At 61.4% G+C, this 56,858-nt stretch carries 50 protein-coding genes and 1 pseudogene (2 of these 51 running past the window's edge); 20 read left to right on the top strand and 31 right to left on the bottom strand.

The features are described 5' to 3' along the window. The 7 genes from BUB62_RS04140 to BUB62_RS04110 form a co-directional block, all read right to left on the bottom strand. Positions 1-2,129: the 5' portion of a LysM peptidoglycan-binding domain-containing protein gene (locus tag BUB62_RS04140; protein WP_073106566.1), read on the bottom strand. Its footprint begins 145 nt before the window's first position; only the first 2,129 of its 2,274 coding nucleotides appear in the window; its start codon is at positions 2,127-2,129; its stop codon lies beyond the left edge, outside the window. A gap of 335 nt (positions 2,130-2,464) precedes the next feature. After that, positions 2,465-5,392, bottom strand: a complete 2,928-nt coding sequence (locus BUB62_RS04135; RefSeq protein WP_073106563.1) for an outer membrane beta-barrel family protein — start codon at positions 5,390-5,392, stop codon at positions 2,465-2,467. 123 nt (positions 5,393-5,515) lie between these two features. Continuing rightward, on the bottom strand, positions 5,516-6,169 hold the full coding sequence (locus tag BUB62_RS04130) for an O-methyltransferase (RefSeq protein WP_073106560.1): 654 nt from the start codon (positions 6,167-6,169) through the stop codon (positions 5,516-5,518). A gap of 51 nt (positions 6,170-6,220) precedes the next feature. Next, on the bottom strand, positions 6,221-6,964 hold the full coding sequence (locus BUB62_RS04125) for a DUF4184 family protein (RefSeq protein WP_073106557.1): 744 nt from the start codon (positions 6,962-6,964) through the stop codon (positions 6,221-6,223). Between the two features lie 6 nt (positions 6,965-6,970). Beyond that, the gene (locus BUB62_RS04120) at positions 6,971-7,420 is read right to left on the bottom strand and encodes a YDG/SRA domain-containing protein (protein WP_073106554.1); all 450 of its coding nucleotides are present in this window, start codon (positions 7,418-7,420) and stop codon (positions 6,971-6,973) included. 13 nt (positions 7,421-7,433) lie between these two features. After that, positions 7,434-8,666 (bottom strand): M16 family metallopeptidase, encoded by a 1,233-nt coding sequence (locus BUB62_RS04115; protein ID WP_073106551.1) that lies wholly within the window; start codon positions 8,664-8,666, stop codon positions 7,434-7,436. A 217-nt stretch (positions 8,667-8,883) separates the two neighbouring features. Beyond that, entirely contained in the window at positions 8,884-9,942 is a 1,059-nt protein-coding gene (locus BUB62_RS04110; protein WP_073106548.1) for a glycosyltransferase family 9 protein, read from the bottom strand. Between the two features lie 164 nt (positions 9,943-10,106). Between BUB62_RS04110 and BUB62_RS04105 the strand changes: the two genes are divergently transcribed. Continuing rightward, complete coding sequence (locus BUB62_RS04105; RefSeq protein ID WP_073106545.1) at positions 10,107-11,405, top strand: aminopeptidase P N-terminal domain-containing protein; 1,299 nt, start codon at positions 10,107-10,109, stop codon at positions 11,403-11,405. Positions 11,406-11,622: 217 nt separating this feature from the next. Here the strand turns inward: BUB62_RS04105 and BUB62_RS04100 are convergent, their stop codons facing one another. The 5 genes from BUB62_RS04100 to BUB62_RS04080 all read right to left on the bottom strand — a co-directional run bounded on the left by BUB62_RS04100 (position 11,623) and on the right by BUB62_RS04080 (position 15,541). Further along, on the bottom strand, positions 11,623-12,180 hold the full coding sequence (locus BUB62_RS04100; protein ID WP_073106542.1) for a DUF4252 domain-containing protein: 558 nt from the start codon (positions 12,178-12,180) through the stop codon (positions 11,623-11,625). Between the two features lie 66 nt (positions 12,181-12,246). After that, positions 12,247-13,794 (bottom strand): hypothetical protein, encoded by a 1,548-nt coding sequence (locus BUB62_RS04095; RefSeq protein ID WP_143164020.1) that lies wholly within the window; start codon positions 13,792-13,794, stop codon positions 12,247-12,249. Positions 13,795-14,000: 206 nt separating this feature from the next. Beyond that, the gene (locus tag BUB62_RS04090; RefSeq protein ID WP_073106536.1) at positions 14,001-14,408 is read right to left on the bottom strand and encodes an EVE domain-containing protein; all 408 of its coding nucleotides are present in this window, start codon (positions 14,406-14,408) and stop codon (positions 14,001-14,003) included. 234 nt (positions 14,409-14,642) lie between these two features. After that, positions 14,643-15,041, bottom strand: a complete 399-nt coding sequence (locus tag BUB62_RS04085; protein WP_073106533.1) for a hypothetical protein — start codon at positions 15,039-15,041, stop codon at positions 14,643-14,645. 86 nt (positions 15,042-15,127) lie between these two features. Further along, positions 15,128-15,541 (bottom strand): hypothetical protein, encoded by a 414-nt coding sequence (locus tag BUB62_RS04080; protein WP_073106530.1) that lies wholly within the window; start codon positions 15,539-15,541, stop codon positions 15,128-15,130. A gap of 188 nt (positions 15,542-15,729) precedes the next feature. On the opposite strand from BUB62_RS04080, the gene BUB62_RS04075 reads away from it, so the two are divergent. The 6 genes from BUB62_RS04075 (at position 15,730) to BUB62_RS04050 (ending at position 20,713) form a co-directional block, all read left to right on the top strand. Continuing rightward, positions 15,730-17,469 (top strand): helix-hairpin-helix domain-containing protein, encoded by a 1,740-nt coding sequence (locus BUB62_RS04075; protein ID WP_073107293.1) that lies wholly within the window; start codon positions 15,730-15,732, stop codon positions 17,467-17,469. Positions 17,470-17,554: 85 nt separating this feature from the next. Further along, a complete protein-coding gene (locus tag BUB62_RS04070; protein WP_073106525.1) occupies positions 17,555-18,577 on the top strand; it encodes a glycosyltransferase family 9 protein in 1,023 nt (340 codons plus the stop codon). A gap of 74 nt (positions 18,578-18,651) precedes the next feature. Beyond that, positions 18,652-18,966, top strand: coding sequence for a hypothetical protein (locus BUB62_RS04065; RefSeq protein ID WP_073106522.1), 315 nt, complete (start codon positions 18,652-18,654; stop codon positions 18,964-18,966). Positions 18,967-18,971: 5 nt separating this feature from the next. Next, positions 18,972-19,418 carry an OsmC family protein gene (locus BUB62_RS04060; RefSeq protein WP_073106519.1) on the top strand — a complete coding sequence of 149 codons (447 nt, stop codon included), beginning with the start codon at positions 18,972-18,974 and terminating at the stop codon, positions 19,416-19,418. A gap of 208 nt (positions 19,419-19,626) precedes the next feature. Further along, the gene (locus BUB62_RS04055; RefSeq protein ID WP_073106516.1) at positions 19,627-19,893 is read left to right on the top strand and encodes a UBP-type zinc finger domain-containing protein; all 267 of its coding nucleotides are present in this window, start codon (positions 19,627-19,629) and stop codon (positions 19,891-19,893) included. Positions 19,894-20,059: 166 nt separating this feature from the next. Further along, positions 20,060-20,713, top strand: a complete 654-nt coding sequence (locus BUB62_RS04050) for a hypothetical protein (RefSeq protein ID WP_073106513.1) — start codon at positions 20,060-20,062, stop codon at positions 20,711-20,713. A 95-nt stretch (positions 20,714-20,808) separates the two neighbouring features. Here BUB62_RS04050 and BUB62_RS04045 read toward each other — a convergent pair whose 3' ends face one another. Both BUB62_RS04045 and serS read right to left on the bottom strand, forming a co-directional pair. Continuing rightward, complete coding sequence (locus BUB62_RS04045) at positions 20,809-23,097, bottom strand: T9SS type A sorting domain-containing protein (RefSeq protein ID WP_073106511.1); 2,289 nt, start codon at positions 23,095-23,097, stop codon at positions 20,809-20,811. Positions 23,098-23,327: 230 nt separating this feature from the next. After that, positions 23,328-24,602 carry a serine--tRNA ligase gene (gene serS, locus BUB62_RS04040; RefSeq protein ID WP_073106508.1) on the bottom strand — a complete coding sequence of 425 codons (1,275 nt, stop codon included), beginning with the start codon at positions 24,600-24,602 and terminating at the stop codon, positions 23,328-23,330. Positions 24,603-25,166: 564 nt separating this feature from the next. Between serS and rho the strand changes: the two genes are divergently transcribed. Beyond that, the gene (gene rho, locus BUB62_RS04035) at positions 25,167-27,272 is read left to right on the top strand and encodes a transcription termination factor Rho (RefSeq protein WP_073106505.1); all 2,106 of its coding nucleotides are present in this window, start codon (positions 25,167-25,169) and stop codon (positions 27,270-27,272) included. A gap of 72 nt (positions 27,273-27,344) precedes the next feature. On the opposite strand, the gene BUB62_RS04030 is transcribed toward rho, so the two are convergent. Continuing rightward, positions 27,345-28,061 (bottom strand): hypothetical protein, encoded by a 717-nt coding sequence (locus BUB62_RS04030; RefSeq protein ID WP_143164019.1) that lies wholly within the window; start codon positions 28,059-28,061, stop codon positions 27,345-27,347. A 154-nt stretch (positions 28,062-28,215) separates the two neighbouring features. Between BUB62_RS04030 and BUB62_RS04025 the strand changes: the two genes are divergently transcribed. After that, positions 28,216-28,884 (top strand): DsbA family protein, encoded by a 669-nt coding sequence (locus tag BUB62_RS04025; protein ID WP_073106499.1) that lies wholly within the window; start codon positions 28,216-28,218, stop codon positions 28,882-28,884. 58 nt (positions 28,885-28,942) lie between these two features. Here BUB62_RS04025 and BUB62_RS04020 read toward each other — a convergent pair whose 3' ends face one another. The 3 genes from BUB62_RS04020 to BUB62_RS04010 all read right to left on the bottom strand — a co-directional run bounded on the left by BUB62_RS04020 (position 28,943) and on the right by BUB62_RS04010 (position 31,503). Next, positions 28,943-29,563 carry a hypothetical protein gene (locus BUB62_RS04020; protein WP_073106496.1) on the bottom strand — a complete coding sequence of 207 codons (621 nt, stop codon included), beginning with the start codon at positions 29,561-29,563 and terminating at the stop codon, positions 28,943-28,945. Between the two features lie 83 nt (positions 29,564-29,646). Beyond that, positions 29,647-30,549 (bottom strand): UbiA family prenyltransferase, encoded by a 903-nt coding sequence (locus BUB62_RS04015; RefSeq protein ID WP_234988624.1) that lies wholly within the window; start codon positions 30,547-30,549, stop codon positions 29,647-29,649. A 111-nt stretch (positions 30,550-30,660) separates the two neighbouring features. Beyond that, positions 30,661-31,503 carry a hypothetical protein gene (locus tag BUB62_RS04010; RefSeq protein ID WP_073106490.1) on the bottom strand — a complete coding sequence of 281 codons (843 nt, stop codon included), beginning with the start codon at positions 31,501-31,503 and terminating at the stop codon, positions 30,661-30,663. A gap of 119 nt (positions 31,504-31,622) precedes the next feature. Here BUB62_RS04010 and BUB62_RS04005 point away from each other — a divergent pair, with 119 nt between their 5' ends. The 6 genes from BUB62_RS04005 to BUB62_RS03980 all read left to right on the top strand — a co-directional run bounded on the left by BUB62_RS04005 (position 31,623) and on the right by BUB62_RS03980 (position 37,693). Continuing rightward, the gene (locus BUB62_RS04005; protein WP_073106487.1) at positions 31,623-32,273 is read left to right on the top strand and encodes a hypothetical protein; all 651 of its coding nucleotides are present in this window, start codon (positions 31,623-31,625) and stop codon (positions 32,271-32,273) included. Between the two features lie 159 nt (positions 32,274-32,432). Continuing rightward, positions 32,433-32,726, top strand: coding sequence for a winged helix-turn-helix domain-containing protein (locus BUB62_RS04000; RefSeq protein ID WP_073107290.1), 294 nt, complete (start codon positions 32,433-32,435; stop codon positions 32,724-32,726). A 59-nt stretch (positions 32,727-32,785) separates the two neighbouring features. After that, positions 32,786-34,438, top strand: coding sequence for a DUF4153 domain-containing protein (locus BUB62_RS03995; RefSeq protein WP_073106484.1), 1,653 nt, complete (start codon positions 32,786-32,788; stop codon positions 34,436-34,438). Continuing rightward, on the top strand, positions 34,419-34,667 hold the full coding sequence (locus tag BUB62_RS03990; protein ID WP_143164018.1) for a hypothetical protein: 249 nt from the start codon (positions 34,419-34,421) through the stop codon (positions 34,665-34,667). The genes BUB62_RS03995 and BUB62_RS03990 overlap by 20 nt, the downstream gene beginning before the upstream one ends. Next, a complete protein-coding gene (locus BUB62_RS03985; protein ID WP_073106478.1) occupies positions 34,664-35,023 on the top strand; it encodes a hypothetical protein in 360 nt (119 codons plus the stop codon). The genes BUB62_RS03990 and BUB62_RS03985 overlap by 4 nt, the downstream gene beginning before the upstream one ends. A gap of 294 nt (positions 35,024-35,317) precedes the next feature. After that, positions 35,318-37,693 (top strand): transglycosylase domain-containing protein, encoded by a 2,376-nt coding sequence (locus BUB62_RS03980; RefSeq protein ID WP_084538811.1) that lies wholly within the window; start codon positions 35,318-35,320, stop codon positions 37,691-37,693. A gap of 158 nt (positions 37,694-37,851) precedes the next feature. Here the strand turns inward: BUB62_RS03980 and BUB62_RS03975 are convergent, their stop codons facing one another. The 3 genes from BUB62_RS03975 to BUB62_RS03965 form a co-directional block, all read right to left on the bottom strand. Then, entirely contained in the window at positions 37,852-38,769 is a 918-nt protein-coding gene (locus BUB62_RS03975) for a TIGR01777 family oxidoreductase (protein WP_073106474.1), read from the bottom strand. Positions 38,770-38,860: 91 nt separating this feature from the next. Beyond that, positions 38,861-39,535: a GTP cyclohydrolase I FolE gene (folE, locus tag BUB62_RS03970; RefSeq protein WP_073106471.1), complete on the bottom strand. Its 675-nt coding sequence runs from the start codon at positions 39,533-39,535 to the stop codon at positions 38,861-38,863. Then, on the bottom strand, positions 39,528-39,935 hold the full coding sequence (locus BUB62_RS03965; protein ID WP_073106468.1) for a 6-pyruvoyl trahydropterin synthase family protein: 408 nt from the start codon (positions 39,933-39,935) through the stop codon (positions 39,528-39,530). The genes folE and BUB62_RS03965 overlap by 8 nt, the downstream gene beginning before the upstream one ends. 297 nt (positions 39,936-40,232) lie before the next feature. Here BUB62_RS03965 and BUB62_RS03960 point away from each other — a divergent pair, with 297 nt between their 5' ends. Next, entirely contained in the window at positions 40,233-40,943 is a 711-nt protein-coding gene (locus BUB62_RS03960; RefSeq protein WP_143164017.1) for a hypothetical protein, read from the top strand. A 368-nt stretch (positions 40,944-41,311) separates the two neighbouring features. On the opposite strand, the gene BUB62_RS03955 is transcribed toward BUB62_RS03960, so the two are convergent. Further along, positions 41,312-41,917: an inorganic diphosphatase gene (locus tag BUB62_RS03955; RefSeq protein WP_073106462.1), complete on the bottom strand. Its 606-nt coding sequence runs from the start codon at positions 41,915-41,917 to the stop codon at positions 41,312-41,314. Between the two features lie 13 nt (positions 41,918-41,930). After that, a complete protein-coding gene (locus BUB62_RS03950) occupies positions 41,931-44,927 on the bottom strand; it encodes a M1 family metallopeptidase (protein WP_073106459.1) in 2,997 nt (998 codons plus the stop codon). A 143-nt stretch (positions 44,928-45,070) separates the two neighbouring features. Here BUB62_RS03950 and BUB62_RS03945 point away from each other — a divergent pair, with 143 nt between their 5' ends. Further along, entirely contained in the window at positions 45,071-45,466 is a 396-nt protein-coding gene (locus BUB62_RS03945) for a hypothetical protein (protein ID WP_073106456.1), read from the top strand. A 93-nt stretch (positions 45,467-45,559) separates the two neighbouring features. Here the strand turns inward: BUB62_RS03945 and rplS are convergent, their stop codons facing one another. From rplS to BUB62_RS03905, 8 genes are all read right to left on the bottom strand, one after another. Beyond that, positions 45,560-45,916, bottom strand: a complete 357-nt coding sequence (rplS, locus tag BUB62_RS03940; RefSeq protein WP_073106453.1) for a 50S ribosomal protein L19 — start codon at positions 45,914-45,916, stop codon at positions 45,560-45,562. Positions 45,917-46,166: 250 nt separating this feature from the next. Continuing rightward, positions 46,167-46,841 (bottom strand): tRNA (guanosine(37)-N1)-methyltransferase TrmD, encoded by a 675-nt coding sequence (gene trmD / locus BUB62_RS03935; RefSeq protein WP_073106450.1) that lies wholly within the window; start codon positions 46,839-46,841, stop codon positions 46,167-46,169. Positions 46,842-46,847: 6 nt separating this feature from the next. After that, positions 46,848-47,462, bottom strand: coding sequence for a ribosome maturation factor RimM (rimM, locus tag BUB62_RS03930; protein ID WP_073106447.1), 615 nt, complete (start codon positions 47,460-47,462; stop codon positions 46,848-46,850). A 124-nt stretch (positions 47,463-47,586) separates the two neighbouring features. After that, on the bottom strand, positions 47,587-48,132 hold the full coding sequence (locus BUB62_RS03925; RefSeq protein WP_073106445.1) for a 30S ribosomal protein S16: 546 nt from the start codon (positions 48,130-48,132) through the stop codon (positions 47,587-47,589). Between the two features lie 260 nt (positions 48,133-48,392). Beyond that, entirely contained in the window at positions 48,393-49,151 is a 759-nt protein-coding gene (locus tag BUB62_RS03920; protein WP_073106442.1) for an acyl-CoA desaturase, read from the bottom strand. A gap of 338 nt (positions 49,152-49,489) precedes the next feature. After that, positions 49,490-50,203 (bottom strand): RluA family pseudouridine synthase, encoded by a 714-nt coding sequence (locus BUB62_RS03915; RefSeq protein WP_073106441.1) that lies wholly within the window; start codon positions 50,201-50,203, stop codon positions 49,490-49,492. Positions 50,204-50,323: 120 nt separating this feature from the next. Beyond that, positions 50,324-51,139 carry a 3-methyl-2-oxobutanoate hydroxymethyltransferase gene (gene panB / locus BUB62_RS03910; RefSeq protein WP_073106439.1) on the bottom strand — a complete coding sequence of 272 codons (816 nt, stop codon included), beginning with the start codon at positions 51,137-51,139 and terminating at the stop codon, positions 50,324-50,326. Between the two features lie 161 nt (positions 51,140-51,300). Further along, on the bottom strand, positions 51,301-54,171 hold the full coding sequence (locus BUB62_RS03905; protein ID WP_073106437.1) for a putative LPS assembly protein LptD: 2,871 nt from the start codon (positions 54,169-54,171) through the stop codon (positions 51,301-51,303). A 124-nt stretch (positions 54,172-54,295) separates the two neighbouring features. On the opposite strand from BUB62_RS03905, the gene BUB62_RS03900 reads away from it, so the two are divergent. From BUB62_RS03900 to BUB62_RS03890, 3 genes and pseudogenes are all read left to right on the top strand, one after another. Continuing rightward, the gene (locus BUB62_RS03900) at positions 54,296-55,102 is read left to right on the top strand and encodes an N-acetylmuramoyl-L-alanine amidase family protein (RefSeq protein ID WP_394333415.1); all 807 of its coding nucleotides are present in this window, start codon (positions 54,296-54,298) and stop codon (positions 55,100-55,102) included. A 66-nt stretch (positions 55,103-55,168) separates the two neighbouring features. After that, positions 55,169-55,432, top strand: a pseudogene (locus BUB62_RS19770) (MlaD family protein); the annotation flags it as partial. A 950-nt stretch (positions 55,433-56,382) separates the two neighbouring features. After that, positions 56,383-56,858, top strand: partial view of an acyl-CoA carboxylase subunit beta gene (locus BUB62_RS03890; protein ID WP_073106434.1) — the 5' portion only. 1,153 nt of this gene lie beyond the right edge of the window; the window shows 476 of its 1,629 coding nt (coding positions 1-476); it begins with the start codon at positions 56,383-56,385; its stop codon lies beyond the right edge, outside the window.

Below are 56,858 nucleotides of genomic sequence, written 5' to 3'. Positions count from 1 at the left end.
ACGGGGGCCAAGGCAGCTGCGGCCGCCGGAGCAGTTTCGGGGGCATCCGACGGGACTGGCTGGGCAGAAGCTGCCGGAGTTGTGCCGGTGGCGGTGGGCGGCACCACGCGCAGGCTCTGGCCCAGGCGCAGCGAAGGGTTGGCGGGTAGGCTGTTCCACAAAATCACATCGGCAGGGCGCAGGCCGTAGCGGCGGGCAATGGCGTAGAGACTCTCGCTTTTCTGCACGATGTGAATACCGCTAGCCGGCACGGGCTCTACCGCGGCAGCAGTAGTTTGGGCAGGAAACGTGGGCGGCAGCGGGCGCGGCACCGGGGCAGCCGCTGGGGCTGACTGGGCGGCGGCTGCCGGTTTGGTCACTTCTTTGGGCGCGGGGACGGGTTCCCGTATGGCCGCCGCAACTGGGGTTTCTTTGCGCACCGGTTCTGGCTTGGCCACGGGCGCGGTGGGCTTAGCGGGTACGGCCGTTGCCGTGGGTTCGTCTTCCTCGGCGGGCTCATCGGCAATAGGGGAGGAGGCAGGCAGGGCCTTTTTGACTGGTTGCCCGGCTGATGCGCTGGGAACTGATGATGCCTGAGTGGGCGCGGGCGCAGTCGGCCGAACCACCGCCGGGCCCTGGGTTTTGGCAGCGGCCGGCAGCTCGTTCAGGTTGTCCATGTGGTCGTCGGTGGCGCTATCGGCCTGGGTCACGGTGGCGGAGGCGGTTTCGGCCGCATCGTCTTCAATGGCGCGGCTGGCGGCAGCCGTGCGGCCGGTGTAGGGCTCGGCTTCGTCTTTCACCTTCACTTTCACCTTTTTTCGGGCCGGCTCCTCAGTAGCAGCGGGCGCGGTGGCCGGCCGCTCGAAGGCGGCTACGGCCCCGGCATTTTCGCTCGGCGCATACTCGATGGCTACTTCGCGGGGGCGCGTGTGCTGCAGCCACAGGATGCGGCCGGTGCGCAGCTCCTCGTTGCGCGGCATCCGGTTTTTGGCCCAGATGGCCTTGGCCCGCACCCCGTATTTCTGCGAGATAGTGGCCACGCTTTCCCCGGCCTGCGCAATGTGGTATTCCACGGCGGCCTTGTCGCGCTTTTTCTGCAGGTAGTAAGGCTGACCCGCCACGATGTTATCGAAGGCGAACAGGTCGTTGTATTGCATGAACTTGCGCATCTTCAGGCCCGCCCGCTGCGCCAGACTCTCCTTCGTGTCGCCGGGCAGGGCGATGAGGGCCCGCAGGCCGTTGATCTGCACGAATTCGGCGTTTTGGGGGTCCACGGTGGGTTCGTGCAGCAGCTGGCCGCCCGCCGTCGCTTTTTGCAGGGCGGCCATGGCCGTTAGCTGCAGCGGGTCGGTGATGGGCACCAGCAGGGTGTAGGGCTTGTCGGTGGGCACGGCCGTGTTGGGCAGCAGCCAGCGGTTGTGCCGGGCCAGCGCCGCGGGGTCGGTTTGCAGGGAGGCGGCCAGAGCCGGCAGCTGCTGGCCCGCCAGGGCCGGAAACTCCTGCAGCAGCATGGCCGGCTTGGGATTTTGGCCGCAGGCGGGCTCAAAAGCCACTTTGTGGGCCAGAAAAGTGATGATGTAGGGGTGCGTCTGCTCCGAAATCTCCATTTCGGTGGCGTTGTAGTCGGTGGGCAGCGTGTAGGGCTTGGCACCGGTCAGGCCCAAGTTGTAGCTGAGCAGGGCGTTGAGCCAGTTGTGAAACGTGGCGTTGTTGCGCAGAAAATACTTCGCCGCCGCCCGGCTCGCTACCACCAGGTGCTTGCGCTCATCCACGGCATCGTTCACCAGCACGCCCAGCTCCGTAGCCGACTCGCGCTTGAACTGCCAGTAGCCCACGGCATCATGAATGGACTGCGCATCGCCCTGCAAGCCGCTTTCCTGCAGCACGAGGTAGCGGAAGTCCTGGGGCAAGCCTTCGGTCTGAAAAGTGCGGTCGATGAGCGGGAAATGGGCATCGGCCAGCGCCACGCGGGCCTGGAAGGAGGCGGCGTGGCTGCGCAGGGCATCGGCTTTTTGCTGCACGGCCTTGCGCCCACCGTCGGTGAGGCGCAGGTGCAGGCCGGCAAAATACAGATCGGCGGGAACGGGCGCATTCTGGGCCGCCGCCAGCAGCGGCAGCACGCACAGCAGCGTGAGTAATAGTCGTTTCATAGGGAAGAAAGCGCCGCAGATCCGGGCGCATTCCTACCGCTGCCCGGATTTCGACCCTACAAAGTAGGCGAAAAAACGGGGGATGGCGGCCTGAAAAGTGCAAAATTGCCTTTCGGCGGTGGCACAAAGCCGCCTGTCATCCTGAGCCTGCGAAGGACCTTCCTTGGTTAAGCGACAAGCCTGTTAAAATGAGCAAAGCCCTTTACCGTTGCAGCGGTAAAGGGCTTTGTGCGTTAAACTACGGTTGCAGAAAACTACGAGGAAGGCCCTTCGCTCTGCGTACGCCAGATGAAGGATGACAGACGGTGTAGTATGACAGGCGGTGCGTTAAAACTTCAACCCCCGAACCTACCACCACCCGGTGCCCGGCCGGGGCGGCCGCCTTCACGGGGCGTGTCGGCGGGGGCGGAGCCGCTGAAGTTGCGTAGGTTATAGGTAAACATCAGCATGAAGTAGCGCTGCAGGATGTTGGTGCGCACGTCTTCGGTGTAGGCATCGGTGATGCTGCGGCTGATACTATTGTTCTGACCCAGCAGATCGAAGCCGTAGAGCCGGATTTCGGCCTGCTGCTTGGCAAACAGCTTCTTGCCCAGGCTGGCATTCCAGAGCACGAAGCTTTGATTGAAACCCGCGGCAAGGCCGCTGTAGGCCACATGGTTCACGTCCGACTGCACCGTTACGCCCTTCACCACCACCCAGTTCAGACGCAGCGTGGTGTTCTGCCGGAAGTACTGGCTGTTGTTCTGGCTCAGCAGCGTATTGCGGGCGTAGGTCTGGCTGGAGCTGGACGAAAGCGTGAAATCCAGCTCCGGGCTGATGTTGGAGCTGAGCACCGCGCCCAGTCCGAAGCTGGGCGAGCGGCTGTAGTTCAGGCCCGCATTAACCAGGCCCGGCGTCTGCGAGAACGTGGCGTTGCCGTTCAGATTCAGGTTGGATTTGATGACCTTCAGCGGCAGCGTGTAGTTGGCAAACGAGCGGAGCGAATACTGCTTGTTCAGGTTCACGGGCCGCGTAATCTGGCCGCCGGCCGGCACCGTCACGCCCCCGATGTCGGTGGGCTGGCGCACCACTACGGTGCTGTTGGCAATGTAGTTATCGGTATAAGAGCCGCCGAGCAGCGCGAAAAAGGAGCGCGACGTGCCCGGCGACGATGACGAGTAGCGCACGAACAGATTGTGGGCAAATTCCTGGGCCAGATTCGGGTTGCCGGTCCGGATCTGGAGCTGGTTGGAGTTGTTCACCACTTCCTGCAGCTGGCTGATGCTCGGGTTCTGAGTGCGCATCTGGTAGTTGAAGCGAAGATTTTGCTGCTGCGAAAACCGGTATTGCAGCGTGGCGTTGGGCAGCACGTTCACAAAGTCGCGCCGGGTGGTCAGGTCGCGCGGGAAGGTCTGGTCGTTGTCGAGGCGGGCGTGCTGCACGGCGGCGCCCACGGCCCACTCCACCTTCTCGAACTGGTAGCGGTAGGTGAGGCCGGCGGCGTTGGTGAGGTAGTTGCTGCGAAACACGTTGCTGAGCGAGTCGTTGGCCACGCGCCGGCCCGTGAGCTGGTCGAAAGTGCGCCGGTCGGAGTCGTTGGGGGCGTAGGAAAGCGTATAGTTGGCCTGCAGCTGAGTTTTCAGCGTCAGCGGCTCGGTGTAGGTGGCCGTGGCATTCCAGTTCCAGCCCACCTGGTCGAGGCGCGAGTACTGGTCGGTAGCGGCCGTGTCAATGCGGGGCGGGGCGGCGAAATCGTAGCTGGCCGAGCGCAGGAAATTGTCGGCGGCGCGGTCGTTATAGGTCGTGTTCAGACCCAGCGAAAAGGTGCGCCCGCGCAGGGCGAAGCGGTGGCGGTAGAGCAGCTGGTTGGCCAGCGTGAGGCCATCCTGAGCCGAGCGGTAGGTGCTGGCGTTGGTGCTCTGGGTGGTAGTGGGCTGGTCAGAGTCGCCGCTCAAAAACGTGCGGCCATCGAGCGTGCTGGTGCTGGTGTTGCGCTGCATGGTGAAGCGCGGCTGCCACAGCACGGAGTTCACCGTGTCGAATTTGTGCTCCAGGCGCAGATTGAAGCGGTTGTTGATGTTGCGGGCCGTGGTCAGCGAGTTTTCATCGTAGCCCAACGGCCGGCCCTGAGTCAGTACATTATAGAGCCGATTAGTAGTGCTCTGGGTGGTGTTGTCGCTCAGGTTGAAGAAGTAGCTGGCCTGAACGTCGGTCTTTTTGCGCCACGTATCGGAGTAGTTCAGCCCCACGGCGTGGGTGGTCGAAATGCCGCTGCTTTGGTTGACGAGAAAGTTGCTGGCCGCGCCGCCCTGCTGCCCGCCCTGGCCGCCGGGCCGGCCGCCGCCACCCGGCCTTCCCTGGCCACCCTGGCCGCGGTTTCCGCCGCCGCCCTGCGCCGAGGTGCCAATTACGCCGAGCAGATCATCGGTGCCGAAGTTCTGCTCGTTCACGTTGTTCGACTGCGCCACGATGGACAGCCGCTGCGTGCCTTTAAAGGAGTTCAGGTTGCCGCTGGCCCGATAGCGGCCGTTGGCGCTGGTATTGTCGGGGCCGTAGCCAGCCAGCACGCGCCCAAACTGCCCGTTGCGGAAGCTGGGCTTGGTGGTGATGTTGATGGTTTTGTCGGTGTTGCCGTCGTTGAAGCCCGTGAACTGGGCCTGGTCGCTGCGGCGGTCAAACACCTGAATCTTATCAATAGCCTCGGCGGGCAGGTTTTTGAGCACCGCGTCCGGGTCGGAGCCGAAAAACTCCTTGCCATCCACCAGAATGCGCTGCACCTGCTCGCCCTGCACCTGCAGCTTGCCATCCTGCACTACCGCGCCGGGCATTTTCGTGATTAGGTCCTGGGCGCTGGCATCCTTGTTGGTCTTGAAAGCCCGCGAGTCATACTGCGTGGTGTCGCCTTTCTGCACGGCGGCAGCGGCCTGGCCTACTACTTCCACACCCTTCAGCGCCACGCCGCCACCGGCCTGCAGCGCTACCGCGCCCAGGCTCAGCGGCTGCGCGCCCAGCGTGAGCGGGCGGCGCAGCGTGGTGTAGCCCAGAAACGAAACCGCCAGCACATAGCGCCCCGGCGCCAGCCCCGCGAACGAAAAGCCGCCGCCGGCATCGGCCGCCGCGCCCTGCCGCACCGAATCGGGCAGGTGAGTGAGCAGCACGTTGGCCCCGATCAGCGGGCTCTGGTCTTTCGCATCCACGATGCGCCCGCTAAGAGTCAGGTTTTGGGAGGAGACTTTGGAAATCGAAAACAAACAGATCAGCAACAGCCACAGGGCTTTCTTCATAGCACTCAACTTAAAATCAGCTTACCACAGACACGTAAGAGGCTAAGACGCTGCCGCTACCGGAAGGTTTAAATTCCCGCCTTGCTTCATTCGCGCTGTAGCCCGGACTTACCCCGCCTGCCCCTACCGCTTGCGCACCAGCAGCAGCCCGTCGCGCAGGGGCAAAAACACGTTTTCAACCCGCGCATCCTGCTGCACCATATCGTTGAAGGCCCGCACGGCGTGGGCGTCCTTGTCGGCGGCTTTCAGCGGGTAGGAGGGCAGGGCCTTGCCGCTCCACAGCACATTGTCAATCAGCAAAAAGCCGCCGGGGCGCACCTGGGGTAGCACCAGCTCATAATACAGGGCGTTGTTGATCTTATCGGCATCAATGAACACCAAATCCCAGGCGTGTTCGGCCAGCGTGGCTACCACGGCCGCCGCGTCGCCGATGTGCAGGTGTACGCGGCCGGTGAGGCTGGCCGCGGCCACGTAGCGCCGAATACGGTCTTCCTGCTCGGGGTTCTGCTCCACGGTATGCAGCTCACCCTCGGGCAGCAGCCCTTCGGCCAGGCATAGGGCCGAATAGCCGGTGAAGGTGCCCAACTCCAGCACGCGCCGGGGCCGCACCATGTGGCTTATCATGCTCAGCAGCCGACCCTGCAGCTGGCCCGAGAGCATGCGTGGGGCCAGCACCTGCACGTGGGTTTCGCGGTTGAGCTGGCGCAAAAGGTCGGTTTCGGGACTGGTATGGGCCTCGGCGTAGGCTTGCAGTTCGTCGTTGGGGTCAGGTAGCACGGGCGCGGATGGGGGTAGCGGAAGAGGGGCAAAGATACCGGGCCGCGCCCGCTATTCGGCGGCCCGCGCTCCGTGCCGCCGCACCACGGCCGCCGCCGCCAGCAGTCCCACCAGCGCCGCGCTCATGCCCGTCACGACCACGGAGCTGAGGTCGAAAGGCCAGATCTGGGCCGAAAACCACGCAAACGGCCCCCACAATACTACCATTGCCGCCCCAATACCCAGCCAGAACGTGCGCCGCGCCCCGGCTGGCCCCGGCTCAATGCGCGGAACGGTAGCCGGCAGCCGCAGCAAATAGATAAGAATGGCCGCCAGCCCGCCCACCGTGCCGCCCAGCTGCAGCCAAGTATATAGCAGCAAGGGCCCGATGGGCTGTTGCAGGGCCGGCCAATGCAGCACCGCCAGCCCATCCACGTGGGTAAAGGCATCCCAGACCAGGTGCGAAACCGTGCCCACCAGCCCGCCCAGCAGCACTGGGCTCGCCAGCACCCGCCGCCACGGCCAGCGCGGCCCCACCAGCGGCAGCATCCGCCGGCGTAGAAAATCGGGCAGACTAGCCACCAGCGGTTGCTTCACCAGCCCATGAAACAGGGCGGCGAAAACTAGAATCAGCGGCAGATCGAGCCAGAAGATGCCAGCCAGCGTGTGGCCGTAGATGCCATCGGGCCGCAGGCGCAGGAAGTATTCAAAATCGGGGGCCATAGCGCCCAGCACTAGCCCCGTAGCCGACAGCCACCGGCGGCACGGCCGGAGCAGGGGCAGAATCAGAGCCGGATGCGCGGGGGTGAAGGGCATAGTGGATTAAGAATTAAGCGGCCGGAGCAGGAATTTCCAAACCATAAACCCGGATTTGCCCTGCTCGTAGCGGGAATCAACGACAGTATACAGGCCCTCGTAGCGGTACACCGAGCCTTGCACTTCATCCAGTATTTTGCGCAAGACGCGCACGGGCTGGCCGGTTTGCTGGCTGCGCAGAAAGGCGGCGTTGCGGCTGGTCAGCACCTGGTCGGCCACTTGCTTGCCCGATTTGGCGTCGCGGCCGCCGTGGCCCGCGTACCAGATCTGCTCCTCCGTGAAAAGGTCGTCCTCGTACTGGTCGGCCAGCACAATGGAATCCACGCCTTCGGCCTGCGTGCCGCTCACGCCACTGCGCAACGGCGCATGAATGCGCGTCAGGCTCATCTCGGCCCGCGACCCGAACAAGTCGCCGGGCCGATACTGGCCGACATGGCCAAAAATGCGCTGCGCCATTCGCCCCGCCATCCTACTCCGGCACGTACTGCAGCACACTCAGATTGTCCTCGTGCAGCACCTCATTGGCCAGCGCGCACAGCTCCGCAGCCGAAATCCGGCGGATGCGGGCGAAGATTTCGTTGATGGACTCGACGTGACCCAGGTCCAGGGTGCTTTTGCTGAGCAGCTGCATCATGCCGCCGTTGCTTTCCTCGGCCATGGCCAACTGACCCATCAGCTGCTCTTTGGCGGTGTGCAGCTGGCTGGTGCCCAGTGGCTTTTCGCGCAGCAGCTTCAGCTCCTTCTGCACCAGCCCAATGGTGCGCTTCACCTGGCTTTTCTCGGTGCCGAAGTAAATGCCGAACAGGCCCGTGTCGGTGTAGGGGCTGTAAGTAGAGTCGATGGAATACACGAGGCCGTGCTTTTCGCGCACGCCCATGTTCAGGCGCGAGTTCATACCGGGGCCGCCCAGAATGTTGTTCAGCATGAAAAACGGCACCCGCCGCTCATCTTTGATGCCGTAGGCCGGGCCGCCAATGAGGCAATGGGCCTGCGTGATGGGCCGGCGCTCCAGCTGCTCGGTGCGCTGGTAGCCGCTGAAGGCCAGGCGAGGCCGCGCCCCCAGCCGGGCCGGCAGCGGGGCCAGGTACTTATCGGCCAGGCGCTTCACCTCGGCAAAGGGCAGGTTGCTGACGGACGAAAATACCAGCCGGTCGGTACGCACGTTCTCGGCCAGAAACTGGTGAAAATCGGCCTGCTGGAAGTCCGTGACGCTCTGACGGGTGCCCAGAATGTTGTGGCCCAAAGAATGCTGGCCGTACACTACCGTGTCGAACTCGTCGATAATGGCGTCTTCGGGCGCATCCTTATACATGCTCATCTCCTCCAGAATCACGGTGCGCTCCTTCTCGATTTCGCGCTCTGGAAACACGGAGTTGAAGGTTAGATCGGTCAGCAGCTCGAAGGCCCGCTCGAAGTGGGTGCTGAGCAGCGAGGCGTAGAAGCTGATTTTCTCCTTGGTGGTGTAGGCGTTCAACTCGCCGCCCACGGTTTCCAGCCGGTTCAGGATATGAAAGGAGCGGCGCTTCTCGGTGCCCTTGAAGGCCATGTGCTCCCAGAAATGCGCCAGCCCCTGCTGGTGGGGCTTTTCATCGCGCGAGCCAATGTCGAGCAGGAAGCCGCAGTGCGCGATTTTGGTGTGCGGAACTTGTTTATGCAGCAGCCGAATCCCGTTGGGGTATTCGTGCAGATCGTAATCAGACATTCGGTGGGGTCTTGGGGTCTTGAGGGCTTCGGGCCGTGGCAACAGCCGCCCCCGCCCCTATAACCAGCCAGGCCGGCCGGCGGTTGCAAAGGTACGCAACCCCTCCCCAACCCCTCCCCAAAAGGGAGGGGCTCTAGCTCTAAATTTTAGAAACTAGTAAAGGCTATGACTCCGATGTGCGGATCAGCTCCAACTCTAAAATTTAGAAACTAAAAAGCTAGAGCCCCTCCCTTTTGGGGAGGGGTTGGGGAGGGGTTTGCTCCGCCTCAGCCAACGCGGCCAGCAGCTGGCTGGTTTCAATGCCGTGGGCGCAGTAAAAATGGCCGAGCGGGCACTTGCGGTAGCCGTGCAGGCCGCAGGGGCGGCAGTCCAGCTCTTCCATCAGCTCAACTACCCGCGAAAACGGGCTGAGCGGCCCGAACCCGAAAAACGGCACCGTGGAGCAATACACCGCGCACGTAGGCGCACCCACGGCCGAGCACAGGTGCATCGGAGCCGAGTCGTTCACGTAGTTCAGCACGGCGCCGCGCATCAGGGCGGCCGAAGCCAGCAGCGAAAGCTGGCCCGCCAGGTTGATGACGCCGGGCCGGCCGCTGGCCGCCAGCAGGCGGGCGCAGGCCTCGGCATCGGGTGGGCCGCCTAGCAGATACACCGTATAGTGCGGCGGCAGGGCCCGCAGCAGCTTCACCCATTGCTCTTCGGGAAACTGCTTGGTGAACCACACCGACGTAGGCGCGATGCACAGATACGGCCCCGCGGCGGCGTAGGGCGCGGCGGCGGCTTCGTCGGCGGGGGTGGGGTAGAGGCGGGGCGGGGTGAGGGCCAGCTCGGCCGCCGGATCGAGCAGGTGTAGGTTGCGCGACACCTCATGCACGCCAACGTCGATGACGTGCGGCACCACGCGGGTGAAGCGGAAGGCAAACGGGTTTTTATCGAACCCCACCCGCTGCCGGGCCCCGGAAAAGGCGGTGAGAAAGCCGGTGGAGGCGAAGCGCTGCAGCGTGATAACCCGGTCGTAGCCGGTGGCGCGGATTTGCTGGAGCAGCCGCCACAGGCCCCGGTATTTGTCGTGCTTCTTGTCCCAGATCAGCACCCGGCGCACGTGAGGGTGGTTTTGAAGCAGGCCCTCGTTGCCCTTGCGCACCAGAAAATCCACGGGCGTGTCGGGCTCCGTCTGGTGCAGGCGCTCCAGCAAGGCCGTAGCCAGGATCACGTCGCCGATGAAAGCGGTCTGAATCAGCAGGACGGCGCGGGAGCTGGGCAAGGGGGCGGGCATAGGCGGGTGGGAGCGGGGCGCAAAACTACGCAGGCGGCGGCGGTAATCCGTGCGCGGCTTGGTTTGGCAAAAAGGTGCGTTGGCTTCCTTCTGCGCGGCTTTCGTTTAACTTGCAGCCCGCCCGCGCCCGGCGCGTCTCTCGTCTTTCACCCCAAGCCTACTCTATGCGCTACGGCTCCATCTCGCCCGACCTGTTCATCCAGAACCGCCGCAATTTCACGCAGCTGCTGCCGCCGGCCTCGCTGGCCATCTTCCACTCGAATGATGTGCTGCCGACCAACGCCGACGGCACCATGCCCTTCCGCCAGAACAACGACCTGTTCTATCTCTCGGGCGTGGATCAGGAAGAGAGCATCCTCGTCATCTTCCCCGATGCCCGGCTGCCCCAGTACCGCGAAATCCTGTTTTTGAAGGAAACCAGCGACCATATTCTGGTGTGGGAAGGCTACAAGCTGACCAAAGACGAAGCCCGCGTCCAATCGGGCGTGCCCACCATCATGTGGCTCGACTCCTTTAAGCAGGTGCTGCCGGCCCTCATGAATGAGGCCGAAAACGTGTATCTAAATTCCAATGAGCACATTCGGGCCGTGGTGGAGGTCGAAACCCGCGATGCCCGCCTGGGCCGCGAGCTGCGCGCCGAGTATCCCCTGCACCAGTACCGCCGCGCGGCCCCGCTGCTGCACCAGCTGCGGGCCATCAAGAGCCCCGAGGAAATCCGGCTGATGCAGCAGGCCGCCGACATCACCGAAAAAGCCTTCCGCCGCGTGCTGGGCTTCGTGCGGCCCGGCGTGTGGGAATATGAGATTGAGGCCGAGCTGTACCACGAGTTTCTGCGCAACCGTAGCCGCGGCCCGGCCTACGGCAGCATCCTCGCCTCGGGGGCCAATGCCTGCATTCTGCACTACGTGAGCAATGACCGCGAATGCAAGGACGGCGACGTGATTCTGATGGATTTCGGGGCCGAATACGCCAACTACGCCGCCGACTTGTCGCGCTCCATCCCCGTGAACGGCACCTTCACCAAGCGCCAGCGCGCCGTGTACGAGGCCGTTTTGCGCGTGATGAAGTTCGCCACCTCCCGCCTCGTGGCCGGCAACAACATCGAGGACTACCACGCCGAAGTAGGCCGCACCATGGAGCAGGAGCTGATTGGGCTCGATTTGCTCAATGCCAACGACGTAAAGAATCAGGACCCGGCCGCGCCGCTCTACAAAAAGTACTTCATGCACGGCACCAGCCACTACCTCGGCCTCGACGTGCACGATGTGGGCTTCAAGTACCGCACCTTCGAGCCAGGCATGGTGTATACCTGCGAGCCGGGCATCTACATCCGGGAAGAAGGCCTCGGCATCCGCCTCGAAAACGACATTCTCATCACCAAAACCGGCAACGACGACCTGATGAAGAACATCCCACTCGAAGCCGACGACATCGAGCGCCTGATGCGCGAGGCACGGGCTTAGCAGATGCCTGCCAAAGTCGTCTGTCATCCTGAGCAAAGCGAAGGACCTTCCTCCGTTAAATGAGCAGCCTTTTTAAATGAGCAAAGCCCTTTACCGTTACGTGGTAAAGGGCTTTGTGCGTTGAATGACAGTTGTAATAGCCGAAGAAGAAGGTCCTTCGCTTTGCTCAGGATGACAGACGAGACAGGAGCACAGCCGACGCAGCAACCAACACTCCTTACTGGCCCATCTCGCTTTTCACCTTCGGCAAAAACTTAATCAGCTGCTGCAGCTGCTCCTGCGTGAAATTGCCGGAAACGGCGACCATCATAAACGATTCGGGCGCCCCATCGACGTTGCCGGTGGCTACCACTTCCTGCACTTTGTCGCCCTGCTGGCGGGCGGCGTAGCGCATCTTGGCGGTGCCGGCTTCACTGGCGGGCAGGGGCGTATACCGCTCACTGGCCAGCAGACCGTCCACTTCCTTATTCAGACCCTCGGCCACCAGCTGGCGGGCGCTGCCCGATGAGGGCACGAAGGTGAGAACCTTCACGCTACGCACCGCCGACAGGGCCTGCGTCACGGAGTTGTCGCCGCCCAGGCTGCCCAGCTTCAGCAGCAGCAGCCGGGTAGTAAAGCCCGCCGACCAGTCGTTGACTTTGAAGCCGGAGCGGCCTTCATATTTGCGGAAAAACTGATCGACGGTTTTGGCGGGCTGGCCGGGGCCGGCGCTGCGGCAGCTGGTGGCTGCCAGCAGCGCTACCAGAGCCAGGAAAGTCAAAAAGCGGGTTTTCATAGGGCGAAGAGAGGAAAAAAATCAGAAATTTCTCTCCCTCTACGCAGATGCGGGCCCGCCGTTGGCTTATTCAAACGCCACCGTGTTGAGAAAAAACACGTCCCGGTCGCGGCCGCCATCCACGCGCACGTGCTGGTAGCCATAGGCCAGAAAGCGGTTGCCGTACCAGGCCAGCATCCCGGCATTTCGGGTAGAAGTGCCCTGCTCTTTGGCCGTGGTGGCGGGCGCGGTCTGGATGGGCACGCTCAGGTCGTTGGGCGAGGGCGCGGTGCGGTCGATAATCTTATAGCGGATCTGGTCGTCGTCGAGGTAGGCCAGGGCCAGGCGCTTGCCGTCGGGCAGCGGGCGCAGGCGCACGGTTTCCAGTAGGTCGGTGTGCTGCACGTCTTTCAGCACGAAATTATTGTCCCAGAGCAGGTTGCCGTGGCGGTCGAAGCCGCAGATGATGGCCTGCGTCGTGCGGTAGCCGTCGAAGCTGCGCACCGGGCTCATCATGTAGCTATAGCCATACGAGTCGTAGCGGTAGTGCGGATAATACACCTCCGCTACCAGCACGTAGCCATTCTGGAACGGCAGCAGGTCGTGCATCAGCAAGCGGTAGTGCAGCCGAAACTGGCCCGCCGTGGCGCGCCGCCGCGCCCCGCGCTGCCGAAACCGCGCCTCGCGGGCCGGGTGCATGAAGTCGAAGAAGTGCTTGAAATTGAAAAAATCGTAGAAGCGCAACGACTCGCGGGCCCCGGTGGGCGTAACGCCGGCGGCCAGATCGGTTGCAAACAGGCCCTGCGAATAGCGCGGGTCGCGCAACGTGTAAGTGCCCGTAAGCAGCCGCTCGGTACTGTCGCCGGGGCTGATCTGGGCCGTGAGCAGGCCCCGGTCGCTGGCGGCCTGCACGTATTCGGTGCGCAGCAGCTTGCCCTGCGCCGAGAGTTGCTTCACCTGCAGCCGCGACTTCACCCCGTTCGTCTGGCTGACCACGAACTTAGCCCGCTTGCTGACCGAATCGGCCAGAAACGTGAGTTGGGCGGGAACCGGCTCGTACACTGATGGCAGAAACTGGTGCTGGCCGGTGCGCAGATTTAGCAGCAGCACCGTTACGTGCTGCTCCACCTGCACCGTCACGAACAGGTTGCCGCCCAGGGCTTTCAACTCATATACCTCATCACTCACCTTGGTATCGAAGGTAGTGGTGCTGATTTCGCCGGTGCGGCTGTTCAGGGCGGCTACCCAGAGCTTATGGCTCTGCGAACCGCGCTGAAACAGCGCATACACCATAGCTTCCTCCGCGCAGATTTTGGTGAACTCAAAGTCCTTGGGCACTTCCAGCGGCTTGGTCCAGCTGGTCTGCAACGCGTGGTCCAGCTTATGAAAGTTGTATTTGGAGTGGCGGGAAACCAGGCTTTCCTGCTCCACCAGCAGCACAGCGCTGCTGTCGTCGGGCAGCACCTGTACCTGCACGTCGCTGGTGTAGGCCTCCAGCGACAGCTCCAGGCGCGCCGATTGAGTGGGCGCATTGGCCGGCGGCAGCGGCTTGGGTTGGTGCCGGCGTTGCGCCAGCGCATCCGGCGGCCAGCCCACCGCCGACAACAGCAAAAATGCGAGTAGGACGTGTTTCATGGCAGATAATGCCACTTACCGGGTGGCGTACAGGAAGATACGACGAAGCCGCGGTAAAGTCACTTTTTACGGCCAGAATTCACTTTGGCCGGCCGCCGAAGCCGTAGCGCAAAAACCCGTTGCGCGACGAGCAAAAGCGAGTGGACCGAACCGTGCAGCACCGCCTACTCGCTTTGCTCGTCGCCCAACGGATTTTCGCCCTGCTTTCAGCTGCCCAGCTCCAGAATCACGTCGAACTCCTCTACCCGCAGCGGCATCACCGAGAGGCGCGACTGGCGCAGCAGGCCAATCTGGGTCAGGCGGGCATCCTGCTTGATGCGGGCCAGGGCCACAGGCTGCGCCAATGGCTGCCGGGGCTGCAGCACCACGGCCACCCAGCCGCTGCCGGCCTCGGCGGTGGCATCCGGAGCAGCGGCGGCGGCCACTTCCGCTAGGCCCACCACGGCTTTTTCGGTCATGCTGTGGTAGAACAGCACTAGGTCGCCGGGCTGCATCTGCTGCAGGTAGTTGCGGGCCTGAAAGTTGCGCACACCGGTCCAGGCGGTGCCGCCCTCGCGGGCAAAATCAGCCCAGGAATACGCGCCGGGTTCCGATTTTACGAGCCAGTATTGCATAAGGTGAAATAGTGAAATGGTGAGATAGTGAGTTGACGTGGTGGTGGCGCTAGTGGCGCAATCCGTCGGCTCAAATGTACCCAACTCTTTTCCATCAAAAAGCCCTGACGCAGCATATACGGCAGGGCTTTGGGGGTATTCGAAGACTTCACCCGTTGTCCGGGACAGATTGCGCCACTGGCGCCACCACCACGTCAACTCACCATCTCACTATCTCACTATCTCACCATCTCACTATTTCACCTTCACCCGCAGCACGTCATTTTCGAGGGAAACCAGTTCGAGCGTGTAGGGGGCGGCGTGGGTGTTGGGCGTGATGCGGAACTTGTTGGGGCCGATGGTCAGCCAGCGGCCGGGGTCCGTGTCTACACCATCGATGGGGCTGGGGCCGCAGGCGGTAAAGACGTTGCCGGCATCGAAGCGGAACCCGTCGCGGGCCCAGGAAACCGGGAAGGCGTAGCCCTCGGGACGGAAGACTTTAACGTCGCTGCCGGCCGTTTCTTCCTCCCTGGATTCCAGCCACGTGCGGCCCAGTATTTGCGCCTGCAGGGTGCGGGGCGCTTCCAAGTCACTTTCTTTCTTGCAGCCACCCAAAAACACCAGCACCAGGAACAACGAAAACAGAATACGCATAGCAGAAACGGCGGAAACAAGGAGAGCAGACAGGCCAGGGAGCCGCGCCCGGCGGCAAAGGTTGCATCCGGCGCGGCCCGGCGGCACTATTCCAGCCGGCGCACCTTCAGCACGTCTTTGTCCAATGACACGATTTCGAGCGTGTAGTCCGGGTCGCGCTTGTCGTCGAGGCTGATGACGATTTTGGTGCTGCCCTCGGCTTTCCACTGGCCCCGGCGGCCTTCCAGACCATCGGTGGGGGCAATGTCGTACTGCGTAAACAGGCCGTTGCGCTCGAACTGAAAGCCCGTGCGGCCCCGCGCGGGCGGAAAGTTGTAAGTGTTGGGGCGGTACACTTTAATGTCGCCTTGGTCTTCTTCCTGGGCGTGCAGCCAAGTGCGTTCGAGCTGTTTCATCTGGGGCGAGGTGGCCGCGGCGGCGGCCGTGGTGGGCGAGTCGGGGTTGCAGGTGCCGGCCAGGAGCACCACGCTCAGGCAGCTCAGCAAAAGGAATAGGCGCATAGCAAACAAAAGTCGGGAACGGGAGAAAATCCGGATCGGGCCCAGTGGGAGCCGTAGCAGCGAATGTACGATATTGCCCCGTACCTTTGGCCACCGCCCTTTTCATCGGTTTTCGGGGGCTGGCTTTTGGTTTTTGGCTCGCCCAGCAACCAAAAACCAGGAACCAGAAATCAAAAATCAGCCACCAAGTGGACAACCGCGCCCTCATCCGTGCCTTCCGCCTCACCGCGTCGCTCATGGAGCTGCACGACGAAAACCCGTTCAAAACCCGGGCCTACGAAGGCACCGCCGCCGTGCTGGAACGTCTGGAAAGCCCCGTGGCCGACATGGACCGCACCGGCCTGCCCGACCGCACCGGTCTGAGCAAAACCGCCGCCGCCAAAGTGGCCGAGCTGCTCGATACGGGCACCTTCCCCGAAATGCAGAAGCTGCTCGACAGCACCCCACCCGGCGTGGTGGAGATGCTGGGCATCAAAGGCATCGGCCCCAAGAAAATTCGGGCGCTGTGGCGCGAGCTGGGGCTGGAAAGCATTGAGCAGCTGCGCGAAGCGGCCGAAAACGACGAGGTGAGCAAGCTCAAAGGCTTCGGCAAAAAGACCCAGGACATGATCTTGGCCGCCCTCGAATTCAACCAGGAAAACCGCGGCAAGCTGCTCTACCCCCAGGCCGAAACCCTGGCGGAAGAGTTGGCCAAGCACCTGCGCGACGCGCTGAAAACCGACCAGGTGGCCGTGGCCGGCGAGGTGCGCCGCCGCCTCGAAGTGGTAGAAACCGTGCTGCTGGTGGCCGCCACCGCCCAGCCCTGGCAGGCCCACGCGCTGCTTAGCACGCTAGACGGCCTCACGCCCGAGCCCGCCCGCTCGGGCCCGTTTGCCTGGCGCGGCACGGCCACGGCCTCGGGCGTGAAGTTGGCGGTGCATATAGTGCGGAAGGAAGATTTTGTCAACCAGCTGTTTCTGCTCACCGGCACCGAGGCGCACCTGAGCGAGCCGCTGGGCGGCCCGGTCGGCTCATTGCGGCAGCTGGCGCAGCGGGAGCGGTTTTATCAGGAACAGGCCATTTACCAGACCGCCGGGCTGCAATACGTGGAGCCGGAGCTGCGCGAAGGCCAGGGCGAAATTGCCCTGGCCAAAGAGCAGAAGCTACCTGCGCTGATTGAGGAAAGCGACCTGCGCGGCTCCCTGCACAACCACAGCACCTACTCCGATGGTGCCCACACGCTGCGCCAGATGGCCGAGTTTCTGCGCGCCAAAGGCTACGAGTACCTCGGCATCTGCGACCATTCGCAGGCCGCGCACTACGCCAATGGCCTGAGCCCGGAGCGGGTGCGCCAGCAGCAGCGCGAAATCGACCAGCTGAACCAGGAACTGGCCCCGTTTCGCATCTTCAAGGGTATTGAAAGCGACATTCTCTCCGACGGCGGCCTCGACTACGCGCCCACGGTGCTCGAAACCTTCGATTTCATCGTGGCCTCGGTGCACAGCAACCTGCGCATGGACGAGCGCAAGGCCACCGAGCGGCTGCTGCGGGCCATTGCCAACCCCTACACCACTATGCTGGGCCACCCCACCGGCCGCCTGCTGCTGCGCCGCGAAGGCTACCCTATCAACCACAAAGCCGTTATCGACGCCTGCGCCAAGCATAACGTCATCATCGAAATAAACTCCAACCCCTGGCGGCTCGACCTCGACTGGCGCTGGGTGCGCTACGCCCTCGACCAGGGCGTGCGCCTCAGCCTGAACCCCGATGCCCACCATACCGACGGCTACGCCGACATGCGCTACGGCGTGATGATGGGCCGCAAGGGTGGCCTCACCAAAGGCATGACCTTCAACGCACTAAGCGCCGACGAAATGGCCGCCTACTTCGCGGAGCGCAAAGCCGGCATCAAGCCCGCCGAAGAGTTCAAAGCCACGCTTTTTAGCTAAAAAAAGCTTTAAGCCTCAAGCTACAAGCTGCAAGCCTTCTGATACAGCTTGTAGCTTGAGGCTTAAAGCTTGTAGCTCGTAATCCATGAAAATTCTCGTTCTGCGCTTTTCCTCCATCGGCGACATCGTGCTGACTACGCCGGTGGTGCGGGCGCTGAGGCAGCAGGTGCCCGGCGCGCAGGTGCATTTTGCCACCAAGCCGGCCTACCGCGGCCTCGTGGCCAATAATCCGCATGTGGCGAAGGTGCATTGCCTCACCGGCTCGCTCAATGAGCTGGTAGCTGAGCTGCGCGCCGAGCAGTTCGACTACATCGTTGACCTCCACAACAACCTGCGCACGCGGCTTATCAAGCTGCAATTAGGCGTGAAATCCAGCAGCTTCGACAAGCTGAACGCGCAGAAGTGGCTGCTGGTCAATCTGAAGGTAAACCGGCTGCCGCCCGTGCACATCGTGGAGCGCTACCTGGCCGCCGCTGCCCCGCTGGGCGTGCGCGACGACGGCCACGGCCTCGATTATTTTATTCCCGCCCAGGATGAAGTAACCATTGCCACCGCGCTGCCCGCCGCGTTTCAGACCGGCTACGTGGCCTTCGCCATCGGGGCGCAGCACGCCACCAAGCGCCTGCCCACCGAGCGCATCATCGAGCTGTGCCGACAGCTGCAGCGCCCCATCGTGCTGCTCGGCGGCCCCGAAGACGCAGCCACCGGCAACGAAATAGTGGCCGCCTTGCAGCCCTCTGGGGACGAAAATTCACAACTCCCCAACTTCACAACTTCACCTCTCTACAACGCCTGCGGCAAGTTCAACCTGAATCAGTCGGCCTCGCTGGTGCGGCAGGCGCAGTTGGTTATCAGCCACGATACCGGGCTGATGCACATTGCGGCGGCTTTCGGCAAGGAAATCATCAGCATTTGGGGCAACACGGTGCCGGAGTTTGGCATGTACCCGTTTCGCACCGAGTTCCGGGTGTGGGAAGTGCGCGGGCTGGATTGCCGGCCGTGCTCCAAAATCGGCTACGCCAAATGCCCGCGCGGCCATTTTCGGTGCATGCGGGATATACAGTTTGACCTGGAGCCGCCGCTGGGGACACCCGTCGCCAACCCCTGAAGCGGAGCGTGCGGAATGGGTTGCTAAAGCATAGAAAAACCACTATCTTTTAGTGCTCCACCAATCTCCCGGCCATGAATCACCCTTCCTACGATACGCTGCTTCAGGCCGTGCGCGACCTGCAGAAGCGCGGCTACACCAACGACTTCAACATCGTGGACGGCCACGTGCTGCACTGTCCGGGCCTCGATCTGAAGCTGCACCCGCAGCATTTTCATGTCCGCGAGTTCTACCGCTTCGAGGGCGACAGCGACCCCGGCGACGAAAGCGTGGTGTACGCCATCGAATCGGAGCGGGGCGTGAAAGGACTGCTGGTGAGTGCATTCGGCGCGTATTCGGAGCCCCTGAACGACGAGCTGATGCACAAGCTCAACATGCCCCAAGGCTAAGCCCGATGACCGACGCCAACGACAAAGCCGTGCTGGTGAAAGTAGGGCCCGAGGCGCTGCTGGCCGAAGTGCAAGCCGGCCGCCACACCTTTTTTCTGGATGAGCCCGTGGATGTAGGCGGCCAGGACCGCGGCCCCACGCCCTACGACCTGCTGCTGGCGGCGCTGGGGGCCTGTACGGCCATCACGCTGCGCCTCTACGCCACCCGCAAAAAGTGGCCCCTCGAAGCCATTGAAGTGCGCTTGAGCCACCAGCGCGTGCACGAGCAGGACTGCGAGAAGTGCGAAGAGCCCGGCCAGGCCCTCGACGAAGTGCAAAAGGAGCTGCGCCTGCTGGGCCCGCTCAGCGAGGAGCAGCGCCAGCGCCTGGATGTAATTTCGCAGAAATGCCCGGTGCAGAAAACCCTCATGGGCAGTCTGCGCATCGTCACGCGCCTGGTGCCGGCATCTTAGCTGTTACTGAATGCGGGGTGTAGAGACGCATACTTGCGTCTCCTCGTTGAACGACAACGCCCTGCCGGCGCGGCCGAGGAGACGCAAGTATGCGTCTCTACATCGTTCCAGCGACCTTTTAGCTAATGTCAATAGCTTCTTGGCTTTTGGCAGAACAACGTACCGGCCTGTCAGCACATCATTGAATCAATACATCAGCACATCAAAAATGGCCCTCTGCTCACACCTCGCCACCCTCGAAACCCTGCTGCCGGCGCCTGCCGGGCACGTCTGCCCCGAGTGCGTGGCCCTCGGCGACAAATGGGTGCATTTGCGCCTGTGCCAGACCTGCGGCCACGTCGGCTGCTGCGACTCATCCAAAAACAAGCACGCCACCCGGCATTTTCAGGCCACCGCGCACCCGGTCATCACCTCGGCCGAGCCCGGCGAGCAGTGGGCCTGGTGCTACGTAGATAGTCAGATGGCCGAATACTGAGGCCCGGGCCACGTCTGTTGGCCTACTGCAGAAAAATGTTTCCCAATACGGAAGTTATTTTTTCTTTTCGCGCAGCAAGGCAGGAGTTAATGGAGTAAATTTGATGGCATTTTTGGCACCTGCAAGCGGCCAGGCTCTCATTCTCCCATTCATTCCTCATTCCTACATGCGTATCTCTACTTTGCCGTCGTTGGCCCTCGTGCTGCTGACGCTCCTTTTCACCGCCTGCGGTCCTTCCATTTATCTGGCTCAGGATTTCCGCGCCTACGCGCCCAAGCACAAAACCGTAGCCATTCTGCCCGCCAGCGTCACGATGCAGCTGCGCCCCAACGAAGCCCGGCGCGTCTCGGCCGACCAGCAGCGCGACATGGAGCAGAAGAGCGGTATTGATTTTCAGGGCCAGATTTATTCTTGGCTGTTGCGCCGCGGTCAGCAGCGCGGCTATACCGTCACCTTCCAGGATGTAGCCCAGACCAACGCCCTGCTGGCCCAACAGCACGTTGCGTATGCCGACATGGCCAAGCACACCCCGCAGGAGCTGGCCAAAATGCTCGGCGTAGATGCCGTGCTGACCACCAGCGTGCGTACCACCAAGCCCATGAGCGAGGGCGCAGCCGTGGCTATGGGACTGTTGGTAGGCGCCTGGGGCGCTACTAATCAGGCCAATATCACCGTCAATATTCACGAGAATGAAGCTGGAAAGCTGCTATGGAAGTACGATTTCCTGGCTGCGGGCTCCGTATTCTCTTCTACCGAGAATATTGTGAATATGCTGATGCGCAACGCCTCCAAGAAATTCCCCTACACCCCCAAAGTTTAGTACCCAAACGTACCAGGCAGCTTGCGCCAGATGCCAGCAAAACGGCCGCCCCTCCTGCGAGGGGCGGCCGTTTTATCTTTAAGCCGGCAGCTGTATTACTGTAGAAGCACTTGGCGGCTGCTTTGCTGTCCGGCCGAATTGGTCACGCGCAGGATATAATACCCACGCGGAAGCGTGGCCACTAGTACTTCGAAGCGTTGTCCGGCGTAGGTTTGCTTGGCAGAATACACTGCCCGGCCGGTTGCATCGAGTAGATGAATAGTACAAGCTGAAAGCAGCGCCGGGGCAGCGAGCTGAATTTGCAACTGGCTGGTGGCAGGGTTAGGATAGACCTGCAGATCCGCCGCCCAGTGAGCAGCTGCGCGGCTGGCGGTAGGAAAGGCAGCTCCTTGCAAAAAGGTCGTAACCGAATGCGCTCCAGAATTAGCGATGGTTACATCCGGCCGGCCATCGGCATTCACATCCCCAACAGCTAAGCTGCGCGGGGAGCCGGCCGCAAAAAAATCCTGCTGCGGAATCAGGCTGCCATTCGTATAGGAAAGCACCTGCAGCTCATTGCCCTGCGCCGACACCAGCAGTACTTCAGGCTGAGCATCGCCATTCAGATCGGCCACAGCCAGCCCATTGCCGTAAACGCCGGCCTGCATAGCCGCCTGAAATTGACCGGTGCCATCATTGCGCAGCACCAACATGGAGGAACTGACCCCGTTTGTGGTCAGCAGCTCAGGTCGGCCGTCGCCCGTAAGATCCGCGGCGAAGATGAGTTCAGGTACGCCTACTACAGGTATCGTGAGCGGAGTCGCGAACTGGCCGTTTCCCAGGTTGCGCAAAATGACAATGGTGTAATTCTGCGGATGGCTTACAGCCAGATCCAGCCGCCCATCTCCATCCACATCCGTGGCAACAAGGCCGCTGGAAAATGCGCCAGTTGTCAAATAGCTCGGCCCGGAAAGCTGCCCCGAGGCCGTGCCCAGCAGTACCGCTACAGTATTGGCCGCCGTGCCGGATACGGCCAAATCCAGGCGGCCATCGGCATTGAAGTCGGCGGCCACTACACCGGTCGGATTGCCGGATAGGGGGACTGAAGTGGCCGGTGTAAGCTGGCCAGTGCCGGTGTTATTCAGCAATACCGACAAGGAGGCCGCTCCACGATTGGCCGTCACGGCATCCAGGTGGCCATCACCGTTGATATCAGCCAGCGTTACATCTTCAGGGCGGGTGCCTACAGGATAGGTTACGGCTGTGCCCAGGCGGCCATCGGGTTGCCGGAGCAGCACGGCCAGCTTGCTGTTGGCCACAGTAGGACTGCCGCTGACGGTTACGACATCCGGATAACTGTCGCCGTTGAGGTCGCCTTGCACCATGCGCAACGGGCCGGCCGGTACATCAATCGGGGCCGAGGCGGCGGTGGCAAACCGGCCGTTTCCCGCGTTGGGCAGCACTGTTAGGGCCACGGAGTTGCTCTGCACAAAATTCGCCGTAATCAGGTCCGGCCGGCCATCACCAGTGAGGTCTGCTACTGCGAGGTCATATGGCGTGCCTCCCGCCGCGAAGGTGCCGGCATTGCTGAACGTGCCCGTAGCGGCGCCCAGTAGCACTGTCACATCGTTACTCACACTGTTTGACACTGCCAGATCCGCAATGCCGTCGGCATTCACATCGGCCCGCACCAACCCCGAAGACCCCAGCCCGGCAGCATACGCCGTAGGGGCAGCAAACCCCGTGGCGGTGGCCATTGCCACGCTCACAGCCCGGCCATCGTAGTCGGCTTGCGCCACGTCGGGGCGGCTATCAGCATTGAAATCGGCTACCACCAGATCGAGCCCTGCCTGGGCACCCGCATAGCGGCCCACCGAAGTCAGGCTGCCGCTACCCGCGTTGCGCAGTACCTCAAAAGTGGCGCGGCCGTTGGAAACTACCACATCCAGCCGGCCATCGGCGTTCATATCGGCCACGGCAATGCCTTCGCCACCCTGCGGCAACACCACCGGGGTCAGAATTGGACCGAAGGTGCCATTGCTCAAGCCGGGAAAGACGTATACCAGTGCATCTGTGCTGACGGAGCCTAACACGGCCAAATCAGCCCGGCCATCGCCGGTAAGGTCGCCAATGGCTAAGTCATACACGACGGCGCTGTTTGGCAGCGGATAATCCTGAGCCGCACCAAACAGCCCGCTACGGTTGTTCAGCAGCACTGAAACCGAGTGACTATTGTAGTTAGTGGTTGCCAGATCGGGGTAGGTGTCAGCATTGAAATTCCCCGCAACTATGGCATTCGGAGTTGAGCCGACGGTATAGTTAACGGGGGTGCCGAGCTGGTTCGCGGCTCCGTTCAGCAAAACGCCCACGCTGTTTCCGACCAAGTTGGCTGTAGCCACATCCATGCGTCCGTCCCGGTTAAGGTCTGCAGTCACCACCGCGCGCGGAGCTTGCGGATACAAGGAAGAAACGCCGTATCCAATTGGCTGCGGAAAATTGCTGCCCGACTGAGCAAAGCCAGCAATGCTTGCCATCAGCGACACGCCGGCAGTGAGGATAATGGATGGATGATTCATATATGGACTCAAGTGATTTAAGTAGTTTGAATATCTGTAAGCAGCTTTTTGATAACCGCTTACCCTATTTTCTCAAATCCGCAGTACGAGTGCAGCACTTGCGGCAGCCGGATGCCGTCGGCGGACTGGTTGTTTTCCAGCAGCGCGGCCACGATGCGGGGCAGGGCCAGGGCCGAGCCATTGAGCGTGTGCAGCAGTTGCATTTTGCCGTTTTCGTTGCGGTAGCGCAGCTTCAGGCGGTTGGCCTGGTAGGTTTCAAAGTTCGAAGCCGAGCTTACTTCCAGCCAGCGGCCCTGCGCGGCGCTCCACACCTCCAGATCGAAGGTGAGGGCCGAGGTGAAGCCCATGTCGCCGCCGCACAGGCGCAGGATGCGGTAGGGCAGCTCCAACTTCTGCAGCAGCCCTTCGATGTGGGCCACCATGCCATCCAGGGCCGCATAGCTGTTTTCGGGCTGCGTAATCTGCACGATTTCCACCTTGTCGAACTGGTGCAGGCGGTTGAGGCCGCGCACATCGGCACCCCAGCTGCCGGCCTCGCGGCGGAAGCAGGGCGTGTAGCCCGTGTTGCGAATGGGCAGCTGCTCTACCGGCACAATCTCGTCGCGGTACAGGTTCGTGATGGGCACCTCCGAGGTCGGAATCAGGTAGAGGTCGTCCTTGGCATCGTGGTACATCTGGCCTTCCTTGTCGGGCAGCTGGCCGGTGCCGTAGCCGCTGGCCTCGTTCACCAAGATCGGGGGCTGAATCTCGTCGTAGCCGGCATCGCGGGCTTCGTCCAGAAAGAAGTTGATGAGGGCCCGCTGCAGGCGCGCGCCCTGCTTCTTGTATACCGGAAAACCCGCGCCGGTAATCTTGTTGCCCAGCTCGAAGTCGATGATGTCGTACTTTTTGATCAGGTCCCAGTGGGGGAGGGCGTCGGCAGGCAGCTCGGGCTTGCGGCCGCCTTCGCGCACCACCTCATTGTCTTGGGCGCTGCGGCCTTCGGGCACGCTGCTATGGGGCAGGTTCGGGAGCTTGTAGAGGGTTTGCTGCAGCGTGTGCTCTACCTGCGCCAGCTCATCGGCAGCGGCTTTGGTTTGCTGCTTTAGCTCGGCGGTGCGCGTTTTCAGGGTTTCGGCCCCGGCTTTGTCGCCGCTTTTCATCAGGCCGCCAATCTGCCGGGCCAGCTCGTTGGCCTCGGCCTGGGCCAGGTCGTGGGCCGTTTGCAGGTCTTTGCGGCGCTGATCGAGGCTGAGAATGGCCGCCACGTCGGCCTCAGCGGTTTTGTAGTGCTTTTTGGCCAGCCCGGCCAGCACCAGCTCGGGGTTTTCTTTGAGGACGGAAACTTGCAGCATAAGGCAGAAAACGCGAATTTGAACGCCGGCAAAAGTAGGTTTTTTTGAGAAGTGCCCCCGCTAAAGCGCCGAAGTTTATGCCGGCCGCCGCTGCCAGGGCTGCCCTTCTGCCCACGCCGCCCGGCCCGCCATAGGCCTGGGGTGCCCCAAAAACGAACCAACCCGCTCACGCCGCAGTTGAAACAACTGGGAGCGGCCCCGGTCGCCTCACCACTTTCCGCGGCCCGCAAAACCGAAAATCTGGAGCCGCAAGCCACGCCCTCCCGGCCAGGCAGAACGACTACCGGCCAGCCAGTTAAAAAATCGGCATCCCATTTGGCGGTTCCGGCGTATTACGCTAACATTGCGTAAGTGAATCGGCCGCTGATGCCGGACCCGGAGCCAGTTTTTGCCCGCGCACGGTCCGAATTATCCCCAGCGCCGCCCCGTACCACCCTCGTTTCTCGTTCCGAATCCCCCGTGCTACGCGCCGCGCCGCGGCTGCCCCTCGTTTGTCCGGATTGGCCTGTGTTGCTCCGTGTCGGCTTCGTACCCGCTCGTTTTTCTCCCCCCCCGTTTTAGTGTATGTACAATATTGAAGAGTTGAAGGACCGTTTGCTTTCCGAGCTGAAGGAAATAGCAGAGAAGCTGAATGTTGGTAACTTCAAAAAACTCAGCAAGCAGGACCTTATCTATAAGATCCTGGATCAGCAGGCCATCACGCCAACTGACAAGCTCCCCAGCAAAGTGACAACCGCTGACGATAAGCCCGCGGCCGCGCCGTTGGCTTTTTCCGATGTGGCTCCGGCCGCTTCGGCGGCAGCGGCTCCGGCTGCCCGCCGCGAGCCCGCCGCGCCCCGCGCTACGGCTGCCCGCGCCGTGCGCTCTACGCCGCCCGCCCCGGTGGCGGTGCGCCCCCTCAAAGCCGCCGCGCCGGTAGCCGAAGCCCCGGTGCCGGTGGCCACGGAAGCGCCGGCCGCCGCAGAGCCCGCGCTGGCTCCGGTGCTGAACGGTGAGTCGGCTGATGGGGCCGAGCGGCCCGTTAAAGTGTATCAGCGCCCCGAGCGCCGCACCCGCACCGACCAGCGGACCGAAAAGCCGGCCGCCGATGCCGCCGGCCCCGACGCGCCGGCCGTGGTGATGCCCGAAGCCCCGGCCGTAGATGCGGCTGCCGCGCCGGTTGCCCCTGCCGAAACCGCACCGGCTGCCCCCACCATGGCCCCATTCGTGTACCGTGAGCCCCGCCCCGAAAATGGCACCGGCCGCGACCAGCGCGAAGGCAACCGGGAGCCGCGGGAAGGCCGCGAGTCCCGCGGCGACTATCGCAACGACGCACCCCGCGAAAACCGCGACCAGGGCCGCCGCGACGACCGCCCGATGCGTACCGATGCACCCCGCGAGCCGCGCGAAAACCGCCCCGACCGTTCTGACCGCCTCGACCGCCCGGACCGGGCCGAGCGCGACCAGGCCCGCCGCGAAGACCGCTCGGCTCTGCGCGACCAGCAGCGCCAAGGCCGGCAGGGTGGCGAGCAGGGCCAGCAAAACCAGGCCGCCCGCACTCCCCGCAACGATTTCGATATTTCGATTCCCAGCGAAGGTACGCTGGAGATGATGCCCGACGGCGGCTACGGCTTCCTGCGCAGCCCCTTCTACAACTACCTGGCCTCGCCCGACGACATTTATGTGTCGCCGGCGCAGGTGAAGCAGTTTGCGCTGAAAGCCGGCGACACGGTGAAATGCACCATCCGGCCGCCACGTGAGGGCGAGAAATACTTTGCCCTGCTGGGCGTGGATGGCATAAACGGCCGCACCGTGGAAGAAGCCCGGGACCGGATTCCATTTAGCCACCTCACGCCGCTGTTTGCGGAGGAGCGCCTAAAGCTGACCACCAAGTCGACCCAGCTCAGCACCCGCATCATGGACCTGTTTGCGCCCATCGGCAAGGGGCAGCGCGGCCTGATTGTGGCGCAGCCCAAAACCGGCAAAACGGTGCTGCTGCAGGAAATTGCCAACGCTATTTCCGAAAATCACCCCGAAGTGTACCTCATCATTCTGCTGATTGATGAGCGCCCCGAGGAAGTGACGGACATGGCCCGCTCGGTGAAGGCCGAAGTGCTCAGCTCCACCTTCGACGAAACCGCCGACCGCCACGTCAAAATCGCCAGTATTGCCCTGGATAAGGCCAAGCGCCTCGTGGAATGCGGCCACGACGTGGTGATTCTGCTCGACTCGATTACCCGCCTGGCCCGGGCCTACAACACGGTGCAACCGGCTTCCGGCAAAATCCTGTCGGGGGGTGTGGATGCCAACGCGCTGCACAAGCCCAAGCGCTTCTTCGGCGCGGCCCGCAACGTGGAAAACGGCGGCTCGCTCACCATCATCGCCACGGCCCTGATTGAAACCGGCTCCAAGATGGACGAGGTAATCTTTGAGGAATTCAAGGGCACCGGCAATATGGAATTGCAGCTGGACCGCAAGCTGGCCAACAAGCGCGTGTTCCCGGCCATCGACATCCCGGCTTCCGGCACCCGCCGCGAAGACTTGCTGATGGGCAAAGAGGAGCTGAACCGCATCTGGGTGCTCCGCAAGTTCATGGCCGACATGACGGCCATCGAAGCCATGGAATTCCTGAAGGACCGCATCAAGAATACCAAGAGCAATGAGGAGTTCCTGGTGTCGATGAACGGCTAAGACTGAGTTGAATCAAAATAAAAAGGCCCGTTGCAGTAATGCAGCGGGCCTTTTTATTTGTGCTGAGTTCTGCTAACTGGCAGTGTCAAGCTGCTCTAAAACAAAGGAAATTCGGGTGCCGTCGTAGAAGCGGTAGTGCACTTCGGTGAAGCCGTAGCGGGGGTGGAAGTAGAAGTCGAGGTAGCTGGTGCCCAATCGGCTGTGCTGGCCTACTGCCTCGATCAGCCAGCAACCGCTCAGATCCTGCTTGCCGTAGCGGCGGGTTGCCGGGGCTTTCACGTGGTAGGTGGGCTGGACGCTGCCTTTAAAAGCGCCCCAGCCGCCCATGATAAACAGCCGGCCCCCGCGCCAACTCTTGCCTGGGTGCAGCAAAGCCGGTTTTACCTGCGGGAAGGGCGCTACCTCCGTGTAGGCGTACTGGTTGCTGCGGAAAGGATGAATCCAGATTTCCTGCGGGTTTTCTATCACCCCGGTCACGGTGGAATACTGCCACTGCCAGGCGTATGGTTTGCGCACGTCCTGCGTTTGCGGGTTGGGGCGGGCAGAAAACGTCAGCGAGTCGGCGGGGCGGTAGGAATACTGCACTGTGCAGGCGCTCTGGCGTTTGGGCTGGCCCACCCAAGGCTGGCCGGAGGGCTGCATCGTTATCCGCTCCCGCGACAACGTGTCGCCGGTCGGGCTGATATACACCGCCCGGTAGTGGTACGTCCGTTGCGCACTGAAAATAACCAGGCTGTCGGGAGCTGACGCTGTTGAGAGATAGAAGGCAGAAATAAGGAGTACGAGCATAGCTAAGAGAGAATAAATAGCGCCAAATGGTGGCAAATCAGACTAAAAAAGGCCTTCTTAATGTATTAGGGTGACCGAGCCTAAAAATTTGGGCAACCTGTGGCGGGCCTTCGAAGTTGCTGCATAAGGCTCTGCCGCTACCTTTGCCCCACGTATGGAACAAGCCCCCGACCTCCCCGAAATTCTCTACATTTTCGACCCACTCTGCGGCTGGTGCTATGGCATGAGCCCCGTGATGCAGCGCATCAAAGCCGACTACGCGGGCCGCGTGGCGGTTTCGGTGCTGTGCGGTGGCATGGTAACGGGCGAGCGGGTGGCTCCCATCGGGGCAGCGTGGGGCTATATCGAAGGCGCTTTGGCTCAGGTAGAGCAGGCGGCCGGCGTGGAGTTCGGGGCCGCGTTCCGGGCGCTGGGGGCTGAGGGCCGCAACATCCAGGATTCGGAGCCGCCCTGCCGCGCCATCACCATCTTCCGGCAACTCGACGAGCAGGACCGCGCCATCAACTTCGCGCACGACATTCAGCAGGCGCATTTCTATCATGGCCACGATCTGAACGACCCGCGCACCTACGAAGCGCTGGTAGCCGCCTACGGGCTGGATCTGGCGGAGTTCCGGCGGCGCTGGCTGCTGCCCGAAACCGCCGCCGCCACGCAAAAGGAGTTTGCGGCCGTGGCCCAGATCGGGGTGCAGGGCTTCCCCACCATCATTCTGCGCGTCGGCAACCAGGGCTATCTGCTGGCCCGCGGGTTTCAGCCCTATGCGCCCTTTGCCAGTGGTCTGGAGCAGGCGCTCAGGCAGGCTGCGGAAGAAGCCGAAAAATAGGCTGCCTGAATGGTTTTCGGGTTCTGAAATTGCCCGTTGTCCCCGTCAGCTGAAGCACTTAGCCCCCGAAGCCGGGCAGCTGCACCACCTGTTTTTTGAGCGGCGACCACACCACGCGGCGCGCGTCTTCCTTGCCCACCAGATACTGAAAGCCGATGGTTTTGGGCTGTCGGCGCAACTCGTCCCAGGCGGCGCGGTCGAGCGTGCCGGGCTGGTAAGCTTGCTGGGGAGAAATGGCGGGGGTGCGGAAGTTTTTATCGGCGAAAAACTCGTCCATGCGCTTCCGCACGAAGGCTTCGCGCTCGGTGGCGGTGGCCGTGCTCTGCTTCATCTCATACACCAGCGAAGCTTCCAGATCGGCGGCGCTCAACACTTCGCGGAAGATTACCTGTCCGCTGCCATCGGTGATGGTAAGCGTGGCCTCGCCGCCCAGCAGGCTAGATCCGCGCAGCGCCAGAGTGAAGACATCGGGCGTGGTAGGGGAGGAGAACAGGTGGCGGCGGCGCACCACTTTGAGCGTGTCGGACTGGGCCGTGACGGCCGGGGCGCGGGCCGTATCGAGCGGCTCGGCCGCGGCGGGCGCTTCGCTTGGCGGGGTCGGGCCGGTGGTCTGAGCCGAGTCAGGGGCGGAGCAGGCAGTGGCGAGAACAAACAGGACGGCGAAGGCAACGGCGCGCATAGCTGATAGGAGGGGAGGTAGGCCTGCAAATACGCAACGGGAGGGCAAACTGTTGGAGCAGCTGCCACGCCTCCCACCCTGCGTTAGCGCCAGTGAACCAGCACAAACATGACGATAAACGCCGCGCTCAGGCACAACGACGACACCTGGTTCATACGCATGGTGTGCTCAAAGTCGGCGGCGGCGGCATCTTGCCACACGGCCCAGGCCCAGCGCGCAAACAGCACGACCACCGGCCCGGTAGCCACCAGAAAAATACTCAGGTTGCGCATTTCGCCCCGCAGCCAGTAGGTGCCGGCCAGCACCGCCGCGCCCAGCAGCAGGCCCCCGGCGGCAAAGACAAACGTGCCGCGCAGCCCCAGCCACAGACTCAGCGTCTGGTCGCCGCGCTGGCGGTCTTCCTGGTGCTGATACACCTGCGTGAGCGGGTAGGAGCCGCACAAAAAGAGCGTGCTCACCAGCGCCAGTAGCAGGTTGGTTTTTTCCAGAATAGCGCCCCAGGAAGCCCCCACGCCCACTTGCGTCATCAGAAAAGTGAAAGCACCCTGGAATACCACCACCACGAGCGTACTCACGAACGGGTACTTTTTGAGCCGGATGCCCTCGTAGCTATACGCTTTGGAAACCAGCAGATACACCGCCACCAGTGCCGCAAACAACGGCGACAATAGCCACGCCCCCAGCACGGCCAGCGCATCAAAGAGCCACACCAGATGAATCAGCTCCTCCGATACTTTCGGCGGCGCCTTCAGCCCCCCGATGCTGCCTTCATCCCGGTCGTAATAAGAGTTATAGCCGTTGGATGCCGGGTAGGCCAGCAGGTGCAGCACCACAAACACGCCCCCGGCCCGCCACCCGCTCACCGGCCCGCGCAACGCACTCAGCCCAAACCAAAACACGGGCATCAGATACACCGAAAACGGGATGCGCAGCAGCGGCAGCGCCTTTTTGTAGGTAGTAATTAGCAAGGAAGAATGAGCGGGCAAGGGTAAGAAATTGACAACTTGAAATCTGCTTTTAACGGCTGTGCTGCCCTGCGGCTGTCGCCTGGCGGCAAGAAACCATTTATTGTTCACTCCTGCTTAGCAATTACAGTTTCAGGTTGCCAAATAGCCGCGCCGCGGCCGTGCTGCGGCTGGGGTTTGTTCCGTGACTCTCGGCCAGCCAATCAGATACGTCACCTCGGAGCGAGTAAGCGGGTTGCGCACTTTGCCGGCCTGCCACTGAAATTGGCCCTCGGGGTCGGCGCGGCGGGCCAGGGCCAGCAGCTGGGCCGGCGGGTACATGCGCAGCAAGGAAACCGTGCCGTCCCAGATGGTGCAGAGCGGAATCAGGGGAATGATATAGGTGAAAAACAGCCGACTGAGGCTGAAAGGCCGGATAAACGGCGTAGTGAGCAGCTGCACCACCGGCAGCACCAACCAGGCCAGCAGCAGCTCATACCAGTGCTTGCCCGCGCCCTCAAATACCCCGATGCCCGCGTTTTGCCGCACCGCATCGGCCAGCATAGCCTCAGCCGCGGCGGACGGAAAATGGTGGAATGCGGAAAATACCGTCCGAAATCCCACAAGGCCCGTCGGCACCGCCGTGGCATCCACGGGCGCGGGCGCGAAGCTGATGCCGCCCTGGGTGCGCTCATGCAACAATTGCCAGGCGGCCGGCTGCGGGTATAGGTCGGAGAGAGTAACGCGCACGTCGGGCAGGCCCGCGGCCCGCAGGCTGCGCCACACGCCTTCGGTGCCGCCACCGGCTCCGGCACACAGCTCCAGCAGGTGCGGCTGGCCGGTGCGCACCAGCGCCTCACGCAGCAGCGGCACAATGGGCTGGTAGATGCGCAGCAGCGAAATGGTGAAGCGCAGGTAGTCCATCATGCCCGCCCGGATTACTTTCGGGAACCAAGGCAAATCTTCAAACTCGAATAGCTGGAGGCGGAATTTCACGGGGGTAAGTACGCAGGCAACGGCGCAGGGCCGCTCAGCCGCCGGAAAATATTTTTGGCCGCGAAGTTGAATGTGCGAAAACTAAACCTAACTTTGTAGTGCAAAGTGCTCTGAAAAATATGAAGTCCGCTCCCGATCCGCTTGCCCAGCTCACCGAGATTCGCGCCATTATGGAGCGCTCTTCCCGCTTTTTGTCGCTCAGTGGCCTCTCTGGGGTGGGGGCGGGCGTGGTGGCGCTGACCGGTGCGGCCGTGGGGCACTGGTATCTGCAAACGCAATATGGCACCGAGTACGGCGCGCCGGGCTTTCTACGGCTCATGGAGCAGGGCACCGCGGCCGAGCGGCAGGCGGCGCTACCGTTTCTGCTGGCCTTGGCCGTGGGCATGATTTCGCTGGCGCTGGCGGTGGCCTACTACTTCACGCGCCGCCGGGCCGTGCAGGAGGGCCGGCCGCTGTGGGATGCCCCGGCCCGCCGCCTGCTGCTGAGCTTGGCCGTGCCGCTGGGCGCGGGCGGCTTGTTCTGCCTGGCGCTGTATCTTCGCGGCGCGGCCTCGTTTGTGGTGCCGGGGCTGCTGCTGTTCTATGGCTTGGCCCTGCTCAACGCCTCCAAATACACCCTCGACGAAATCCGGCTGCTGGGCCTCACTCAGATGGGGCTGGGGCTGCTGGCCGTGCTGCTGCCCGGCTGGGGACTCATCTTTTTCGCTCTGGGCTTCGGGCTGGGCCACATCGGCTACGGCCTGCTCATGTACAACCGCTACGAAAGGTGAGATGGTGAAATAGTGAAATGGTGAGATGGTGAAATAGTGAGTTTGATATTCCGGCTGCGCTAACTGCGCCGAAAGCGCCACTTGCGCAAGCCGCACATCAAACTCACCAACTCACCACTTCACCACTTCACCAACTCACTATCTCACTATCTCACTATTGTGAAACACCTCATCCACACGCTTAATAAGGCTTTCGACAACCGCGTGCGGCTGGGAGTCATGGCCGTGCTGATGGCCAACGACTCCGTGAGCTTCAACGACCTCAAGGAAGCCCTCGACCTGACCGATGGCAACCTGGCCAGCCACGTTTCGGCGCTGGAAAAGGCGGGCTACGTGCTGGTGAGCAAGCAGTTTGTGGGCAAGAAACCCAACACGACGTACCAGGCTTCCAAAGAGGGCAAAACCGCTTTTCAGGAGCATCTGACCATTCTTGAAAAACTGCTGCGGGGCTGACGCGGTATTTTTTTGGGTTATTACTTTGAATTACAAAGTTCTTTCAAAATAAAAAATACATGACAACCATTTCTGCTTCTGCTGCCCAATGGCCGGTTTCCGGCCCGGCCCCGGCTCCACCTTTCCCGCTCACGGCCCTGCAAAAGCTGCTGCTGCCGGCGGGGGCCATCCTGTTCGACGTGCTGTTCTGGCAGGAGCGGGCGGCGCTGAATCTGCTGCTGTATACCCTGTTTGTGGTGGGCGGCGGGCTGGCCGGGTTGCCCCGCGCCGCGCCCGTCTGGCGCTCCGGCTACTTTTGGCTTACGCTAGCGGGCACGCTGCTAAGCGCGGAGGCGGTGGCGGTGCATGGCTCGGGCGCGGCCCGGCTGAGCTGCGTGGTGTCGTTGGCCGCGTGGCTGGGCTACGTAAACCAGGCCCACCTGAAGTTGGTGGGTTTTGCGCTGCTCACGGGCCTGGCCAACCTGCTGCCGGCCGCGCGGCGGCTGTTGCAAATGGTGCGCCTGCCGGCCAATGTGGGCGGGCAGCTGAGCCGCGCCTGGTACTACGGCCGCCTGCTGGGCCTGCCGCTGCTGGCGCTGGGGGTGTTCCATGTGCTGTTTGCGGTGGCTAATCCCCGGTACAGCGCCCTGACCAACCGGGCCCTGACGCTGCTGGGCGAGGCGCTGGAGCTCCTTTTTGAGCGGCTTTCCATTCCGCACCTGCTGTTTTTCGGGCTGGGACTGCTGCTCACGGCCGGCGGCGTGCTCATCCTGCCAGTGCATTTTTTTGCCGATCAGGAGTCGCGCTACGCGGAATTTGTGCGCCGGCAGCGCGACCGGGTGGCTTCCTTCGCCGTGCGTCGCCCCGATTTCCGCCCCCGCACCTTCCGCGCCCTCGATCTGCGCAAGGAATACCTGATGGCCCTGGGCCTGATCGGGCTGGTAAACGCGCTGCTGCTGGCTGTGAATGTCATCGACATCCGCTGGATCTGGTTCGGCTTCGTGCCGGCTCCGGGCTTCGATCTGACGCAGTTCGTGCACGAAGGCACCTACGCGCTGATTCTGAGCATTCTGGTGGCAATGGCCATCGTGCTGTGGTTTTTTCGCCGCAACCTGAACTTCTACCAGCCCGGCCTGCGCGTGCTGCGCTGGGGCGCTACCGTCTGGGTGCTGCAGAATGCGGTGCTGGCCGTGTCGGTGGGGCTGCGCAACTACTACTACATCCAGCATACGGGGCTGGCTTACAAGCGCATCGGGGTGTATGGCTTTCTGCTGCTCACGTTTTTTGGGCTGGGCACGGTGCTGCTCAAAATCTGGCAGCGCCGCTCGGCCTATGCGCTGGTGCGCCTGAATGCTGTGGCCGCCTACGCGCTGCTGCTGGTGCTGGCCGCCGGCAACTGGGAAATCTGGATGGTGCGCTACAACCTGCAGGCCCGCTTCCGGCAGGTCGACTACGGTTTCCTGCTCGACATGCCCGACCGGGTGCTGCCCGCGCTGGCCGCCCGCGAAGCCAGACTTGCCGGCCGCGAACTGAACCGCGAAGCCTATAACAATACCTGGGTGCCGCTTCCCCTACCCATGGCCCACCGGCTGCTGCACGCCCGCATCCGAAGCTTCCAGGCCCGGCAGGTCCGGCGGCGCTGGCCCAGCCACACCTGGGCCGACTACCAGGCCGCCCGCTACTTCGAGGCTCACCCACTTACCACCGCCAGCCATGCTCCAACTCTTCGTTAGCCTCGGAATGGTGCTGCTGTGCGCGGGCGGCGTGGCCCTACTAGCGCTGGTGCTGGCCTGGCAGGAACGCGCCGCTGCCCCCGACGTGCGCCGCCGCCGGCTGGTGTGGCTGGTGCTGCCCGTAGCCAGCGCTGTGCTGGCGCTGCTGCTAGGCGCGGTATTTCTACTCATGATGCTCTGGTCGCCGCAGGGCGCTGAGTTATTAGCCATTCGTAATCCGCTGCTATGACTGCCAGGCTTATCCGGTTTCTGACGCTGGTGCTCCGGCTGGTGCCGCCGCTGGCGTGGTGGGCGCTGGCGGGGCTGGTATTCAGCATCCTCAACGAAGGATTTCATCAGGAGCTATGGCCCAATACGCCCGCGGCCCGGCCGGTATTTATCAGCCTACTGCTCAGTTGTCTGATGGCGCTGCCCTGGGTGGCCGCCCACATTGCCTGGCATCTGTCCGGTGCCCTGGAAAGCTTCTTCTGGAAATCTGTATGGCGCTTCGTGGCCCTTGCGGGCTACGTCGGGGCCACTTTGGCCAGCGGGGGCGGGCTGGTGGCGCAGGGCTTTATGTGGCACGAGTGGCTTACGGCGCACTAAGCTGGCCGCCACCCCGCGCCGATGGTCCGCGCTCCAGAATTAATAATAGCTCAGCTGGCAAAACGCCCGCTTGCGGAGGTAGCCACAGGCTGACGGCAGTAACAGACAAAGAATACGAGGCCCAGTCGCCGCAGAGCGGGGCTTCTCATGAGTCAGAATACGCTCCGGAGCCGGGCCTGAAACTGACCGATAGTGAGGCTGCCAGGCAGGGGGGCACGCATAGGCCGCGCCTATCTGGTATATTTGCGGGCTAGTTGCCGGGGCTGAGGCCTCATCCGACTCAATCCGCTCCGAATGTCTGCCCCCGAACCGCCGAAAACTGCTCCTGCTCCCCGTCCTCCGCGTCGCTGGCCCAACATCGTGTCGCGCACCGTCTGGGGCTTTTTTGTCGTCTTCCTGGGCATCTTTCTGCTCTATCCTATCTTGGTGAAGAGCAACTTCCTGTTCCTGTTTGGCAAGTCGCCGGGGCTGGAGGAGCTGGAGAGCCCGAAGGTGGAGCAGGCCTCCGAATTGTACACCGCCGATGGCGTTTTGCTGGGCAAGTACTTCCGCGAAAACCGCGCCCCAGTCGCCTACAACAAGATTTCGCCCCTGCTCATCAAGGCCCTCATTGCCACCGAGGATGTGCGTTTCTACGACCATTCCGGCATCGACCTGACGGCCCTGGCCCGGGCCGTATCGGGCGGCGGCAAAAAGGGCGGAGGCTCCACGCTCACTCAGCAGCTGGCCAAAAACCTGTATAAGATCCGGCGCGGCGACCGGGGCCTGCTGGGGTATATTCCGCTGGTCAACATCTTGGTTATCAAAACCAAGGAATGGCTGACGGCCGTGGAGCTGGAGCGGCGCTACACTAAGGAGGAAATTCTGCGGATGTACCTCAATACCGTCGAATACGGCTCCAACGCCTACGGCATCAAGGTGGCTGCCAAGACGTTTTTCAACACCTCCCCCGACAGCCTCAAGCCCGCGGAAGCCGCTATGCTGGTGGGTGTTCTGAACAACCCCACGGCCTTCAACCCGCGCTTCCACCCCGAGGCGGCTCTGAAGCGCCGCAACGTGGTGCTGGAGCGCATGGGCCAGGCCAACGTGCTGCCCGCGGCCACCATTGCCGCGCTGCAAAAAGAGCCCATCGTGCTGCACTACCGCGTTGAAAAGCACATTGATGGCCCCGATACCTACTTCCGCGGGGCCGTGAGTCAGTTCGTGAACAAGTGGTGCGAGGCCAACGGCTACGATATGTACCGCGACGGCCTGCGCATCTACACCACCATCGATTCGCGGATGCAGCAGCACGCCGAGGAGGCCCTGCAAAACCGCATGAAGCGCCTGCAGCGCGACTTCGACAACTTCTGGCGCAACCGCGGCGGCAACCCCTGGGTGGACGACGAAGGCCACGAAATCCCGGACTTTATCGAAACCCAGATGAAGCGCACCGACCAGTACAAGCTGCTGGCCGCGCGCTACCGGGGCCAGCCCCAGCGCCTCGACTCGGCCCTGCACGCCAAGCGGCCCATGAAAGTATTTACCTGGAAAGGCGACGGCGACACCACGCTGGTGCTTTCGCCCCTCGATTCGCTGGCCTACTACAAGCGCTTCCTGCACGCGGGCATGATGACGATGGACCCCTTCACCGGCCACGTGAAGGCCTGGGTGGGCGGCATCAACTACCGCTTCTTCAAATACGACCATGTGAAGCAAGGCCGCCGCCAGGCCGGCTCCACCTTCAAGCCCTTCGTTTACCTCACGGCCCTCGACAACGGCTACTCGCCCTGCGACCGGATCCGCGACCAGCGCGTGACCATCAACTACGTCGAAAACGGCCAGCCCATGGAGTGGAAGCCCGACAACGTGACCCGCGAATACACCGGCATCAACATGACGCTGCGCCACGCCATGGCCCGCTCGGTAAACTCCGTAACGGCCCAACTGACCGAAAAGGTGGGTTGGGACAACGTGGTGAACTACGCTCACAAAGTCGGCATCAGCAGCCCGCTGCTCTCCGTGCCCAGCATCGGGCTGGGCTCGGGCGGCGATGTGAGCGTATATGAGATGGTGGATGCCTACAGCACGTTCGTCAACAACGGCTTCCAGAGCGAGCCGCAGTTCGTCACCCGCATCGAGGACCGCAACGGTAACGTCATCCACCAGTTCGACCCCAAGCAGAAGCGGGCCATTCCGTCGGAAACGGCCTGGCTGATGCTCTACATGCTGCGCGGCGGCATGGACGAGCCCGGCGGCACCTCCCAGGCCCTCTGGGACTATGAGCTGTGGAAAAAAGACAACCAGATCGGGGGCAAAACCGGCACCACCTCCAACTACTCCGACGGCTGGTATATGGGCGTTACCAAAGACCTCGTGACGGGCGTGTGGGTGGGTGGCGAAGACCGCAGCATCCACTTCCACGGCTCGCAGCAGGGCGAAGGCGGCCGCATGGCGCTGCCCATTTTCGGCGCCTACATGGAAAAGCTTTACCAGGACCCCGCCCTCGACATCACCATGGGCCCGTTCCCCAAGCCTACCACCAAAATCAGCAAGAAGTACATCTGCGTTTCCGAGTCGGAGCCGCGCCGCCGCCGCGCCGCGCCCGTGGATACCATTGCCACCGATAACCTGCTCGAACAGCTCAACAACGAGCCCGGCACCGCCGTGCCGGATAGTATCAAGCTATAAAGCCTGTCATTGCGAGGAGGCACGACGAAGCAATCCGTCCTCTGAAATGTAGAAAGCTCCTTTTCACCAGAAAGCCCTGACGTAGTGGATACGTCAGGGCTTTTCACACTTCAGAGGACGGATTGCTTCGTCCTTCGTCCTCGCAATGACAGAAAAGGCTATTCTTTCTCGGCGTAAAACGACTCCAGCGCCTCTTTCAGCACCGGATACTCAAACCGGAAACCCTGCCGCAGCACTTTCTCGGCGCTCACGCGCTGCGAGCCCAGCACGATTTCGCTCATCTCGCCCATCATCAGCTTCAGACCGAAAGCGGGCACTTTGGGCAGCACCAGCGGCCGGTGCATCACCTCGGCCAGCGTCTCCGTAAATTCCTGATTCGTGACCGGGTTCGGCGCTACGGCGTTGTAGGTACCCTGCCACTGCGGCTCTTCCAAGGCCTGGATAAACAGGCGGCACAGGTCGTCAAGATGAATCCAGGACATGTACTGCTTGCCCGAGCCCAGCGGGGCCCCGGCCATCATTTTCACGGTGCGGGCCAGCGGCACCAGCGCCCCGCCTTCGGTACTCAGCACAATGCCGATGCGCATCAGCACCGTGCGGATACCAAGCGCCTGCACCTGCTGCCCGGCCTTCTCCCACTGCTGCGACACGTCCACCAGAAAGTCGTCGGCCGAGGCGGGCGGCGTGTTTTCGTTCACCAACTGGTCGCCGGTATCGCCATACACGCCAATGGCCGAAGCCGACAGAAACGTGCGCACGTGCTGGTTGCCTTTGGCCAGCTCGCGGGCTATCAGGCTGGTGCCCTGGAGGCGGCTGGTCAGAATGTCGCGCTTGCGCTCATGGGTCCACTTGCCATCCGACACGCTGGAGCCGGCCAGGTTGATGATGTAGTCGGCGTAGGGCACAGCCGTCTCGTCGATGGTGCCGGCGGCGGGGTCCCAGCGGAAGCTGCGGTAGCGGCTCTGGCTGGGGTGGCGACTCAGGATGGCCACTTCGTAGCCGGCATCAATAAGCATCTCGGCCAGCCGCGTGCCAATCAGGCCGGTGCCACCAGTAATAAGTACTTTTCGAGACATGGGACGTTAGCGGTGGGCAGAAAGGAGTTGCGAAGAAGGCGGGGCGAAACGGGGCGCAAGCTAACAGCTACTCCGTAAACAGCCACATTTTTTACTTCCCGATCAGGCGCAGAAACTCGGTGCGCAAGGCCTCGTCCCGCTCGAAGGCACCGCCATATTCGGCCGTAATGGTGCTGCTGCCGGCATCGTTCACGCCCCGGCTCATCACGCACAGGTGGTCGGCTTCAATGAGCACGGCCACGTTGTTGGTATGCAGGGTCTGCTTGAGCTCTTCGGCAATCTGGCGCGTGAGGCGCTCCTGCACCTGCGGGCGCCGGGCGTAGTACTGCACCACGCGGTTGAGCTTGCTCAGGCCCACCACATGCTCGCCGGGCAGGTAAGCAACGTGCGCCTTGCCCATAATGGGTACGAAGTGATGCTCGCAGCACGAGAAAACCGTGATATCGCGCTCCACCAGCATCTGCTTATAGGCGTAGCGGTTCTCAAACAGCTTCACATCGGGGCGGTGCTTGGGGTCGAGACCCTTAAACCACTCGTGCACGTACATTTTAGCCACTCGGCGCGGCGTACCCTGCAAGCTGTCGTCGGTCAGGTCGAGGCCCAAGAGCTGCATAATTTCGCGGAAGTGCTCCGCGATACCGGCTATTTTGGCCTCGTCAGTAAGCGCGAAGGCATCGGCGCGGAGCGGGGCCCGCAGGTCGGCCGATAGGTGGGTATCGGGGAGGCCGGAGCCGTCGGGGCCCACCGCGGGTGCGGATTTATCCATGGTATTCTACAAAGTTACGGTCCGTCTCATATAGCGTGACCGATAGGGCCAGATGCGGCTCAAGGTGGGGCCGCAGCCGGTTCCAGATAACAACAGCTATGTTTTCGGCCGTCGGGTTCAGGTCCCGGAAGTCGACGGTGTCGAGGTTGAGGTTCCGGTGGTCAAAGGTATCCAGAATCTCGCGCTTCATTAGGTCGCTCAGGCGCTTCAGGTCATACACGTAGCCGGTTTCTGGGTCGATGTCGCCGGTCAGACGCACCGTCAACTCATAGTTATGTCCGTGATAGTGAGGGTTATTGCACTTGCCAAAAACCCGCTGGTTTTGCTCATCACTCCACGCGGGATTGTGCAAACGGTGGGCGGCATTAAAGTGCTCTTTTCGGCAGACGGTGATGGGCATAGTCGATAGTGAACCGTGCGAATCAGGTTTTGTTTGGCCCTTGCAGGCAGTCGTTCTAGTACGTATGTCCCGGTTTTTAGCTGTTCATTAGCTACTCAATGGCTCAATAGTCGGCTTTTTTGAAGAAAAACTATATATCGTATAATAAATCCAATAAAATGCCACTTCTTCAAAAAAAACAATCCGCTTATGTACGAACATCAAGGGAGTCTGGTTAAATTTGGTGAGCCAGATGCCCCATGGGAGGCTGGCTATTAGCGTTTGTAAACTCTTTCCTTTCAACCTTTTCATTGTAATATGAAACCAGGTGTACTTCTCTCCTTCCTGTTGGTGTGTGTGATGACGGTGACGGGCTACGCCCAGAAATCGCCGGTAGACGAGACGGACATGGCCATCAAGGGCATTCCCCGCAAAGGCCAGCGTGTTACGATTCAGTTGGATAGCAAGCGGGTGGACGACTCGTGGCAAAAGCAGCTGAGCGAAAAGTTCGGCAGCAAGTTCAAAGCCGATAAAGGCGTGTACACCATGGATGGTGTAGTTATCGAGGATATTTCCAAAACCCCGATCCGCGTCATCAGCAAAGTGGACGCTACGCCAACCGGCACCACCGTTTGGTGGTCTATTGACCTGGGCAATGCCTACCTGAGCAAGGATGCCACGCCGGTGCAGTGGAAATCGTCGGAGAAATACCTGAAGGATTTTGCTCGCATGCTCTACCGCGAAGACTTGGCCGTTCAGGTATCGGAAGCTGAAAAGGCGCTGGTTTCGTCGCAGAACAACCACATGGCCGTAATCTCGAAGGCCGATGCCATCAAGAAGGACATCGAGAAGAACAAGCTGAAGAAGCAGGAAATTCAGCAGCAGCTGGCCTCCAACGCCGCCGAACTGCTGCAATACAACAACCTGATCGACATGAACCTGAAAGAGCAGGAAGCCGCCCGCGCCGACATTGTGAACATGCGCGTGGCCCTAGAAGCTGTGAAGGACCGCATGAACAAGATTGAGTAGTACGACCTGCCACTCGCAGTCAGTCATAAAAAAATCCCCGCCAGCAATGGCGGGGATTTTTTTATGACTGGCTGCGAGTGGCGTACACAAATCACCAAGCTATGTAATTCCTATAGCTAGCCACTGCAGCAGCCACAGTTTCCTTATCGAGAACCAATCTGTTCCCTACTGCCTCAACTGCTTCCTGCCAGTATGATTCGGAGCATCTCTTCTTGTTGTTGGGTTTATCCACTTTAAGGCCTAAGGCATGCCGTGCTTTAGATATGATACAGGGAGCCAATTCTCTATCGTTATGTATGAAGGCCATGTCGTCGTAGTTAAATCTGGTGCGAATTCTCTATCGTTATGTTTTATTCTTAGTGCCACCACTACCGCATGGCGGCGCGCACCTGCTGCTGGGCAAACCGCTCATCTTTCCAGCCCACGATGCGCACCTCGCCGGGGCCGCCGCGGTGCTGAAACCACAGCCGCAGAATTTCCTTGGCTGCCGGATAGCGTTGCGTAAACTCGGCCCAAGTGGCGGTTTCGGGCAGAATCTGCTGGCTGGGGCGGGCCGGGATGGCCAGCACCACTTGCTCCAGCAGCCCGGCCGCATCGAGCAGCAGCAGGCCTACGGGCAGCACCTCCACCACCGTGCCGGCCGGCTGACTTTCGGAGAGAATCAGCACGCCCAGCGGCCGACCCTGAGGAAACCCTGGGGCCGCAGACGTGCGCGTGCCGGGCACGAAACCGAAGTTGCCGGGATAAGGCAGAAACTCCACCTGCCGATCCTGGCCCGCCCGCTGAATACGGCGGAAGTCCTTGGTTTCCGGGTCGTATACCTGCTCGTGGTTGGTGCCGGCCGGTATTTCCACCACGGCCTGCAGCAGCTTCCGCTCCCGCGAAAAAGTGGGTAGTTGGGCGTAGTCGGTCTGGCAGCCGACTACGCCCAGGCTCCCCGTCCAGAGCAAAAAGGCCACGCGGGCAAAGCGCATAACGAAACGGGATTTATTGCGCCAGCTGCTCGTTCAGCAGACGAAACGGATTCACCTGGTTGAGCTTCAGCACAAAGCGGATCTGGTCGGTGAAAGCCTTGCGGCTGCCGGGGAAGCCGTTTTCGTACTGCGTGCCGGCTACGGGCAGATAGAACTGCAGCACGTCGCGCAGCACGGGCACCACCAGGCCGGCATCGTAGAAGATGCGCCGGGCTTCGGGCCGGCCGTTAGCGAGGGCAAAATACTCCTCCGTCGCGCCCAGATCGGCAAACACGCTCAGGCTGGTTACCGGCAGGTCGGCCTGCAGGTTGAGCGTGCTCAGCCAGCGCTGGCTGAATACGCCGCCCCGGCCGTTCTGCAGCGGCATGAAGCCCTTGAAGGCGCCGTCCTGATCGTCGGTCTGATGAACCTGGGCGGTGAGAGCCCGCGAAATCTGCTGGCGGTCCAGGAAGGCCGTCTGGCGGCGGTAGTCGGGGCTGCCGCTCAGGCCCAGCACGAAGCCGCTGGCCTCGCTCTGCAGAAAACGCCCCCCAAACAAGCGAGCCGAAAACCGCTTTTTGGGCGCGTAGTAGCGCTGGTAGGTGGCCGAAGCCCGCAGCAGCACGGCATTACGCGAGTCGGTTTCCTGACCAATGGATGAGGTCAGCTGGTTCAACTCTATAGTGGCCCCCCAGGTCTGGAGCGCGTTGCCGGCTTTCACGCCATATTCCAGCGTCTGAATGCTGGAAGTCTGATCCAGGTCCTGGTCTTTGATGGCCGTGTTGGCCAGCTTCAGCGTGTGCTGGGGCCGGTCGAAGGCGGATTTGGGGAGCATGAAGGTGATGCTGGGCTCCACTTTGCGGTAGCGCTCGAAGCGCTGCACCGTGAGGCCCGTCACAATTTGACGGGCCACGCCGCCGGGCAGCACGTTCACGTTCACAGTGGCCGTGCCGTTCAGCTCCTTCTGGTTGAAGCTGTACATGGGCATCAGCAGGTAGTTCAGATTTTTGGTCACCAGCGGGCTGTTGTAGAAGGCCACGCCCAGCATGAGCTTGTCGGAGGTGTTGGCGCCCAGCACCGGCAGCCAGTTCAACGTGCTGCGGTCCCAGCGCTCTATGCTGGCCAAGGGCTTTATCTGCAGCTTCTCGAAGCTGCGAAACGGGCCCTCGATCTTCAGGCGGTCGTCGCGGCGGTTTAGCTGGGGCGTGAGGTAGGCGGCATCTACTACCACAGCCATGGCTCCCTCGCGGCGGAAGTTGAGCTGGGTTTCATCCTCGCCATCTTCAGTATTGATAACCGGCGTCCACTGCGTTTCCAGAATCCGGCCCTGCGCATCCACAGTCGATACGGGCACGGCAAACGGGGCCGGCGAGTCGTTGCGCACCAGCACTTTCACCTGGCTGCCGCTCACTTGCATATCCGAAACCGTGGCATCGTAGTGCGCGGTGCCTTGCAGCATGTCTTTGAAAAACCAGTCCAGCTTTTGGCCCGTCGATTCCTCAAATACGGCCTGCATATCCTCGGGGTAGGGGTGGCGGAACTGCCACCGCTCGTAATAGGTGTGCATGGCCTTATCGAAGGCCTCCTGGCCCAGGTAGCCGGCCAGGTAGCGCAGCAGCGCCGCCGTTTTGCCATACACAATGATGCCATAGTTGAGTTTGCCATACGCCGCCGAAGCCAGGCCGCTCACGGGCTGATCGAGGCCGCGGCTGGCGGCGGCCTGGTAGGGCAGCTGGTTCAGGGCCGCGGCATTCAGCCCATCAATGCCAACCAGCGCCGCCACCTGCTTTGATTTCAGCACGCCGCTGAAGTCGCCCGCCAGCGAGTCGGTGCGGCTCTGCACGCGGTTTTCGACGTAGGAGTTTACGCCCTCATCCATCCACGGAAAGTCGCGCTCATTGGAGCCCAGAATGCCATAAAACCAGTTGTGGCCCACCTCGTGAATGATGGCCGACGGCATCGTGACGGTCACCATCGGGTATTCCATGCCCGAGCCGGCGCTCAGCGCGCCGTCCACGGCCGTGGCGGCCGAGTAGGGGTATTCGCCCACCCACTGCGAGTAGTAGGTCAGCGCTTCGTTCAACTCCTGCAGGCCCTTCACCCACTTCAGCGCATCGGTGTTGGTAAACATCACCCACGACGTGACGGCGCGGCCCGAAGGCAGCGTAACACCGCTTTTGAGTACGTTGAAGCGCTTATCAGCGAACCAGGCGAAGTCGTGCACGCGGTCCTGCTGGTAGCGCAGGGTTTTGGTTTCGGGTGCCGAAGCCGGGAAAGAGAGGTCAGTGCCGAAGTCGGCGGCGGTTTTCTTCAGGGCCGTAGCGGCGGCCAACTGGTCCAAGCGCTGCTGCTCATCGGGGTTCTGCAGCACGCCCGTGGCGCCCACAGTGTAGTTGGCGGGCAGCGTGATGCGCACATCGAAGGAGCCAAACTCGGAGTAGAACTCGCCCTGGTCCAGGTACGGCATCTGGTGCCAGCCCTTGCGGTCGTACACCGCCGGCTTGGGATACCACTGCGAAATCTGGTACGACTGCCCGACATGCCCGAAGCGCGAAAACGAGTCCGGAATCTTCACTCGAAACGGCGTGGTGATGGTGGCTTTGGCCCCCGGAGCCAGCGGCTGCGGCAGAATCAGCCGGGCCATATCGGGGTTCTTGGGGTCGTAGGTGAGCTGAGCCGGCTGGCCGTTTACCTTGAAATCGAGCTGGTCGATGGAGCCGCGCTGGCTGGCTTTGGCAAACTGGAACTTGCGGCTGCCATTGCGTAGCTGCTGCTGGGCAAAAGCCGTCGAGTTGTCCTTGTAGGCGTTGGGCCAGAGGTGAAACCAGAGGAAGGTGAGCTGGTCGGGCGAGTTGTTGGTGTATTGAATCTCCTCGGTGCCGGTGAGCAGGTGCTGCTTGTCGTCGAGGGTTACATCAATGGAATAGTTGGCTTCCTGTTGCCAGTAGGCCGTGCGGGCAGTGGCATTGCCCTGAGCCTGAGTGAGCAAGGGCAAGGCGGCCAGCATCAGGCCGGCAAAGAATTTTTTCATGTAGCAAAGCGAGATAAAACAAAAGCGTTGCGAAAGTACGTTTTCGGCCCGGAAAAGCTGCGTCGCCGATAACCCTACCCCGCGGGGTCCGTTAGGCTAAGCAGCCAAAGGCATTTTACCAAACCGCCAAAACTCCTGCTACTATGGAAAAGACTGAAGTTCAAAACCAGGTTCACCTCGATGCCGCCACTACTTTGCTGACCGGCAACCTGCTGGAAGAAGCAACCCGCGCCGGCCTCGACAACACCTTTCAGCGCTGGATTCAGGATCTGAAGGCCGCCGATAACCCGGAGCTGCATCAGCTCATCGTGGATATGCAGGACCTGAAGGCTCATTTCGGCTCCGGCACCTACGATAAGGATGTCATCGGCCGCCTGCTTACCCGCCTGGGCGAAAATACCCTCAAGGCCGCCGTATTCGCAGAGGGCAATACCCAGCCCCGCGTTGAAAAGCTCGGCGAAGCCCTGCTGGCCGCCGCCAAGCAAGTGCAGCATCCCGGCACTGCCAACACCGCTGAGCAGGATCTGCAGAATAGCTAAGGTTACCGCTTTTTACAAAGCATTAAGCACGAAAAAGCCGGCTCCTGAACAGGAGCCGGCTTTTTTGCTGGTTGTTTTCCCGAAGGAAGAGGCCTAACCGCGACGCTCTTTGATTTTGGCTGCTTTGCCCGACAGGCCACGCAGGTAGAACAAACGGGCACGGCGTACTTTACCGCGGCGCACCAGCTCGACTTTCTCGATGTTGGGCGACAGCAGCGGGAAAATCCGCTCGGTGCCGATCTGGTTGGAAATCTTGCGCACGGTGAAGGTCTCACCGTTGGAGTTGGGGTTCTTGCGCTGAATAACAACACCCTGGAACTGCTGAATGCGCTCCTTGTTGCCCTCGCGGATTTTCACGTGGACGTTAACGGTGTCGCCGGCGGCGAAAGCAGGGAAGCTGGCGCGGCGCTCCTGGGACTCCTGCTGGATAAAATCGAGTAGTACGCTCATGACTGAAAAAACTAGAAAGAGGACGGCGCCGCCGCCCGTGGGTTTCACTTAAAGAGGCGCAAATATAGCGCTCTGTTTTGATGATTACAACTGAGTTGAATGTGCGGGAATATGGAAATGTGGGAAATGTGGGAAATGAGCCCGAGAAGCCCTTTTATTTCCCCGGCAACCTAAGTAACCCAGCCGGTGCATCAGCTCACACTCAGTACATTTTCACATTTCCCCGCATTCCATCACATTACTTCACCTTCTATTCGAGCAGATCGGGGCGGCGCTGGCGGGTGCGCTCCAGCGCCTGCTCGTGCCGCCATACTTCGATCTGGGGCGTGTTGCCGGAAAGCAAAATGTCGGGCACTTTCTCGCCGCGCCACTCGGCCGGCCGCGTGTAGACCGGCGGGGCCAGCAGATTGTCCTGAAACGAGTCGCTGAGGGCTGATTCCTCGTTGCCGAGCACGCCCGGCAGCAGCCGCACGATGGCATCGGTAAGGATGGCCGCGCCCAGCTCGCCGCCGCTCAGTACGTAGTCGCCCACGCTGATTTCGTGGGTGATGTAGGCCCGGCGGATACGCTCATCGATGCCCTTGTAGTGCCCGCAGAGAATGAGCAGGTTTTGGGCCAGCGACCAGCGGTTCACGAGCGGCTGGCGCAGCGTCTCGCCGTCGGGCGTCATATAAATGACGGCATCGTAGGCGCGCTCGGCCAGCAGCGCGTCCAGACAGGCCGCAATGGGCTCCACGCGCAACACCATGCCGGCCCCACCGCCAAACACGTAGTCGTCGATCTGGCCGTGCTTGTTGATGGCAAACCGGCGCAGATCGTGCACATGAATTTCGGCCAGCCCTTTCTCCTGGGCCCTTTTAACGATGGAGAAAGCAAAGGGGCTGACCAGCAGATCGGGCTGGCAAGTGACGATGTCGACGCGCATGGCCGCTTATTTTTGGTCGGCCGGCTCGGCGTCGTCCAGCTCCGGACCGTCAAATTCGTCGGGCTCGTCCTTGTCGCGGGAGGCGGGCGTGAGGTACACGTCGAGCAGGCCTTCGGGCAGATTTACGAATACCTTTTTGCCCTCTTTGTCAGCGTGCGAAACCAGCTCGTCCACCACCGGAATCAGAATTTCCTGACCCTGGTAGCGCATACCCATCAGGTCCTGTTGGGGCATTTCGTAGAAGGTTTCCACCGTGCCCAGCTCGCCCAGCTTTTCATCCACTACGGTGTAGCCAATCACGTCATGGAAGTAGAATTGGTCTTCGTCCAGGGCGGGCAGCTCGGCCAGGGGGCGGTATAGTTTGGCGTTGCGCAGGGGCTCGGCGGCCTCAATGGTGTCGAAGCCCTTGAGCTTGAGCAGGGCGCGGTTGTCGGCGTGGGGCTGAAATTTCTCCACGGCGTACTCGGTCAGCTTGCCGGGCGCGGTGGGCATTTCCAGGTACACGGCCTTGAGCGTGCGGTAATCGTCGAGGTCGTCTACGTCCATGAAGGCCGTTACGAAGCCCTTCAGGCCGTGCGTTTTGCCAATGGAGCCCAGCTGGTAGCAGTCGTCGATGTTCATTGCGAAGGGGATGAAAGCGTAAAAAAAAGTGGGAAGCCAGAAAGCGGAAGTCGGGCGTGGGTACGCCGCTCATTCTCTTTCTGACTTCCCAGCTTTTAAAGTCGAACCTGACGCTTCGAAAAGCTTAGGCGCCGGCTTCCTCAGTCGTTTCGGTCGTAGCCTCAGCTTCGGTCGTCTCGCCTTCGGCAGCCGCAGGAGCTTCTACCGGAGCCGGCGTGTTCTTCTTGCGGATGGCTTCAGCGCGAGCTTCTTTCACTTTGGTTTCAGCCGCCAGCGCGCTCTTACGAGCTTCGTCTTTGGCCGAGCCCAGCGAGGTGCGTTTGGTTTCGATTTTAGCGTCCTTCTGCTCTTTCCAGGCAGTGAAGCGCTCATCGGCTACGTCCTGCGAAATAGCCCCTTTGATAACACCCAGCTGCAAATGCTTCCGGTACAATACGCCGCGATACGAAAGCATGGCGCGAACCGTATCGGTTGGCTGGGCACCCTTCATGATCCAATCGAAGGCTTTTTCGCCATCAAAGTTGATCGAAGCAGGGTTGGTGTTCGGGTCGTAGGTGCCGATTTTCTCGATGAAACGACCGTCGCGGGGGGCGCGGGCATCAGCTACTACGATGTCGAATTGAGCGGCCTTTTTACGGCCACGACGGGCGAGGCGGATTTTAACTGCCATAAACCGGGTTGGTTAAGCGACGCAGCTCGTGCGTCTGGTTGAAAATGAGGTGCAAAGGTAGGTAGGGGAATTAACAATTAAGAATTAAAAATGAAGAATTGACGGTATCTGTCCTTGCGAGGACGAAGGACGAAGCAATCCGTCCTCTGAAGTGTACGCAACTCTTTTTCAGCAGAAAGCCCTGACGCAAGGCATACGTCAGGGCTTTCTGGGTTAATCAAGGCGTAGCTGTCATTGCTTCGCTTTGCTCGCAATGACAGCTACGCCGCCACGCGCAGCTTCTGGGCCGTTACCTTGCGCTTGATCTTGATGATGTGGGCTTTATCCAGCATCCAGATAACGGAGTAGGTCGGGTCGAATTCCCACCACTTCACGCCGAAGTTGACGCGCATGGGCAGCTTGTGGTGGTTGTTCTGAAACAGCTCGCCGAAGGCCAGAAAGTCCAGGGCCAGCGTGTTCTTGCTGTGGTCGTGGTTGTCGAAGTTCTGGTAGCCGTACTTGTGGCCGCCCCAATTCACGATAGCACCGTGGATCGGGCCCATCAGGAAGTGAATGGGCAGCAGCAGATACATCCACCAGGCGGTGGCAAACTGCACGTAGAACAGCACATACAGCGCACCCCAGCCAATGCGCGAAACGGCGGTGGCGCTGAACCTCTCCAACGAAACCCACTCCGGATAGTCGCCCTCAAACCGCTCGGCGGCGGCATAGTTGCGGTTTAGCACGTCGTTGTAGATGTTCTTGGTCTTCCACATCATGCTGAAGGCATTCGACGAGAATAGCGGCGAGTGCGGGTCCATCTCCGTGTCGGAGTAGGCGTGGTGCATGCGGTGCAGCAGCGCATACGCCCGCGGCGACAGGAACGAGGAGCCCTGGCAGACGTAGGTGAACAGGAAGAAGAACTTCTCCCAGAACTTGTTCATCGTGAACATCTTGTGCGCCGCGTAGCGGTGCAGGTAGAACGTCTGGGTAAACAGCGACAGGTAGTAGTGCGCGACGAAGAAAATGAGGACTGGCATGGGCCGGTTGAAAGTTGGAAACGCAGAAAGGCAAGCGGGAAGCGTGGCTCGCAGAAGAGCAACGCCAGGGTATAAGTTCCTGTTGCACCTGCAAAACTACAGGCGGAACCGCCCGTGTTCAATAAATGCGCCGAAAAGACAAAATCTTATTCAGGCTGCTTTTTTTATCGGTCTGTCATCCTGTGCCCAGCGAAGGACCTTCCTCCGTTAAGCGACAAGCATTTTAAAATGAGCAAAGCCCTTTACCGTTGTAGCGGTAAAGGGCTTTGGGCGTTGAAAAGCGTTTCCCAGTAGTCGAAGAGGAAGGTCCTTCGCAGGCTCAGGATGACAGAGGGCCGCTACACGGTATAAAACGCCTTAGCCGCTTCCCAGTGCGGCATATCGGGCACGGGGGCGCGGAAGCACATGGCTTCTTTGGTGACGGGGTGCTCGAATTCCAACTGGCGGGCGTGCAGGGCGATGCTCACGTCGGGCAGGGGTGAGAGGAAGCCGTACTTCACGTCGCCGACGATGGGCGTGCCCAGGCCGGTGGCCAGCTGCACCCGAATCTGGTGCGGGCGGCCCGTGATGGGGTTCACCTGAATCAGAAAGCGGTTGCCGGCCGCGCCCAGCACTTGGTAGTCGAGGTCGGCTTTGAGGCCCTGGCCGTGGCGCTCCGTGTAGGCCTTGGTGGTGTTCCGAATGGGGTCTTTCACCAGCCAGTGGGTGAGGTGGCCGCTGACGGGCTCGGGACACTTGCCCACCAGCGCCCAGTAGGTTTTGGTCACCTTGTTGTCGCGGAACATCTCGTTGAGGCGGCTCAGGGCTTTGCTGGTTTTGGCCATCGCCACCACGCCGCTCACGGGTCGGTCGAGGCGGTGAACTACGCCCACGAAGGCCGCGCCGGGCTTTTTGTATTTGAAGCGCAGATACTCGGCGGCCTTCACGGAAAGCGGTTCGTCGCCGGTGTTGTCGCCCTGCACCAGGATGCCGGCGGGCTTGTTGAGAATGAGCAGGTGGTTGTCTTCAAACAGGATTTCTTCCTGCTCCGACCAGATATTCGGACGATTCACTTGAAGGGAATTAAAAATTAAAAATTAAAAATTATGAATTGGGTCTTGCCCCTTTCGGGAAAACGAATCGGGAGCAAAACGAAATAAATTTTAATTTTTAATTCTTCATTTCTAATTGATTTAATACGCTTCGTCCTGGGTGGGGAAGTTGTGGTCTTTTACGTCTTTCACGTAGCGCGTCACGGCGTCGCTCATCAGGTCGGCCAGTTCGGCGTAGCGGCGCAGGAAGCGCGGCTTAAACTCTTTGGTGATGCCCAGCATATCGTGCACCACCAGCACCTGCCCATCCACATCCGGCCCGGCCCCGATGCCGATAACGGGAATCGTGAGCTGCTCGGCTACCTGCTTGGCCAGCGCCGACGGGATTTTTTCGAGTACGATGGCAAAGCAGCCCAGCTCCTGCAGCAGTAGTGCGTCTTCGATCAGCTTTTGGGCTTCGGCTTCTTCTTTGGCCCGCACGGTGTAGGTGCCGAATTTGTAGATGCTCTGGGGCGTGAGGCCCAAATGGCCCATTACGGGGATGCCGGCCGTGAGAATGCGCGTGATGGACTCGCGGATTTCGGCCCCGCCCTCTACCTTAATACCGTGCCCGCCCGACTCTTTCATGATGCGGATGGCCGAGCGCAGCGCCTCCGACGAGTTGCCCTGATACGAGCCAAACGGCATATCGACCACCACGAAAGCCCGCTTCACGGCCCGCACCACGCTCTGAGCGTGGTAAATCATCTGATCCAGGGTGATGGGCAAGGTGGTTTCGTGGCCGGCCATTACGTTGGAGGCCGAGTCGCCGACGAGCAACACGTCGATGCCCGCGCCGTCGAGAATGGTAGCCATCGAAAAGTCGTAGGCCGTGAGCATGGATATCTTTTCGCCGCGCTGCTTCATGGCCAGCAGCTGGTGCGTGGTCACGAGTTTCACTTCTTTATGCTGCGACATTCTGGGGGACTTTGGAGTAAAAGGAAGGAAGGCGGCGGAAAGCCGGGGCCAAAAGTGCCAAAATTCCGGCAAATCGTGGCCGGAGCCGCTGCCGGGAGCCTGGTTTGGGGCCGTGGGCCAAAGCCTGCTGGCCGGCTACCGGGCCAGGTATCCGCCGCCCGCTAGCGGTTTAGGAAGCTGCGGTTGCGGTTCAGCTTCAGATCCTGCAGCAGCGACGACTTGGCCGCAATGGTCACGAAGTAGCCGCGCGTGGTGCCGAAGGGCCGCCAGTTGCCCGTAATCTGCCAGCAGTGCAGGTCGCGGAAAATATCGAGCGAGGTGAAGGATACTTCCTTGTTTTTAAAGTCGTAGCCGCTGCTGTAGCCCACGCGCAGGTTGTCGGTGAGCTTCACCGAGCCGCTCAGGTTGAGCGAGGCCGAGTTGAGAGAAGATGGGCGGAGGCGGCCGGCGCGGCTGGGCAGCGGACCTGGGTCGGCGTAGTTGGCCGTGAAGTTGGTGCTTAGCTCCCAGGGCAACTCAAAGTCCACGTAGTCCTCATACGGGTTTATCTGCTGCGGCGCGCCCAGCGTGGGGTCGTTGGTGGGCGCTACGGAGCGCGGAATGGCCGCTTTGCGCTGGCCCTGGGCCGGATTGAACTGGTAGCTCAGCGTCAGGTTGGCGGTGGAAAGCCGCACCAGCCGCCGCTTCGACTGCTCAAATAAATACTTGTTCAGAATGCGCCCGGTGGAGTCGCGCTGATAGAACTCGAAGTTGGCGTTGAGCAGCAAATTCAGCTTGCGGGCAATTTGGGTGCGGAACGTGCCCGACAGCGGCGACAGGCGCAGAGAGTCGGCCGCGAAGTTGTAGCCGGTGCCAAAATCGAGGCCATCAATCAGGCTCACTTTCTTGAAAGGCGTGGTGCCGGTGGTGTCCTTGGTGTCGCGCACCTTCATTTCCACCGAGTTCTGCACGTTAAAGCTCACCTGGCTCACCTGCCGGCCGTTGGGGGTGCCGTACAAAAAGCCCTGGTAGCGCGAAAAGCTGATCGGGTTCAGCAGCCGGGTATCGTCGCCGGGGTACTGCGGATTGGGCTGGTTGTAGCGCTGCCCCGAGCTGTTGGCCAGCTGGCCCAGGTTCGGGTTCAGGGCATAGTATTTCCGGCTGCGCGAAAAATCCGGCGAGTACTGGTAGCTCACGCTCGGCGTCAGCTTGTGCCGAATAGCCTCAATGGATTTGCCCTTAATCGGCAGCGTGCCATACACGTTGGTGCCCAGGTTCAGGCCCGCCGAGTAGGTATACACGCGGTTGAAGCCCCGCACCGTATCGATGCGCACGGCGCGGGCGGCCTCAATGAACTCGTAGTCCAGCCGCTTGCCGTACCAGGTTTCGCCGTAGTTCACCGAGGGCTGCAGGCTCAGGTGCTTGAGCACCGTGTAGCTGCCCAGCGAGAGCTGAAAGGCGTGCTGAACGCCGGTCTGGGCATTGCGCAAAAACGGCCCGATGTTCTTCAGATTCACGGGCAACCGGCTGCCCTGGGTACTGCCGCCCAGCAGCGGAATGCCGCTTTCCAGGGCCCGCGGCTGCTGGTAGTTGCTCAGCTTATTTTGACCCGTGAAGGTGTAAGCCACCGAAAACTGCTCGTAGAACCGGCCGCGCGGCGTGATGCCCAGCAGCTCATACGGGTACTGCCGCGCCACGCCCACCGTCACGTCGGGCAGGGTGAAATCCATAGCTCCGGTGCCGGTGTTCTGGCTCTGGCTCAGGTTCAGGGCATAGTTGATGGGCGAGTTGCGCACCTGCTTCTGGTAGCTGATAGTGGAGCTGAAGGAGGGAGTCAGAAAGCGCCGGGTGTCGTAGGAGTTCTGCTGGTTGTAGTCGGAACTGCCGGCCTGCACGTTGGCCGAGAAGCGCCCGCCGCCGGGGCGCGGCGTGGGCGAGTGGCTCCACGTCAGCCAGAACGTCTGGGGCGTGCGGGGTCGGCGGATCGGCTCATCCGTATTCACGGAAGTGGAGCGCACAATCTGGTCGGCGGGGCGCTGGCTGTAGGCGAAGTTCACCCGGCCATCGTAGGTGTAGCGCTTCAGATACTGCATCTCGGCCGTGGCGCCGAAGCCGCCAAACTGCGCCGCCCGGCCCGAGTAGATGTCGCCGGTGACGCGCACGCCGATATACTCATTGGGCACCCAGTAGTAGCCGCCGTTGCGCAGCGCAAAGCCCCGGTCATTGGTCTGGCCGAAGGTGGGAATGATAAGCCCCGAAGCGCGGCTTTTGCTGGGCATCGGAAAATACCCGAACAGAAAGCCCAGCGGCGTGGGGATGTCGCCGATAACGAGGTTGAACGGCCCGGTGACCACCTTTTCCTTCGGTATCACCTTCATCTTGGTGGCATTGATGAAAAAGTGTGGATGCTCCAGGTTGCAGGTGGTGTAGCGCCCGTTGCGGCCGAAAATCTCGTTCAGGTCGTTTTTCTTGATGGTTTCGGCATGCACGAAGCCTTCGCCTTCCGAAGTCACGGCATCCGTGATGCGGCCCTTCTTGGTCTTGAAATTGTAGCGGATGCGGCCGGCAGCATACACGCTGGCCCCGTCCTTGAACACGGGCTTGCCCTGCACTTTGCCGGTGGTGTCCTGGGCTCCTTCAGCCGTGAGCAGGTTGTTCTGGTAGTCCACGGTGATGCGGGCAGCCTTCAGGGCCATTTCGCCGTAGTCCACCGTGGCCTTATCATACAAGATGGCCTGCTTGTTCTGAATCTCGAACCGAATCGAGTCCTTGGCCGTGTATTTCACGGTGGTCTTGATGTCGCCCTGGGCCCCGGCCGCTATGCGCAGCGAGTCGCCGGTGCGGCGGGTGGTATCGATGGCGGACAGCGTGCGGGCCACGCGGCTGGCGCGGGTCGTGTCGGGCGGCAGGCGGTTAGTGGTGGGGCGGCCATCCACGTTCAGGCGGGGCACCACGGCGGGCACGGGGGCTTTGGCGGGGCGGCGCTGAGCCCAGGCCGCAGGCGTAGCACCCAGCCCAAGCAGCACCAGAAGCAGCAGAAACGCGGGGCGCATCGGGGGGCCGGGAAAGGAGAAAAAGGGGAGGCGGAAGGGCGCAGGCAATGCCACGTAGTTTTTAATCGTTTATTTTGTGGCTGTTTGCAAAGATAATGGGTAGCTCCCCCAACTAACGAACTCTGTGCGGAATATTGTCGCTCTTTGCGCTGCGGGCCTGCTTTTTCTCTCGGCTCCCACGCGGGCCGTGGCGCCCGGCACGCCGGGGCTGCCCCCCCGAAAATACCATTTGCGCACCGTAGTGCTCGACGCCGGCCACGGTGGCAAGGACCGCGGCTGCGCGGGTGTGAAGGCCCGTGAGGCCGATGTGGCCCTGAAAATAATTCTGGAGCTGGGCCGGCAGATTGAGGAAAATATGCCCGAGGTGAAGGTAATCTACACCCGCAAAACCGACGTATTTGTGGAGCTGGCCGACCGCGCCGGCATTGCCAACAAGCACGCCGCCGACCTGTTCATCTCGGTGCACTGCAACGCCAGCGCCCCGGCCGCTTTCGGCACCGAAGTCTGGACGATGGGGCCACACAAGACCGACGCGAACCTGAGCGTGGCCAAGCGCGAAAACGCCGTTATTCTGCAGGAAGACAACTACAAGGAGCAATACAACGGCTTCGACCCCACCTCGCCGCAGAGCCATATTCTGTTCTCGCTCTACCAGAGCGCCCACGTCGTGAACAGCATCCGCTTTGCCCAGAAGGTGGACAAGCAGTTCCGCACCACCGTAGGCCGCAGCTCGCGCGGGGTGAAGCAGGCGGGCTTCCTGGTGCTTTGGAAATCGACGATGCCCTCGGTGCTGATTGAGTCCGGTTTTCTGACCAACCGGGCCGAGGAGCGGTATCTGAACGATAAGTCCGGGCAGTCGTATATGGCAGCAGGAATCTACCGGGCCTTCCGGGACTATAAGAACGAATTGGAAGCTATGAACGGGGACTAAAGGGTGCGTACGCCTTTGCTGGTCCCTTTTCGTTGGCCCATCACCTCATTTATCAGCTGACCCAACGTGTCAAAAGAAATCAAAGTGGCCCTTTTGGGCATCGTCGCGCTGGCGGCCCTGTATGTTGGTTTCAACTTCCTGAAAGGCAGCAACCTGCTGTCGTCGGACCGGACGTATTATGCCAAGTACGACAACGTGGACGGCCTCACCATCGGCAACCCGGTGATTCTCAACGGTATCAAGGTAGGACAGGTGAAGCAGATGGAACTGCTGCCCGAAGAGCGCAACCGCGTGAAAGTGGCTCTGGAGCTACAGAAAGGCGTTACCGTCGGCGATTCTACCGTGGCCAGCCTGTCGGGCTCCTTGCTGGGCAGCAAGACTATTACGCTGTTTCTGGGCAAGAATTCCAAGACGTATGAAGGTGGCGAGGAGCTGAAATCCTACACCGTGGCCAGCATCACCGATGCCTTCCAGGCCCGCGCCCTGCCCGTGCTCGGCACCGTCGACTCGACCCTGATTAAGGTGAACAGCTTTCTGAGCAAAGATGCCCGCGTGAGCCTGCAGGCCACGCTGCTGAACGCCCAGGGCAGCACGGAAGCGCTGAAAAATCTGCTGATTATGAATCAGCGCAACATCAATGAGATTACGACCAACATGGCCAAGCTCACCAAAGAGCTGAACGTGACCAGCAAGAAGTTTGACCGCATTGCCGGCAACTTCGCCGTACTCAGCGACTCGCTCAAGAATGCGCCCGTCGGCCCGGCTATGCGCAAGCTGAACGCCACCATGACCGAAGCCCAGTCCGCCATGACCGGCGTGAATAAGGCCCTGACTGACCAGAAAGGCTCGCTCGGCAAGCTCATCAACGACACCACGCTCTACAACAACCTCAACGCCACCGCCGCCAGCTCCAACGCCCTGATAAAAGACCTGCAGGCCAACCCGAAGAACTACGTGCACTTCTCGGTGTTCGGCGGCGGCAAAGCTAAGAGCAAGACCGAAACCACCAAGAAGCCCGACGGCGAGGTGAAGGTGGAGCAGAAAACCGTGACCCCCGCCCCCGGCGTGCCAACTCCCCAATAACAGCCTATTGCGCCCAAAACCCGGAAACCGCTTACCTTTGAAATCCGCCCCCGGGCGGATTTTTTTATGCACGCACGGTGAGATAGTGAGATGGTGAGATAGTGAGTTTGATGTTCTGGTTGCGCAAACGGCGCAGTATGAACATCAAACTCACTATCTCACCATCTCACTATCTCACATCTTCCCTTCCCACCCGCATGGACCTCGAATTCAACAAGAACGAAGATCTTCTTAAACAACTCACTTTCCAGCTGCGCCAGAAGCTGCAGCGCGTGGCCCTCGGGGGCGGCGAAAAGCGCATTGCCGCCCACAAGGCCAAGGGCAAGCTCACGGCCCGGGAGCGGATCGACTACCTGCTCGACCAGGGCTCCGAGCGGTTTGAGGTGGCCGCGTTTGCCGGCGAGGGAATGTACCAGGAGGAGGGCGGCTGCCCCAGCGGCGGCGTAGTGGTGATGATGGGCTACGTGAAGGGCCGGCAGTGCGTGGTGGTAGCCAACGACGCCACAGTGAAGGCCGGGGCTTGGTTCCCGATTACGGCCAAAAAGAACCTGCGAGCTCAGGAAATCAGCATCGAAAACAAGCTGCCGATTATCTATCTGGTCGATTCGGCGGGCGTGTTTCTGCCCATGCAGGACGAGATTTTTCCCGACAAGGAGCACTTCGGCCGCATGTT

Origin of the sequence: Hymenobacter daecheongensis DSM 21074 (genome assembly GCF_900141805.1) — a bacterium.
Lineage (GTDB): Bacteria > Bacteroidota > Bacteroidia > Cytophagales > Hymenobacteraceae > Hymenobacter > Hymenobacter daecheongensis.
The sequence above is the reverse complement of the archived record's forward strand: the minus strand, read 5'-3'. Positions and strand labels throughout refer to the sequence as shown.

Excerpts from the sequence above, each read along its gene's own strand:
- BUB62_RS04135 (WP_073106563.1), bottom strand. The coding sequence starts at position 5,392 with ATGAAGAAAGCCCTGTGGCTGTTGCTGATCTGTTTGTTTTCGATTTCC.
- BUB62_RS04125 (WP_073106557.1), bottom strand. The coding sequence starts at position 6,964 with ATGCCCTTCACCCCCGCGCATCCGGCTCTGATTCTGCCCCTGCTCCGG.
- BUB62_RS04120 (WP_073106554.1), bottom strand. The coding sequence starts at position 7,420 with ATGGCGCAGCGCATTTTTGGCCATGTCGGCCAGTATCGGCCCGGCGAC.
- BUB62_RS04115 (WP_073106551.1), bottom strand. The coding sequence starts at position 8,666 with ATGTCTGATTACGATCTGCACGAATACCCCAACGGGATTCGGCTGCTG.
- BUB62_RS04110 (WP_073106548.1), bottom strand. The coding sequence starts at position 9,942 with ATGCCCGCCCCCTTGCCCAGCTCCCGCGCCGTCCTGCTGATTCAGACC.
- BUB62_RS04105 (WP_073106545.1), top strand. The coding sequence starts at position 10,107 with ATGCGCTACGGCTCCATCTCGCCCGACCTGTTCATCCAGAACCGCCGC.
- BUB62_RS04100 (WP_073106542.1), bottom strand. The coding sequence starts at position 12,180 with ATGAAAACCCGCTTTTTGACTTTCCTGGCTCTGGTAGCGCTGCTGGCA.
- BUB62_RS04095 (WP_143164020.1), bottom strand. The coding sequence starts at position 13,794 with ATGAAACACGTCCTACTCGCATTTTTGCTGTTGTCGGCGGTGGGCTGG.
- BUB62_RS04090 (WP_073106536.1), bottom strand. The coding sequence starts at position 14,408 with ATGCAATACTGGCTCGTAAAATCGGAACCCGGCGCGTATTCCTGGGCT.
- BUB62_RS04085 (WP_073106533.1), bottom strand. The coding sequence starts at position 15,041 with ATGCGTATTCTGTTTTCGTTGTTCCTGGTGCTGGTGTTTTTGGGTGGC.
- BUB62_RS04080 (WP_073106530.1), bottom strand. The coding sequence starts at position 15,541 with ATGCGCCTATTCCTTTTGCTGAGCTGCCTGAGCGTGGTGCTCCTGGCC.
- BUB62_RS04070 (WP_073106525.1), top strand. The coding sequence starts at position 17,555 with ATGAAAATTCTCGTTCTGCGCTTTTCCTCCATCGGCGACATCGTGCTG.
- BUB62_RS04065 (WP_073106522.1), top strand. The coding sequence starts at position 18,652 with ATGAATCACCCTTCCTACGATACGCTGCTTCAGGCCGTGCGCGACCTG.
- BUB62_RS04060 (WP_073106519.1), top strand. The coding sequence starts at position 18,972 with ATGACCGACGCCAACGACAAAGCCGTGCTGGTGAAAGTAGGGCCCGAG.
- BUB62_RS04055 (WP_073106516.1), top strand. The coding sequence starts at position 19,627 with ATGGCCCTCTGCTCACACCTCGCCACCCTCGAAACCCTGCTGCCGGCG.
- BUB62_RS04050 (WP_073106513.1), top strand. The coding sequence starts at position 20,060 with ATGCGTATCTCTACTTTGCCGTCGTTGGCCCTCGTGCTGCTGACGCTC.
- BUB62_RS04045 (WP_073106511.1), bottom strand. The coding sequence starts at position 23,097 with ATGGATGTGGCTACAGCCAACTTGGTCGGAAACAGCGTGGGCGTTTTG.
- serS (WP_073106508.1), bottom strand. The coding sequence starts at position 24,602 with ATGCTGCAAGTTTCCGTCCTCAAAGAAAACCCCGAGCTGGTGCTGGCC.
- rho (WP_073106505.1), top strand. The coding sequence starts at position 25,167 with ATGTACAATATTGAAGAGTTGAAGGACCGTTTGCTTTCCGAGCTGAAG.
- BUB62_RS04030 (WP_143164019.1), bottom strand. The coding sequence starts at position 28,061 with ATGCTCGTACTCCTTATTTCTGCCTTCTATCTCTCAACAGCGTCAGCT.
- BUB62_RS04025 (WP_073106499.1), top strand. The coding sequence starts at position 28,216 with ATGGAACAAGCCCCCGACCTCCCCGAAATTCTCTACATTTTCGACCCA.
- BUB62_RS04020 (WP_073106496.1), bottom strand. The coding sequence starts at position 29,563 with ATGCGCGCCGTTGCCTTCGCCGTCCTGTTTGTTCTCGCCACTGCCTGC.
- BUB62_RS04005 (WP_073106487.1), top strand. The coding sequence starts at position 31,623 with ATGAAGTCCGCTCCCGATCCGCTTGCCCAGCTCACCGAGATTCGCGCC.
- BUB62_RS03995 (WP_073106484.1), top strand. The coding sequence starts at position 32,786 with ATGACAACCATTTCTGCTTCTGCTGCCCAATGGCCGGTTTCCGGCCCG.
- BUB62_RS03990 (WP_143164018.1), top strand. The coding sequence starts at position 34,419 with ATGCTCCAACTCTTCGTTAGCCTCGGAATGGTGCTGCTGTGCGCGGGC.
- BUB62_RS03985 (WP_073106478.1), top strand. The coding sequence starts at position 34,664 with ATGACTGCCAGGCTTATCCGGTTTCTGACGCTGGTGCTCCGGCTGGTG.
- BUB62_RS03980 (WP_084538811.1), top strand. The coding sequence starts at position 35,318 with ATGTCTGCCCCCGAACCGCCGAAAACTGCTCCTGCTCCCCGTCCTCCG.
- BUB62_RS03975 (WP_073106474.1), bottom strand. The coding sequence starts at position 38,769 with ATGTCTCGAAAAGTACTTATTACTGGTGGCACCGGCCTGATTGGCACG.
- folE (WP_073106471.1), bottom strand. The coding sequence starts at position 39,535 with ATGGATAAATCCGCACCCGCGGTGGGCCCCGACGGCTCCGGCCTCCCC.
- BUB62_RS03965 (WP_073106468.1), bottom strand. The coding sequence starts at position 39,935 with ATGCCCATCACCGTCTGCCGAAAAGAGCACTTTAATGCCGCCCACCGT.
- BUB62_RS03960 (WP_143164017.1), top strand. The coding sequence starts at position 40,233 with ATGAAACCAGGTGTACTTCTCTCCTTCCTGTTGGTGTGTGTGATGACG.
- BUB62_RS03955 (WP_073106462.1), bottom strand. The coding sequence starts at position 41,917 with ATGCGCTTTGCCCGCGTGGCCTTTTTGCTCTGGACGGGGAGCCTGGGC.
- BUB62_RS03950 (WP_073106459.1), bottom strand. The coding sequence starts at position 44,927 with ATGAAAAAATTCTTTGCCGGCCTGATGCTGGCCGCCTTGCCCTTGCTC.
- BUB62_RS03945 (WP_073106456.1), top strand. The coding sequence starts at position 45,071 with ATGGAAAAGACTGAAGTTCAAAACCAGGTTCACCTCGATGCCGCCACT.
- rplS (WP_073106453.1), bottom strand. The coding sequence starts at position 45,916 with ATGAGCGTACTACTCGATTTTATCCAGCAGGAGTCCCAGGAGCGCCGC.
- trmD (WP_073106450.1), bottom strand. The coding sequence starts at position 46,841 with ATGCGCGTCGACATCGTCACTTGCCAGCCCGATCTGCTGGTCAGCCCC.
- rimM (WP_073106447.1), bottom strand. The coding sequence starts at position 47,462 with ATGAACATCGACGACTGCTACCAGCTGGGCTCCATTGGCAAAACGCAC.
- BUB62_RS03925 (WP_073106445.1), bottom strand. The coding sequence starts at position 48,132 with ATGGCAGTTAAAATCCGCCTCGCCCGTCGTGGCCGTAAAAAGGCCGCT.
- BUB62_RS03920 (WP_073106442.1), bottom strand. The coding sequence starts at position 49,151 with ATGCCAGTCCTCATTTTCTTCGTCGCGCACTACTACCTGTCGCTGTTT.
- panB (WP_073106439.1), bottom strand. The coding sequence starts at position 51,139 with ATGTCGCAGCATAAAGAAGTGAAACTCGTGACCACGCACCAGCTGCTG.
- BUB62_RS03905 (WP_073106437.1), bottom strand. The coding sequence starts at position 54,171 with ATGCGCCCCGCGTTTCTGCTGCTTCTGGTGCTGCTTGGGCTGGGTGCT.